Origin of the sequence: Vibrio scophthalmi LMG 19158 (assembly GCF_000222585.1) — a bacterium.
GTDB classification, from domain to species: domain Bacteria; phylum Pseudomonadota; class Gammaproteobacteria; order Enterobacterales; family Vibrionaceae; genus Vibrio; species Vibrio scophthalmi.
Window position 1 is genome coordinate 1 of record NZ_AFWE01000117.1, and the last position, 43,004, is coordinate 43,004.

Genomic DNA, 43,004 nt, shown 5'->3' on the forward strand with positions numbered 1-43,004 from the left:
AGCCATGCTCGTGAAGAGCAGTAGAAGCAATAGCTCGTAGCCCATGAGCGACCAATTTATCTTTTAACCCAAGACTACGCTTTATGGCGGCATTCGCTGTAAATAGGCTAACGTGGGTATTTGTATCTCGCTCACCGGGAAAGACATAACCACAATGTTTGTTTTGTAATCTAATTTGGTCAAGAATTTTGATCGATTGCGTTGTCAGAGGTATCCGGTGTTCTTTTCTACGTTTCATATTCTCAGCAGGAATAGTCCATACGCGATTTTCTAAATCAATATCTACCCAGCGGGTCATTGCTGCTTCTTTTGGGCGTGTCATTGTGTGCAGTTGCCACAAAATAAGCAATTTAGTTTTAATTTGTATTGTTGAACATGAATGAAGTCGTTCTAAAAAGTCAGGTAATTGCTCTGGTCGAATTGTTGGCATATGTAAGACTGTATTTTTACGAAAGACTTTAATGATCTTTGCTAATGGATTTGCGTGTATTAAACCGTGATTAACTGAATAATCCATGATTTGGTTAAGGCTTTGGCAAATTCGTTTTATCGTCGAGTATTTCCCTTCTTTTTCTAGAGGTCGTAAGACATCTATTGTTTCTAATGCCGTGATATTAGCAATGGGTATTTTGCTCATACAAGGGAAAATGTATTTTTCTAATGTCCGCCATTCACGGTATGCATGACCAGGGGAAACATTATCTTTTTTTCGTTCAAACCATTGCTCTGAAACTGAGATAAAAGTAAACGTCTGTGCTTTTTGAATCTCAAGTAATTTACTTTGTTCAAATGACTTAGGGTTGACTTTTTGAGCTAATAGTGTTCGATACTCAGTTACTTTTGAGCGAGCATTAGCTAGAGATAATTCAGGGTATGGGCCAAGGGCTATTTTCTGAATTTTGCTTGTTACAGGGTCACTGAATTTGAATTGCCATGATTTCGCCCCTGTTGGACGTACACGCAATTGCAATCCATCACCATCAGATAATGTAAACTCTTTCCCGGTTGAAGCCGCTGATTTTATCTTTCTATCTGTAAGTCGTATTACTTGGCGAGCCATGAACATTACCTCAAAACTAAGTAAAAACAGTATATATTAATTGTGAATCATGGGGTACATCCTGGGGTACTAAAACTGCTTGCTTTGGGTGTTGCTTAGTGGACGGTATTGGACTTATTTTTATTTAACTCATTGTTTTTAAATGGTTATAATGGATGCCTTTAGATTCTGTTGAATGTCATTGCTTTAGACCAGGGAACCATTGAATAGACATGAAAATAACCTTGTTTTCTGATTTTGAGCTAATTGTAAGGGGAAATAGCACAGAGTAAAGGATTGAGTCAGTAAAGATCGCGAATCTCACCTTAAATCCACAAAGCCAACGTATTTTCAATAACACGCCATATCGGAGAGTTGATTGTGCACTGTTAGCTGGTGGATCGCTCTTGTGTGACAGAGGATTGGTGTTTCATCTAACGGTGTATAGCGAGGTATGACCCAGCGGCAATCATTACGGCCCCCGCTCCTTGGTTTAATCTTTTCTGCGAATTTGGTGTTGTTAGTTTTTTCGCGACGACACTAGCGCCCAACGCGACCAGCATAATGGCAGACATTAAAGCGATAGATGAAAGCATGGAGACAAGAAAAACATCACGAGCTTGCAGCACGGTAAGGTCAATAAACGTGGGTAAAAACGAGATGTAGAAAAGAATGACCTTAGGGTTGGACGCTGAAATTAAAAATCCTTGAGTAAAGTTTGCCAAAGGCCCCGCAACTTTATCTTGCGTCGGTTCTGATAGGGCGTCTCCTTTAAGATGTTCAGGTAATGCACGGAACATCTTATAGCCAAGGTAGATCAGATAAGCCGCACCTAAATAGCGAACCAGCAAAAAAACGTTCGACCAATTGTCGGCTATTGTCGCGAGTCCAAAACAGGCCAGATTCAGATAGACAAGATCACTGGTAATGATTCCGGTCGCTAACATAAGGCATTTTCTTGGCCCATATACAATCGCTCGAGCCAAAATGGCAAAAATACCAGGCCCGGGCGTAATTCCGAATATGAACATGGCAATGAAAAATGTTATCGCAGATTCTAATGACACCGTATTACTCTATATCATGCGGAGAAAGGCAGGAAAATAGCATATAAAGTTATCCTATTCGAGCTGTATGTAGCCGCGGCAATGGACTTACCCACGGAACTTAGAGCACTAGGATAAGTGACGTTCATTAAACGATGTTTAAGATAGTTTTGAGACTTAGCCCCTTTAGTTTAACAAGTCATTAATCGTGCAATCATTTAGACTACTTGGCTGGTATTTTACTTCTTCCTAGATATTGCGAATAAGGAGAAAACATTGAGAATTATCGTTATTCTCATGTCATTAATCGTCACTTTTGGCACGCATGCCACTGAGCGCGATAAGGTCGCCAAACATTATGTTGCGGCGATAGTGAGTCATGATTTTGAACAGGTTGCAGAGTTTATCCATCCTGACGCTCTGGCAGTGTTTAAACAGAAAGTAGACAACGCACTCCAAAGTTCAAAGCAAAATTTGGTTGAGAAAGAGTTGCTTCCTTTGCTTGGTGTGGATTCTCGCCAACAGGCGGCAGAGTTAACGGCTAAACAAGCTTATATTAATTTTTCCCAAAGCCTTATGGCAAAATTCCCGAACCAAGACATAGAAATCGCGAATTCTTCAGTTGAGTACCTTGGTGAGGTCACACATGGCGACATCATCGCCGTCACCTACAAAATGACGTTTAATATTAGCGGTAAGTCGGCGTCCAATATCGTTCAACATCACTTTAAAAAGTACCAAGATAGTTGGCGCATATTACTCACGCCCGAGACGTTAGTTTATTTTGAGCAATACACATCACCCAATCGTTAATTTGGATTGGCCTTATTAAAGTAAGTGAGTTTTAGTGCTCATTACTGGTGAGAGATATTCATCATTTGTAAGCGGGGAATAGAGGCAATGTTAGTATGGATTTTTGTTGGTCTTGCAGTGTTATGCTTATGCAGCGTACTAATTTCATTGAAAATGGGATTTACTCCCACTGACCAAAGAGTCGCTAAGCAAGCATTAGGTGCGCCTATAAAATCAGACCAAGATCATTTTGGTGAGTCGCGCAGATCCTCGGCTGTGAGTCATGAGGCTTATGTGGTGGCTGCTTACGATTATTCCATGGAAAGTATTGTCTCTGCATGGCGTTCAGGTAAACCGGGGAGTGTTATTGCGGTCGTGGGATTGCTTGGGGGATTTTTCGGAATTTTCGTTTTTATAGCTTGCGCGTTATTTGCTGTTGGTACCATGCCTTTTGTTTTCGCAGGATTGATTATGATATGGATAATAATCAAAGGCTTCAAGCCGCCAATAAAGGGCTTTCTTGAGGAGAATAAGCGTCAATCGGCTAAAGCCTCAAATTCCTAGCAAGAGATTGATTGCAAAATTGCGCGTTTTTGACGCTATTTTCATCTCACATAGAAGTATTTCTGAGCATTGACTGCATTGACTCCAGTGATTGCACTGTGGCAACCCTATCTAAGCACTGTTAATGGTTGCCGCTTCGTTGGTTTTAATGTGACTAACGTTCTCAATGATACGCCTTTCATCATCACCGCCTTCTACTGCCTCTCGACGACTATCACAGTGGATAAAGCGATCTTATGGTTGACGATTTGATTTTTAGAGTGGCTTAACACATGAAGATAGAATGCTGGTTAACAATGCCCAATGTCCTTTGTTAACTCGTATGGCTTAATGTTTAATTGGTGTTATTTACTGGCTTCGTTGTTGTTCTTAGGTAATACTTTCAGTAGGTTAAAATATGAAGGCGCTGAGTCGTTTCAATAAACATGATCAAAAAACATAGACGCATATCGTTAAGGACAGTATTAGGATTAATGTTTGTCTTTTGTACTTTAGTGACAGCCAGCACAGCCATTCTGTTGCAATACCATTTTGCAAAAAAAAATGAACTAAAACACACTCTTACCCGGTATGAAACTATCGCGAATGGGGTGTCGAGTCATTTATCGAATCTTCAAAACTCAGCTGAAAATGTGACACAAAGTGGGGCGCAATTAGTCTCTCTTATCGGTATAGACTCGCCGGAAGAGAGCATCATTATTCCTTTGTCTAAATTGATTGTTAGAGAACCTAGTATCCATAGTATTTTTGTGGCTAAAGAAAACGATGATTTCTTTCAACTGATTAATCTCACTTCCAAGGAAATACGTTCGAGAGTGCAAGCGGAACCCGGCGATAAGTGGTTGCTTGTGGTGCATAGCGGTGTGAAACGAGAGCGTAGCAAGGTAAGTATTTACTACGATGAAAATTTTGTTTCACGCCACACTTCACGTGAGTTCAGCAGTTTTGTACCAACTCAGCGGAGTTGGTATGAAAATGCTGTTTATGATGAAACTTACAATACATCGCCTTATTTGTTCAATACGCTAAAGGTCTCAGGAGAAACCTTCTCAATTAAAGTGCCAGGATCAGACACTGTGGTGGGGGTAGATATCCTACTTTCTTCTTTAGAAGCACAATTGAAGAATCGATTTGTCAAGAATGATAAAACGCCACAAGCTGAAGCCTTTATTTATCAAGCGAATGGACAATTGATCGCGACGAATAAGAAGGTGGATATCGAAGAGCGGTTACCGTTGGTCTCTGCAATAAATCTTACCGATGAGCAGCGCAGGGTTGTCGAGCAGGCTCCTGAGCTTAAAGTGTCAAATCAAAACGACTGGGGGCCGGTCGACTTTGCTCTTGGCGGGCGTCCAAATGGATTTGCGATAGATTTATTCAAGATGATTTCGGAAATGACAGGCTTAAAGTTCCAGTTTGTGAATGGCCGCAGTTGGAATGAACTGGTGAGTGATTTTGACCAGGGTAATATTGACATTCTTCACTCGATTGCTGACCAAGATAATCTTAGCAGTATTGGTGTGGTAGGAAGCCCTTTATATCGCGCTAAGTTTGCTTTTTTGACGAGAAAGGAAAATCAGCACATTAATACTCTAGAGCAGGTTAAGCAGGGGCGGATTGGATTGTTGAAAGGGTGGAGCATTCAAGATGATTTGAAACAAGCTTATCCACAGATGACAATCATTAACTACGCTTCGTTGCACGATGCGATTGATGGTGTATTGAATGGCGATATTGTTGCCGTATTAGATATTCGACAAATATTGATAAACAAAATACGTGAAACGTTCCGTCAAAATCTGGTGATAACACCGCTCAAGGGCTCAAATATTGCTAACCAATTTTATTATTTAGTGAATGAGGAGCATGGTAATTTAGTCGAGATCATTAACCTTGCGATAGACACGATTACGCCAGAACAAAGAAAAGAATTGCGTGAAAAATGGTTCGAAGGAGCGGCAGATCAATCAGTTAGTACTTTTGTACCCTATGAGGAACTGCTGACCTTTACCCAAGATCCAAAATTTATCAACTCGGTGAACTTGGTATTGGTCCATGGCGTAGAGAAATATGTTTATGTTGCCAAATTAACCCATAAAGAGGGGCGCTATTTCGCGGTGGTGATTCCTAAATCCTACCTAATGGCAGGAGTCAATGAGACAGTTGTTTATGCCGTGGGAGCATCACTTCTTGTGCTAACTCTCTTAATTCCAATCGCTTGGGTGATGGCAAAACCGATTTCGACACCCATTAATGAACTAAGAAAGCAAGTCAGTTTCGTGAGAGAGCGAGAATACGATAAAGTTCAGCGTGTTCATTCTCGGATTGAAGAAATCCATCAACTTGGTTTGTCGTTGATGCGAGGTAGCCACTCACTCAAACAATTTGAACAGCAACAAAATGCTTTTTTTGAATCTGTGATTCAGCTGATTGCACGTGCAATCGATGAAAAATCGCCCTATACGGCAGGACATTGTCACCGTGTCCCCGAGATTGCTCTGATGTTAGCCGAAGAGGCGGAGAATTCGGGGCAAGGACCTTTTGAAACCTTTTTCTTCAAAAGTGATGAGGAACGACGAGAATTTAGAATCGCCGCATGGTTACATGATTGCGGTAAAATCGCTACGCCAGAGTATGTCGTCGATAAAGGTACTAAGCTCGAGACAAATTATAATCGTATCCATGAAGTACGAATGCGATTTGAAGTGCTTTGGCGAGATGCACAAATTCAGTTTTTACTCAATAAACTGCAAGAATTAGGAATAGATGAGCAGCCATCTCAGGCTCTTCAGCAGCAGTTCGTAGCACTGAAAGAAGAGTTTGAATTTATCGCAAACGCGAATGTGGGTACTGAATTCATGTCAGAACAAGATATTGAACGTCTTTATAAATTAGCAGAGAAAGAATGGGTTCGTTATTTTGATTGTGGATTAGGGCTCTCGCCCCTTGAAGAAACACGTTATCAACCACAGCCAACGCCTGCGACCGAGAAACTGCTTTCAGATCGCCCTGAACACGTTATTGAACGTGAAAGGCCGTTTGAATTATCACCAGAGTTTGGCATTAATATGAAGGTCCCGGAAAAACTCTATAATCACGGTGAATTGTATAACTTGGCAGTGCAACGCGGCACTCTATCCCCAGAAGAGCGTTTCAAAATTAATGAACACATGATTAGTGGTATAAAGATGCTGGAAAGTATTCCATTTCCGCCAGAATTAGCCCAAGTCCCTCGTTATGCGACGACCCATCATGAAGCAATGGAGGGGTTTGGTTATCCTCGTGGTTTGCAAGGTCATGAGTTATCAATTCCTGAGCGTATTCTAGCTGTGGCTGATATCTTCGAAGCGTTAACTGCGGCTGATCGTCCTTACAAAAAAGCGAAATCGCTAAGTGAGACAATCAAAATCATGTCCAATATGGCATTAGGTGGGCACATTGATAAAGACGTGTTTAAATTATTACTCTCTAGCGGAGTCTACCTACGTTATGCGAAACGCTACTTGCCAGATGAGCTAATTGATCATGTCGATATTCAGAGTTATTTAATTCAGCTGTAGTGGTTTTATGAATTTTTTATAACGTTGTCTGTTTTTATCTAACAAGCCTGTTTTATAGGTATCAATAATATTTAAAGGCTATCGTGTCTTAACGATGGCCTTTATTTTTATCTGGTTATTGCCTTGTGTGATGGATATTACCACAAATAAATAGTGGGTACTCGTTGGTGTAGTATTCGAAAAATTATTATTTTGACGAATTTTTTTGAAATTGTGTGCATAGTCAATAAAGCAGACTATATTTCGATATGTCCGATGAAAAAATAACACAGTTCAAGGCTAAAGTCGGGATGCACAAAAATAGCGGTTGGTATTATTTTATTCGGACTCTGATTCTTTTTTTTAAGGAGCCTATTCAGTTTAGGAGGTTGATGACGAACAAGAGGGTTACGTTGTCAACGTCGAGTTAAACCCCAGAAAGTAAACCTTACTTTCTGGGGGGGATAGTCAGAATTTGATAGAGGTCAGGAGTTATTAGTGTCAAGAGACTATAAATTGGTAATTATAATCATAATGACAACGATACTGGCTGTTAGCGGTGTTGTGCTCATCGAGCGTATTAATGCGGAATATAATGATAGGCAATTAAAAGAACGAAATGAGAAAATCAAGCAGCAGTTAGCTCTGCTACGTTTCGAGCTTGAATCAGCATTGATCAACGACATTTATCTTACCAGTACTCTTGGGGATATCGCGGTATTAGATTTTGATACCCGAGAGCAAACGTTGGTTAAACTTTCCAATTCGGTGATTGAAAGAAGTGATAACTTAACCAGTTTGGGGTTTGCAAAAAACGACATCATTAATTTTGTTTATCCTTACAAAGCCAACTCTAAAGCGATTGGTAAAGCTTATCGTGATATCCCTAAGCAATGGAAAAGTGTAAAGCAAGCTCGATTGTTGAAACAAATTATAGTCGCTGGACCAACTAATTTAATACAAGGTGGGCGAGCATTGATAGTACGTGTTCCTGTATTCTACGATCATCCAATTAATAATAATTACTGGGGAGTTGTTAGTGGTGTAATTAATTATGATAAGTTGTTTGGTGGGATTAAATCTATGTATTACTTTAATCAACGAAATCTAAGTATTGTAAATAATAATGATGGTGATTCTTCAACGGATTTAATTTTTGGACATGCTATTCCCACTAATGACGACTTATTACATGAAGTAGTACGGTTGCCCTATGGTTCATGGAGTATTTATTATTCAGGAAATGTGATTAATCATTTCCAGAAAAATAAGGTTCGATATATTGCATATCCATTGCTGTTTTGCTTTTTGGCGTTGTTTGTTTATACCGCCATTCTCTATATCACCAACGAGCATCGCGCTAACCATGATGCGCTAACGAGAATCCCCAATAGGCGTTATTTGGTTAAAAAATCCACAAAACTATTTAAGGAGGCGAGTAAAGATAAATCGCGCTGTACTCTGTTGATTGTCAGTATCGATGTCGATAAATTCAAATTAATCAATGATACCTACGGCCATGCAGCTGGTGATATGGTGTTAAAAGTATTAAGCCGCCGGATCCAAAGCAATATCAGAAAGTCTGATATTGTCGCTAGGATTGGAGGGGATGAATTCATCATCTTAATGCGGGTTAAAAAAGAAAAATTGCAGATTGGCGATAAATTGGATGAGTTGGTGGATTTAGTGACTAGAGAGCCAATCGTTTTTGGAGACGCTAACATTCCAGTCAGTATAAGTGCGGGTTATGCCGTTTATGATACCTCAATGCAAAACATCTATGATTTGCTAATTCAGGCCGATAAATCGATGTACGTCAAAAAGAAGGGATAATCTCGAGGTTATAGAGAGGAACGATAATAAGGTGTCAAATTATAAACGTGATGATGGAAAGTTGACACTTTTGCGTATAGGTTCATGGTTTGATATCGAATTATAATGTTAAATGTAATTTGTATAGTCAGTACAATAGGAACAACAATTGTTCAAAACGTTTAGCTACCGGGGCGTTGCAGTTCAGAAGTTAAGGAATGTCGCTATTATTCACCCTTGCATCATCTGGATAGTTAATGGAGAGAAACGACTAGCAACCAATGGCAAAATAGAGTTATTAACGTGCGGGGACGGATTGTTTTTAAGTGCGAATCGAAAAATCGTCTTTGAGAATATCCCACATAATGGCTACTTCTCTTCTAGACAGATTAGCTTTATGTCTCCGCCATGCGAAAAACACCTAAAGCAAAGCCGAGAAAACAGTCAATACAGTAGTGGTCTTGAGATCCTTCGTTTAGATGATGATCTGATTAGAATATTGGATCTCATTTATCAAGCTGAAAAAATCATAACCAGTGAGGAAGTCAGGAAGCACTGGCTCAACGGTGTTTATTCCTTGTTGGCTGAGAAGGGCATGCTACATGTATTGTTTCCCTATCATAAGGTTCAGTTCCACGAAAAAACGTATGACCTATTAGAAAGCTTGCCTCCTGAAGAGCACAACATCATTCGTGTATGCAGTCAGTTTGGCGTCAGCAAAGCCACCTTAATAAGACGTCTCAGAAAGTCGGGGACTCAATTTAAACATTTAGTGCGGCAAGTCAGAATGAATCATGCCTTATTTCTAATTCAGAGTGAAAACTTTCAATTAGAAGAGGTCGCTTTACGCTGTGGTTATCAATCGGTGAGTCGATTTGAGGCTTATTTTGAAGAGCAATTTGGGATCTCGGCTAAAGCGTATATGGCATCTTTGCAAAACATAGAGGCAGAGATTTCTACCGAACAAACCGCCGCTGATTTACTTGTCCCGGGATGAGTAACACTAGACACAATAGAAATGCAGTGAAAAATTATAATGAACTTAGAACATGCACATATTGTTTATCAATCAAAATTTAAAGCTCAAGAAATTACCGCGGTTGAGGCTCTATTGCGGATTGATGGGTGTTTAGATATCCAAGACTATGTCAAAAATTACCGCAATCCAGTCGAGTTGGATTCAAGAGTCATTGAATTGGTTCAACAAGATCTCGTGAGTCAGCAGCTGGTTATCCCTGTGGCAATTAATGTCAGTTATCACAGTCTGATTAATGATGAGTTTCAACAACAAGCGATCGATATGCTGAGTGGTTACGAGGTGACTTTGGAGCTTACCGAGCACTTCGAGATTGAGGATATTGCCGCACTGCAAGCGAGTATTGAAGCCTTTCGTGCGCATAATATTGCCATTTCATTAGACAATTTTGGGTACGATTTATCAAAAGCACATTTGCTTGAGCATTTGAAATTTAGTGAAGTGAAGATTGATAAACGTATCGTTGATGGGATTGATAGCGAGTTCTGTAGCTATAAACATTTGGCTTTTATCGCCAATAAACTGCGTCAGTTTGGCGTTTGTAATGTGGTTTACAAGGGGGTTGAGCGTCAAACGCAGATCGATTTGATCGCTTTGTTTGATCCTAATGCATTTATTCAGGGCTATTACTATTCTCACCCAATCCCTATTGCTCAATTGAGTGATTCAAACGCGTCGATTGCGCGAGAAAAGGCGCCGCTTTGCATTGGCGAAGAGAATATTGAAAAGCTCGTTTATGATATGGCGCTATCTCAGGATAAAGGCAGTATTAACGATAAGATCCAACAGCTAGATAGTATCGGTACGATATATCATGAGGATTATCGTCAAACGCTAGCGAATTTTAGTGATGTTTACTATCGCAAGAACGATATTTCCATTAATTCAATCCTGAAAATTATCGACAGTAGTTCTAATCTGGTCGTGATACGAAATGCCTCTGGTCGGGTGATTTATGATAACCAAGCCCATCAAGATTTAATGGGAATGAGTCTAGTGGGATTAAATCCTGAAGACATCACCCAAATGTTTCCGGATTATGAGCGGTGCTTGATTGATGATAAGGAACTCATTAGCTCAACGCAGTTTTTCTCGATAAAAAGAGAGTGCTTCGATAAAGAGAACTATAAGGTCATCCGACAAAAATCACGCCAAAATGATCAGTGCTTTGTGATTGTTTCGATCTATAAAGAGGAGCATGGTGGCAGTTATTCAACGGATACTTTGACTGGTTGCATGCTGCGTGATTACTTGACTCGTTCTGATATTAAAATGAAGTTCCGCGATAAAGTGATCGCATTTATCGATTTGAATGGATTTAAATTTATCAATGATAGCAAAGGGCATGAATTCGGTGATGATTGCCTTGTAGAGTTTGTTAATATATTCAAGCTGAATCTTCGTTACACACATAGTAATGATGTACTCATTCGTTATGGTGGGGATGAGTTTGTTGTGCTGTTCGATTCCTCAGATAACGAAGCCATCAACAATAAACTTGAGAATATCAACGCTAAAATCAGTCGCTACTTCGAGCATAAAGAACTTAAATTGTCATTCTCATTTGGCACTGTTTTGAATGATATTGATGACATTAAAGGTTCGATCAAAATTGCAGATGATGTGATGTACGAAAACAAAAAGCAGTTCTACAACAAAAAACAGCCAATAGAAGTGCTGTAATCCTCCTCTCATTTTCAATAGAACTATCAAGCCTCAATCCAGCAAGCAGAGCACGCTCTACTGGATTGAGGCTTTTTGATATATCAACCCCCATGCAAACATCCATATCAACGCGGGCTAATAAGCGCACCTAGTGCGGTATGAAATCAATTTAACGATTTAGCGTATCGCTGTTCACAATTATATTTAGTTCTTCAAAAACAGCGTTATTTTATCAAATTGTTATTGCCTGTTCACAATGTTAAATCTTGATGTGAAATGTAATTGGTTTTCAATCTGACTTTGATTGTTTCCATTAGCGCTCCAATGCTCACACGGTCTTAAATGGGGTTTTTCTTAACTCATTGTTTTTAAGTTTTATTTTTCTTTCTTGTTTTTCTGCTAACAGTAAGGCATCACAAAAAACAAGGCTTTAGAAAAGCAGTGAAATTTATATTGATAGCTTGAATGTTAAATTTGTCTAAGATGTGGGGCACTACAAAGGTTATCGAATTTACACCAGAGAGTCTGACTCTTTAGGCGTAAGTCATTAACGAAAATAACTATATGCCCTAGAGACTTCGAGGTGGTTATTGTGCCTTGGAGCTACTCGGTGACAACTGGAACAAAACAATGCTGAATCTGATTATTTCCACTATCCCGATCATCCTCTTGATCTGGATGATGACGAAGAAAAATGCCCTGCCATCCCATATTGCATTGCCACTCACGGCTCTACTGATTGGATTCATACAACTGTTTTATTTTGGCGCAGACACCACCCATCTTCTCGCCAATATCATTGCCGGCTCCCTTTCTGCGATTACTCCTATTTCTATTATTGCCGGCGCTATCTTATTAAATAGAACCATTGCGATTACCGGCGCTGAAACCGTTATCCGTCATTGGCTGGAAAGTATCAGTCGCAATCAAGTCGCGCAGTTAATGATCATTGGTTGGGCCTTTGCCTTTATGATTGAAGGTGCGTCAGGCTTTGGTACGCCAGCGGCCATTGCGGCGCCAATCCTGGTTGGATTAGGCTTTCCGGCATTGCGGGTTGCAATGTTGGCGTTAGTGATGAACTCCGTGCCTGTTTCGTTTGGTGCGGTAGGTACGCCGACATGGTTTGGTTTTGCTGGACTAGGCTTAGATGAAGCCGCCTTACTCAATATCGGTCAGTACTCTGCCATTTTGCATACCGTCGCGGCCTTTGTGATCCCGGTGATCGCTCTGAGTTTTGTTGTGGATTGGCACGCCATCAAACGTAACTTCGTTTTCATTCAATTGAGCATTCTTGCGTGTACCATTCCTTATGTGCTGTTTGCCCAATGGAACTATGAGTTTCCGGCGCTGGTGGGTGGGGCGATTGGCCTTGCGATTTCCACCGTATTAGCTCGTTACAATGTCGGTATGGAAAAACGTATCGAGAGTGACAATCAGCAAACGGTGGCGGTGTCATTTGGGCAAGTGTTCAAAGCGATGAGCCCAACCTTGTTGTTGATTGTAATTTTGATTGTGACCCGTATTCAACAGCTAGGGATCAAAGCGCTGCTTACTGATGGCACACCATTGCTGAGTGTGCAGCTTGGTGGGTTAGGCGAATTCAGCTTAAGTCACGCCTTGATCATTAAGTTTGCTCATATTCTCGGGACGAATGCGGCATGGTCGTACAAAACGCTATATGTACCCGCATTAATCCCATTCTTGCTGGTGGTGTTCGTTTCTATTTTTATTTTCAGCATGTCTCGTTCACAGGTAAAACAAGTCTTCAGTGAAACGGGCAGCCGCATCAAAATTCCATTCATCGCGCTGGTTGGCGCGCTGATCATGGTCAAATTTATGATGATGGGCGGTGACCACTCACCAATTATGACCACTGGACGCGCTTTTTCTGAGCTCACTGGTACCAATTGGCAGTTCTTTGCTTCTTATCTTGGTGCGCTGGGAGCGTTCTTCTCCGGCTCTGCGACGGTTTCTAACCTCACTTTTGGTGGCATTCAACAAAGCATCGCACTCAATGTTGGTTTACCTGAACACTTGATTCTGGCGCTGCAATCGGTTGGTGGGGCAATGGGAAACATGGTCTGCATCAACAACATTATTGCGGTATCGACCATTCTCGGCATTGCTAACCAAGAAGGTTACATCATCAAGCGCACGGTGCTGCCAATGCTGTTGTACGGCGCCATTGTAGGCGTTGTGAGCCTAGCGCTTTAGTCATTCATTAAATCTGCCTAGCTTCACGCCAAATTTTATAAAGGAAGCTAGGCTTTACTCATATAAAAAAGATAAATTCCTTAATCGGAGCAATGTTATGAAGGTCAATTTCTTTGTTACCTGTATCTGCGATACGGTGAAATCGGAAGTCGCGAAAAAAACAGTCTTGTTACTAGAAGAGCTTGGTTGTGAAATTCTCTTTCCCAAAAAACAAGGGTGCTGTGGTCAGCCCTCGTTAAACAGCGGCTATATTGAGCAAAGCAAACCCGCGATGAAGAATTTGATTGAAGCATTCGAAGGTAATGATTATCCCATCGTCACGCCTGCTGGGTCTTGCGCTGCGGCTATTAAGAAGTATCCAGAGTATCTAGTTGATGAGCCTGAGTGGGCGCTGCGTGCACAAAAGGTAGCGGATCGTTTGTACGAATTGACCCAATTTATCGTCAATCAGTTGGGAGTAACCCATGTGGGCGCGCGCTTACAAGGTCGCGCGGTTTACCACCCATCTTGCAGCTTAATTCGCAAACTTGGTGTACGTGAAGAGCCTCTCGCGCTGCTTGCTGCGGTGGAAGGATTGGAAATGGTGCCAATCAAAAACCAAGAAACTTGCTGCGGTTTTGGTGGCACATTCTCTGTCAAAATGGCTGAGATTTCAGGTGAAATGGTTAAAGAGAAAGTGCAGCATATTAGCGACGCAGAGCCAGATTTTCTTATCGGCGCCGACAGCAGCTGTTTGATTAACATTGGCGGTCGCGTTTCTCGTGAAGGTAAACCTGTTAAAGTCATGCACATCGTCGATGTGTTGCTAAGCCGATAGGAGAAGCGATTATGTCGATGAAAACCAGCAACGAGAGTTTTAAACAACGTATCGATGTGCATATGAAAGACGACTTTATGTTGAAGTCAGTCGCCAATGCCCAAGAGCGTATGTTCGCTAATCGCCAAATTGCCGCAGATAAGCTCGGTCATTGGGAAGAGTGGCGTGAAATGGGCATGGATATCCGTAATCACGTATTAGAAAACCTCGATTATTATCTTCACCAATTGAGTGAGAAAGTGCTCGATAATGGCGGCCACGTCTTTTTCGCTAAAACGGCTCAAGATGCAACAGACTATATTGAAGGCATTCTCAAGGCGAAAAAGGCCAAGAAAGTGGTCAAATCCAAATCGATGGTGACGGAAGAGATTGGGCTTAATCAGATGATTTTGCGCAACGATTGTGAAGTGATTGAAACCGATTTAGGTGAATACATTTTGCAAGTGGACGATTGCGATCCACCTTCTCACATCGTGGTGCCAGCACTGCACAAAAATCGCACTCAGATCCGAGATATATTCAAAGATAAGCTCAACTATCAAGGCAGTAATGATCCTGAAGAGATGACGCGTTTTGTACGTAATCACATTCGTCATGATTTTTTAGAGGCGGATATTGGTATTACGGGCTGTAACTTTGCCGTTGCCGAGTCTGGCACGATCGCCCTTGTGACTAACGAAGGTAACGCGCGAATGGCGACCAGTCTGCCTAAAACACATATCGCCGTGATGGGGATGGAGCGCATGGTGCCAACCTTTGAAGAGTTGGATATCGTCATCAGTCTTCTTTGTCGCAGTGCTGTGGGTTTACCGTTAACTGGCTACGTGACGGCATTAACCGGTCCACGAGAGGATGATCAATGTGATGGGCCAGAAGAGTTCCACTTAGTGATTGTCGACAACGGGCGCTCAGAGATCTTAGGCTCAGAATTTCGCGATATTTTGCGCTGTGTGCGCTGCGCAGCATGTGTGAATACCTGCCCAGCTTACCGTCATATCGGTGGGCAATCCTACGGTTCGATCTACTCCGGCCCGATTGGAGCGGTATTGTCGCCACTGCTTGGCGGCTATGATGATTTTAAAGAACTGCCGTATGCCTGCAGTTTGTGTAAAGCCTGTCATGATGTTTGCCCAGTGAAGATCCCGTTGTCGGATTTACTGCTGAAGCACCGTCAAAAAATGGCTGAACAGGGCATCACGCCATTGAGCGAACGTGCGGTGGTGAAGGGCTTTACTGTGCTTAATGCTACGCCATTGGTATGGAATGTCGGCGTAAAAGTGGGCGCAGTGATGGGCGGTATGCTGATCAAAAATGGCAAAATGCCGTTCAATATGGGCGCGATTGGCAAATGGTCACAAACGCGTGACTTACCTCAGCCAGACGGAGAATCCTTCCGTAGTTGGTTTGAATCAAGAGCGAAGAAGTAGGAGCTACCATGAATAATATCAACGATAGAGAGCAGCGCTTACACAATCGCAATGCGTTCCTTAGCAACATTGCCAGCCAACTGGGGCGAGATAAACCGCTTGAACAGGTAGTACGTCCTGCATTGCGCCACACGTGCCACCATGAAGTGATGGCGGATCTAACCCAAGATGAACTGAAAGAAGTGCTAGTGGGGTATACCGAAACCTCATTAGGTGCCCATGCCGTGATCACCACTAAAGCGCAGCTCGAAGCGACCTTAAAACAGGTTTGTCTGGATTACTGTAAAGATGACAAGGGTGAAATCATTCGCGGCGAAACGATACTTTCCGCCTCACCAGCACTGCTGGAGTGGGTTTCACCACAGGCATTAGCCACACCAGAGCATACGGTGCATGTCTGGGATGTGACAGCGGGGTTTGAGGCGAATATTGCCATCGCAGAGCGAGCAAAAGTGGGCATCGTTCTGGCTGAGCAAGCTTTGGCTGAGTCTGGCACCATGGTGCTCTATAGCCAAGCTAAGCAAGGCCGCGCAGTGAGTTTATTACCGGAAGCATCGGTGTTTGTGGTGGCAAAGAGTACTCTTGCTCCACGTTTGACTCAAGCAACGGCATTGCTTCATCAAAAAGCGAGCCGTGGCGAGCGGATTCCGTCGTGCGTCAACTTCATCTCTGGCCCAAGCTCCACCGCTGATATCGAGTTGATCAAAGTCGTCGGGGTTCACGGCCCTGTCTTTGCTACTTATGTCGTAGTCGATGATATGTGAGTTAAAGTGTTGAGCGATGTTGGTTAACTATTTTGGTTAACTAGGTTGTTTAGAAACGGTCGCTCAACGAATGAAAATGCTCTTTGGAACAGGGCGCCAGGGCACACTCTTCGGGGTGTGCCTTTTTTAACGGCGAGATGATAGGACAAAGGGTATAATCGATAAAAAGTGATCGTGACCCATTCCATTATTGATTAGCCGTAGAGAGCAGGGTATGCCGCAAATAGATGATCTGGTTTTATTTACACAAGTGGTCGAACATGGTTCATTTAGCCAAGTGGCTCAGGCCAACCATATCACCAAATCGATGGTGAGTAAGCGGGTGAGTAAACTGGAGACAGAGCTCGGTACCCAATTGCTGTATCGCACCACACGTAAGCTTACCCTCACAGAGGCGGGCGAAGTGCTGTACTACCGCTCGAAAGATATCAATGCCACGGCAAAAGCGGCGTTTGATGCGGTGACTGGCTATAACGAAAACCTCTCCGGCCATATACGCATGTCAGTACCGACTATTTCAGGAGAGTTACTGTTAGCGGAAGCCATCTCAGACTTTTGTCAGCAAAATCCCGGTTTAAGCGTGGATATGGCGATGGACAACAACTTTGTGGATTTGGTTGCCGACAATTATGATCTGGTGATCCGTACCGGCTACCTGGAAGATTCGAGTTTGATTGCTCGTTTTATCTTTAATTCCCACTGGGCGATTTGTGCTTCGCCTGACTATTTAGCCAAGCAGGGGACTCCCCAGCTACCGACCGACTTACGCAAGCATAACTGCTTCGGCTATACCCATGAAAGTGGCGGAACCTTTGATTGGCAATTTAAAAACAACAGCGACGTTTATACCGTTAAGGTTAATGGCAACTTTTCTTCCAATAACGCCGCTGGCTTGCGCAAGTCAGTGCTCGCCGGCAATGGCATCGCCTATCTGCCAATGTGTTTGATCTACGACGATATTCAACAAGGGGATTTGGTCGAAGTGCTTGCGCCTCACAGCGCCAAAGTAGTGGGGGTGTATGCGGTTTATCCCTATACCAAAAAGCCCGCCAAACGAATCCAGGTATTGATTGAACATCTTCGCCAGCGTTATCTTGCCATGCAAGAACGCTTCTAATTGTCTTGTTGCGACGACAATTGAACAAAGATAAAAAAAGCCCCTGAACGCGTTCAGGGGCTTTTGATTTTCAGTGAGTAAATCAACACGGCGGTTAATTTTCTCAGTGCATTTTATTTAGTAAAGAATGCGCGCTTTAAGCCAAGCTCTAGGCCACGAACTTCAGCAAGACCTTTCAAACGACCAATGGCAGAGTAACCAGGGTTGGTCTTCTTCTTCAGGTCATCCAGCATTTGGTGACCGTGGTCAGGACGCATTGGGATCTTACGTAGATCGCCAGCTTCTTCACGACGCTGCTCTTCTTCAAGAATCGCCATTACTACGCCGTACATGTCCACGTCGCCTTCTAGGTGCGCCGCTTCATGGAAGCTCATTTGGTTCTCTTCACGTTGCGTTGAACGCAGGTGAGTGAAGTAAACGCGATCGCCGTGCTTTTTGATCATGTTCACTAGGTCATTGTCACCACGAACGCCGTAAGAACCAGTACACATAGTGATACCGTTGTTCGAACTAGGCACTTTTTCGGTCAACCAATCGATATCTTCGATGGTTGAAACGATGCGTGGAAGGCCTAGGATAGGGCGCGGTGGATCGTCCGGGTGAACCGCCATCTTAATGTTTTCTTCGTCACACACGGTCATGATTTCCGCTAGGAAGTACGCCATATGCTCACGTAGTTTGTCTTTAGTAATACCCGCGTAGCGATCAAGTTGAGCTTGGAATGCTTCTAGGGTGTAACCTTCTTCAGCACCAGGAAGACCGGCGATGATGTTCGCAGTCAGCTGCTTGATTTGTTCTTCAGACATGTTGTTGAAGTACTCAAGCGCTTGTGCTTGTTCCACTTCAGTGTAATCAGCGTTTGCGTTAGGGCGCTTTAGAATGTGCAATTCAAACGCAGCAAATGCGATTTGGTCAAAGCGAAGTGCTTTTGAACCATCTGCCATTTCGTACTCAAGGTCAGTACGGGTCCAATCAAGGACAGGCATGAAGTTATAACAAACGGTGTCGATACCACATTGCGCTAGGTTACGCAGTGTTTGTTTGTAGTTGTCGATCCAAAGTTGGAAGTCACCCGTTTGAGTTTTGATTTCTTCGTGCACAGGCACACTTTCCACAACCGACCAAGTTAGGCCTTTTGCTTCAATGATTGCTTTACGTGCAAGGATTTCTTCTTTTGACCACACTTCACCATTTTTAATATGGTGTAGAGCATTTACGATGCCTGTTGCGCCTGCTTGACGAATATCGTCGAGAGAAACTAGATCGTTCGGACCGTACCAACGCCACGTTTGTTCCATGACAAATCACCTTTTAATAGGCAGACTTAACCCGCTCAAGAAAATTGAGAGTATTAAGTTGCGAATAACAAATATAAATAACGACTTATTTAGTTTATTTTTTTACTGCTCACGCAGCTTTTTATAGAAGGCGAGGGTTACTCGCCTCCAAATAAGACGACCGGGTTAGAGCTAAAGAGGTAGCCATCAAAATCCGGATCGTCAATATCTGACAGTTCGAGAAGTCGTTGTTTCACATTTTCAAGGTGTTGCCACATAGCGCTTTTTGCCGTGACCGGATCTTTACGCTGCATTGCAGCTAAAATCCGCGCATGATCTTCCATCCATTCCTGGCGGTAATCATGGCCACTAATACGTGAGTGAAGCTTTTGCCACATAGGACTTTGCTCGCGACGTTCCCAAGAGTTTTTCAGCATATCGACTAACACAGAGTTGTGGGTCGCTTCTGCAATACTCATGTGGAACTGTTCGTCACCGATGCAATGTTCACTTTGTGCCGCAAGTTCTTGGCGCTCTAATTTGAGCGCCGCACGCATTTTGGCAATATCTCCCGGCGTTACTTGTAATGCTGCAAATTCTGCAATATTACTCTCAAGTAACTGACGCGCCTGTAACATTTCAAAAGGTCCCGCATCATCAGTGATGATACGTTCACGATGGGGTGATTGGTTTGGAATATTAATCACATATACCCCAGAGCCTTTTTTCACTTCAACAAGATTTTCCAGCTCAAGCATAATGATTGCTTCTCGCACTACAGTACGGCTGACATCAAGTCTTTCCGCAATATCGCGCTCAGGCGGGAGACGATCGCCCACGTTATAGTGGCCATCACTCAATTCTTGTCGTAAAACCAAACCCAGTTCTTGGTAAGGACGTTTGGGTTCAAAAGGCATCATGATGATATTGTCGCTTCTTTCCATTACTATTCACACCATCATAACTAACCAGAATAATTGGTCAACCTATCTCAATAGTTATGTGGCAATACCTTAACTTCTCTAATAAAACGATTGACTAATTTACTTAACTGATTGAATACGCTCGATCAAAGCGAACAGCTCAGGGTTATTTTTCTTAACGTCGTCGTACATTGGTTGAACCGCAGTTACGAATGATGCTTTATCAACGTTAACGAATTTCACGCCAATTTCTTCTGCTTTAACGCGCTCTTCTTTTTCAGATTCAGCCCAAAGTGTTTTCATCAGCTGCATAGAGTTTAGTGCTGCTGTTTTAACTGCTTTTTGGTGCTCTTCAGATAGACCATCAAAAGCGTCAGTAGAAATTACCAATACGTCAGGAACCATTGTGTGCTCGTCTAGAGAGAAGTATTTAGATACTTCACTGTGACGGCTCATGCCGTATGAAGGGATGTTGTTTTCTGCTGCGTCTACAACGCCTTGTTGTAGTGCTGTGTATAGTTCACCGTACGCTAGAGGTGTTGGGTTGCCGCCTAGTGCTTCAACCATAGCGATCGCTGATGGGCTTGGCTGTACGCGTACTTTAAGACCTTTTAGATCTTCAGGCGTGTTGATTGGCTTATTGGTGTAGAAGCTACGTGCGCCTGCATCGTAGTAAGTTAGACCAATGAAGCCACTGTCGCGTGATGATTCAAGGATCTCTTCACCAATTTGGCCTTCTTGCGTTGCATAGAAGTGTGCTTGATCACGGAAAAGGTAAGGCATGTTAAATGCAGAGTAGGCCGGAGCAAACGCTTCTAGTTCAGCTGCATTGGTTTTTACCATGTGCAGCGCGCCATTTTGCATCAGTTCCATTGACTCACGTTGAGAGCCAAGCTGTGCATCTGGGTAAATACGAATACGCACTTCGCCATCAGTGGTTTTACCCACTTCTTTCGCCATTGCGTCCATCGCTTTGTGTACCGCGTGGTCACGAGTGTGGTTGTGGCTCAGTTTTAGAGTAGTTGCTGCAAAAGCTTGCGCACTCACACCAAATGTTAGTGCTGCACCGATCACTGCAGTCAGTAGACTCTTACGTGTTTTCATTATTATTTCTCCGTGAGATGGAATCCGTTAATTTTGTAGGGATAACAAGTTTCGGAGCCAATCTTGCGACCAATTTACGTCATCGTCAAAGCAAAAAACACAATTGGTTGAGCAATATCACACTTACTGTCAAAGAATTGGTCAACCAATTCAAGTGTGAAGTAGGTCACGGACGATGTGCTAGTAGTGAATATAATGCCCGCAGAAAAAGAAATGTTATTGAGTGAAGGATATGAGCGTGAGTTTGTATTGGTTGACCGGTAACGATAATTTGCTCGTCATATGACATGACAGCGATGTTAAGGAAACAATAATGAAAAAATTGGTCGAATACATCAATAAAGGCTTGGCAGGGTTTACTGTCTCGCTTTCAACTTTCCTCGTACTGTGTGTAGTTTGGCAGGTGTTGTCTCGCTACATTATTGGTCGCCCAAGTACCGTAACGGATGAACTAGCTCGCTATTTGTTTATGTGGGTTGCCCTTGTAGGTGCAGCTTACACCACTGGTCAAAAACGTCACCTTGCTATCGACCTATTAACTATGAAGTTAAAAGGTAAACGCAAAATCATTAACGAACTGATTATCCAAATCGCGATTGCGGTCTTTGCTTTGGTTGTATTGGTGTACGGCGGTTCGAACCTTGCGATTAAAACGCTAGCAACTGGTCAGCTAACTCCAGCTCTAGGTTGGGAAATGGGTTACATCTACTTCTGTCTTCCAATCAGTGGCGCATTGATGATTTTCTACTCAGTGGTTTATGCCATCGAAAAAATCCAACAACTTATTTCTGGTGATGTGGCTCTAAGCGACGCACAACAAAACTAATTTCGAAGAGGAATTCCACAATGGAATGGCAATTAATTCTTACTCTATTTGGCACGTTTGGTGTGCTATTGGCGCTGGGTATTCCAGTCTCGTTTGCGATTGGTCTGTCTTCGCTTGCGACTATTATGATGAGCTTGCCGCTGGAACCGGCGATTGCGGTAGTGGCGCAGCGTATGGCTGCTGGCTTGGATAACTTTGCACTATTGGCAATCCCTTTCTTTATCCTTGCGGGTAACATCATGAACCAAGGCGGTATTGCAATCCGTCTTATTAACTTCGCTAAAGTACTGGGCGGTCAGCTACCAGGTTCACTAGCGCACGTTAACGTTCTTGCTAACATGATGTTTGGTTCAATCTCGGGTTCAGCGGTTGCGTCTGCAGCAGCAGTGGGCGGCACGATGGCGCCACTACAGAAGAAAGATGGCTACGATGAAGCGTTCAGCGCAGCGGTAAACATCACTTCTTGTCCTACTGGTCTATTGATCCCGCCAAGTAACACGCTAATCGTATTCTCACTGGTTTCTGGTGGTACATCGATTGCAGCTCTTTTCCTTGCAGGTTACCTACCAGGTATCTTGATGGGTCTAAGCTTGATGGTTGTGGCAGGTATTATCGCCAAGCGTCGTGGCTACCCAGTTGCAGCGCGCCCAACACTAGCAGCGGTTTGGGATACCTTTATTAAAGCAGCACCGTCACTTCTTCTTATTGTTGTGATCATGGGCGGCATCATCGGCGGTATCTTTACGGCAACAGAAGCATCAGCAATTGCTGTGGTTTACACGCTGGTTCTTGCGGTGGGTGTTTATCGTGAAGTAACGGTTCGTGATTTACCAAAAATCGTGCTTGAGTCTGCGGTAACGACGTCAATTGTATTGCTATTGGTTGGCGCTTCAATGGGCATGTCTTGGGCAATGGCGAATGCTGATATCCCTTACATGATTGCTGATGCACTACTAGCAGTTTCAGAAAACCCACTAATCATCCTATTGATCATCAACGTAATCCTTTTGATTGTTGGTATCTTCATGGATATGACACCAGCGGTTCTGATCTTCACACCAATCTTCCTACCAATCGTGTTGGATATGGGCGTGGATCCAGTGCACTTCGGTATCATGATGACATTTAACCTTGCTATCGGCCTATGTACTCCACCAGTGGGTAGTGCACTGTTTGTTGGTTGTTCGGTTGCAAACATCTCTATCGATAAAGTAATCAAGCCACTACTACCGTTCTACGCGGCGCTATTCCTAGCACTATTGGCAATTACGTTTATCCCACAAATCAGCCTATTACTTCCACAGCTGATTCTAGGTTACTAATCTAGCGCTACAAATTTCGACTTTATACGATTTGATTATCGGATTTGCCTCCATCTAATCGCCTCGCAGTGCTTAATCGGCTGCGAGGCCAAGGAAAAAACAATGAAAACAATCGCAAATACCAACTTGAATGAACAAGTCATTCGTCCAACTTTCGCTCGCTCAAACCTGAAAACTCGTATTGTTCACCTTGGTTTTGGTGCTTTCCACCGTGCACACCAAGCGCTATTCACCAATGAAATGCTAGAGAAGACCAACAGTGATTGGGGCATCTGTGAAGTAAACCTTTTTGGTGGCGAAGATCTGATTGAGCAGCTACGCGCACAAGACCACCTATACACAGTGGCAGAGAAGGGCGCAGAATCAACTGACGTAAAACTGATTGCCTCAGTAACTGAATCACTGCACCCAACATTAGATGGCAAAGCAGCGGTATTAGCGAAGATGACCGAAGCGCAAGTGGCGATCGTTTCGATGACCATCACTGAGAAAGGTTACTGCGCTGACCCTGCAACAGGTCGTCTAGACAAAAACAACGGCTTGATCATTGCTGATTTGGCCAACCCACAAGATCCAAGTTCGGCGATCGGTTACATCGTTGAAGCACTGCGTCAGCGCCGTGAAAAAGGCATCCAACCATTTACGGTGATGTCTTGCGATAACGTACAAGAGAACGGCCACGTAGCACGTGCAGCCGTTCTGGATTTCGCTAACTTGGTTGACGTTGAATTAGCATCATGGATTGAAGCGAACGTCACGTTCCCATGCACCATGGTTGACCGAATTGTTCCAGCTGCAACAGAAGAAACGCTGACTGAAATTGCTGAGCTTGTGGGTGTTGAAGACTTGTGCGGTATCGCTTGTGAGCCGTTCCGTCAATGGGTTATCGAAGACAACTTCGTTGCAGGCCGTCCAGATTGGAACGTTGCTGGCGCAGAATTTGTTTCTGACGTGGTACCGTTTGAAGAAATGAAACTGCGCATGCTAAATGGCAGCCACTCATTCCTTGCTTACCTAGGCTTCCTAGGCGGCTACGCGCACATCTCTGACACCATGACGAATGATGATTACCGCACAGCGGCGTTCGATATGATGATGAAAGCGCAAGCGCCAACACTGAATATGCCGGAAGGGACTGATCTAGAAGCGTACGCAACGTTGCTGATTGAGCGCTTTACCAACCCAAGTCTAAAACACCAAACATGGCAAATCGCGATGGATGGCAGCCAGAAGATCCCACAACGTATGGGTGGCTCGCTACGTCATCACCTAGCGCAAGGTACGGACTTCAAATGGTTGGCAATGGGCATTGCTGGTTGGATGCGCTACGTTGGCGCTGTGACTGAACAAGGCGAAGCAATTGATGTACGCGACCCAATGGTTGAGCAGTTCCAAGCAATTTACGCCGAACATGGTTTGAACGTTTCTGCGGTGAAAGCGCTACTTTCAATTGAAGCAATTTTCGGTACAGATCTTATCGCTAACGAAACCTTCGTGAGCGCAGTGACCGATGCTTACCAATTGATCCTAGATAAAGGTGCGCGCGCAGCCGTCGCCTCTCTTTAATCGATAAAATGATGCCCTCCTTATGTGAGGGCTTCTTTGCTTTAAATCTTGCTGTTGTAAATAGTGCTTAAAATTTCTTTGGTGTGGGCGAGGCCGGCACCTACGGAGTAAAAAATGAAAAATTTTTTGTGTGAAGACTTCTTACTATCTAACGATATCGCTCGCGAGCTATACCATGATTACGCCAAAGCGATGCCGATCTACGATTACCACTGCCACCTAAACCCAAAAGAAGTGGCTGAGAACCGTCAGTTCGAAAACCTAACTAAGATCTGGTTAGAAGGCGACCACTACAAGTGGCGTGGCATGCGTTCAGCTGGTGTACCTGAAGCGTTAATCACAGGCAGCGAAGCGTCAGATTACGAAAAGTTCCAAGCGTGGGCAAAAACCGTTCCGCAAACATTGGGTAACCCACTGTACCATTGGTCACACCTTGAGCTGCGTCGTCCATTTGGTATTACTGGCAAACTGTTTGGCCCAGAAACTGCGGATCAAATTTGGCACGAGTGTAACGAGCTACTGGCAACACCTGAATTCTCAGCACGCGGCATCATGAAACAGATGAATGTTGTGATGGCAGGTACCACTGACGACCCAATTCATTCGCTTGAATACCATAAAGCTATCGCCGAAGATGACAGCTTTGATGTTGAAGTTGCGCCAAGCTGGCGCCCAGACCGTGCGTTCAAAATTGAACTAGACGGTTTTGCGGAATACATGACTTTGCTAGGTGAAGTGGCAGATGTTGAAATCACCCGCTTTACCGATCTACTGACTGCGTTAGAGCGTCGTCTAGAGCACTTTAGTGCACACGGTTGTCGCGCCGCTGACCACGGTATCGAAGTGGTTCGCTACGCTGCAGTACCAAGTGAAGCGACACTGGATGCAATGCTAACGCGCCGTCTGCAAGGTGAAACGCTGAGCGAACTAGAAATTGCCCAGTTCAGCACGGCAGTTCAAGTGTGGCTAGGCAAGCAATACGCGAAAATGGGCTGGGTAATGCAGCTGCACATCGGTGCACAGCGTAACAACAGCACGCGTATGTTCCAACTACTCGGCGCTGATGCAGGCTTTGACTCAATTGGTGACCGTCCGTTCGCACTGCAATTGTCTTGCTTAATGAACGCGATGGATATTACCAACGAGCTACCAAAAACCATTCTTTACTGCCTAAACCCACGCGACAACGAAATGATGGCGACCATGATTGGTAACTTCCAAGGTGGCGGTATTGCAGGCAAGAGCCAATTCGGTTCTGGCTGGTGGTTCAACGATCAGAAAGATGGCATGGAACGTCAAATTCAGCAACTTTCTCAACTGGGTCTATTAAGTCAGTTTGTTGGTATGCTAACAGACTCTCGTAGCTTCCTATCGTACACGCGCCATGAATACTTCCGTCGTATCCTTTGTAACATCATCGGCCAATGGGCAGTGAATGGCGAAGTGCCAAACGACATCGCAATGTTGGGCAAAATGGTTCAAGACATCTGCTACCAAAACGCTAAATCTTACTTCGTTCTACCAGGAGAGAAAGCATGAAGCGTATTGCCTTAATCGGGGAATGCATGATTGAGTTAAATGGCGCGCCGTTTGGCGCCATGACTCAAGCGTTTGGTGGCGACTCACTCAATACAGCGGTTTACCTTGCACGTGTTGCGGGTGAAAAAGTGGCGATTGATTACGTTTCAGCGCTAGGCACTGACGCCATCAGCAGCGGAATGCTTACACGTTGGCAACAAGAAGGTGTCGGCACCGATTTGGTGCTGCGTGACGAGACACGCCAACCGGGTCTGTACCTGATCCAGTTGGATGACCAAGGTGAGCGTACCTTCCTTTATTGGCGTAACCAATCTGCGGCACGTTATATGATGCAGCATACGGATTTTGCCCAAATCGAAGCGGCGTTAACCAAGGTTGATATGGTGTATCTGAGCGGTATTAGCTTAGCGATTCTACCCGCGGAAGATCGCACTAAGTTGGTGGCGCTGTTGGCAAACTTGCGTCAACAAGGTGTGGAAGTGGCGTTTGACTCAAACTATCGCCCAGCGCTATGGCGTGATGCTGATGAAGCGCGCGAATGCTACCGTCAAGTGTTTGAGATCACCGATTTGGCACTGGTGACCAATGACGACGAAGCAAACCTGTGGGGCGATAGCGATGAGCACGCGACCTTAAACCGTCTACAAGCCGCGGGCGTGAAGAAAGCCGTGGTGAAAATGGGCGCGAAGGGCAATTTGTACCAAGAATTTGCGGCGGGTGATTTTGAGGCCATTGCGACCACGCCAGTGGAAACTGTCGTCGATACGACTTCGGCAGGTGACTCATTCAACGCCGGATTCTTAGCAGGCTACCTACAAGGGAAAAATGCGCAGCAATGCTCGCGTCAAGGCCACCAATTGGCGGGTATCGTAATCCAACACAAAGGCGCGATCATCCCAACACATGCAACAGAAACGATTCGCTTTGTTTAGCCAGTTCGATGTTTAGTCAGCTTGATGATTAGACATTGGTGACTAGACATTGCTGACTAGATATTGATGTAGAGAAACGGATTTAAAGTAAGGATTTAAACATGACTACGATTGCACAACAACTGGCTGAAATTAAAGTTATTCCAGTTATCGCGATTGACCGCGCAGAAGACATTATTCCTCTGGGAAAAGCACTAGCAGACAACGGTTTGCCAGCGGCTGAAATTACTTTCCGCTCAGATGCGGCAGTAGAAGCGATTCGTCTATTGCGTGAAGCGCAGCCAGATATGCTAATCGGCGCGGGTACCGTACTCAACCGCGAGCAGGCGATTGCGGCGAAGCAAGCCGGTGCGACCTTTGTGGTTTCACCAGGCTTTAACCCAAATACGGTTAACGCATGCCGCGAAATTGGCATCGATATCGTACCGGGCGTGAACAACCCAAGCGCAGTGGAAGCGGCGATTGAAATGGGTCTAACTACACTGAAATTCTTCCCTGCAGAAGCATCGGGCGGTATCAATATGCTGAAATCACTGCTAGGCCCTTACACGCAAATTCAGTTCATGCCAACGGGCGGCATCAGCACTAAGAACGTTAACGACTATCTCGCGATTGATCGCGTGATCGCGTGTGGCGGCACTTGGATGGTGGATAAAGTCCTGATCAACGAAGGTCGTTGGGACGAGATTGGTCGCCTTGCACGCGAAGCCGCAGATTTGGTTAAATAAGCTCGCGCAGCAATCGTAACACCCTATTATTAAGGCTTCTTTCGAGAAGCCTTTTTTCGATAAGCCATTTAGAACGATATCAGTATTTTCTAGTGAGGCACTATGCAGATTGCTTTTTTACATACCTTAGCGGCTAACCAGTCGTTGTTCGACTCTTTTATCGCATCAAGTGGTTTAGAAAAACAGGCAACCATTCGCCATCATATTGCGTCTCAATTGTTGCAACATGCGAGCAATGTGGGAATTGATGATGAATTGGCATCGATGGTTGAACAGCAAATAGTACAGTTGGAAGCGCAGGGCGCAGATTGGGTTATCTGCACTTGTTCCAGCATTGGTGCGTTAGCTGAACAGGCAAAAACACGTTTTGCTCAAGTGATGCGAGTCGATAGGCCCATGGCAATCGAGGCGAGCCAAAGTGGTCATATTAAAGTGTTACCGGCACTTGAAACCACCATTAATCCTACTATGAACTTATTGGCAGAATACGATGCTGATATTGCACAGCGCGCCACAGTGGAAGTGATCCCTGAGGCGTGGGCACATTATCTAGCAGGAGACAATGACGCTTACCTAGCGACCATCGCGCAATATATTCACGATCATTGCCTAAACGATAGTCGTATTGTATTGGCGCAAGCTTCAATGGCACCGGCGATTTTGCAGCTCGATCAAGCGACACGTCAACGCACCTTAACCAGCCCAAGTTTGTGCTTGGAGTATCTATTGGCTGAGCTGGAAAATAACGAGAATGGTGATTCACAATGATGACATCATTAACGAATTGGACAATACCAGAATGGAATCTTGCCCAAACCATCGGTATGGTTGCTTTTTTTATTGGAGCGACGGCTTTCTTACATAGTGATGGGCGACGCTTTCGCCTTCATTTGATGTTGTTCCAAATCGTGCTGTGCAGTCATTTTGTTATGATGGGAGCGCTGGTGGCCGCGTTCGGATGCGGTATTAGTGCGATACGTAGTTATGCATCAACCAAAACACAATCAACACCGGTCATGTTGTTCTTCATTGCGATGCTGTGGGTGATGGGTGTACCACAACTTGAGCATTACTATGAAATCTTGACTATTTTTGGCTCGTCAGTTGCCACCTATGCCTTGTTTAAAATGCAGGGCATCACAATGCGTTTGCTGGTGATGTTCAATTCATTTTGTTGGTTCATTAACAACTTCTTACTGGGTTCAATTGGTGGCACCTTAATGGAGCTAACCTTTATTATGGTCAACAGCGTGACAATCTTACGCATGTATTACACCCGCCCAATAGCAAACCACTGATTGCAAAGCTTTGACCGTAAACCTTGATCATAAAGCTTTGACAACACGAGCATCGTCCACGTAATCACATCGCACAAATAAAAACACCGAGCCCATCTAAGAATAGCGGGACTCGGTGTTGGGCTGCTTAACCAACCATTCAACCAATCAATTAATTAGTCAGTTCTTAAATGAGTATTTAAATCGCGACTAGCTGGCCATTAATGGCATGCATCGCAGGCACCCATGCCAATTTATCTGCCGACATCTTGTTGCCACAAGGCAGTTTAATGTGATTCACCAACCACACCACACAGCCTTGTTCACCCTCTTGTTCAAGATTGAACAGCACTCGTGCTTGTGAGAACAGGTTGCCATCATCAAACGCTTCAGAGATAGGCATTGCAGCGCCTTGCCATGCCGCGATCAAGGTTTCTACTTTGTGGTCAACCGCAAGGGTGATCAGCTCAGGCTCAACATCTTTGACGATACGCATTTCAATGTTGGTGCGTAGACCTGTTTGCTTGAGTGAAATTTGGTGTGGAATGTTGCTGTCATTCCAAGTCAGTGTTGACTGCATCGATTGCTCTGCTAACCATTGGTGAGAGATCTTAATCACCGCTTTACGGATCGCCATCGGCTCATTAACCGCAACCAGTGGACGGTGTGGCTGTTCTGCATTGAAGATAATGAAGTCGTTGACTTGTAGATCGGTAAATTGCTCGTTCACCACATCTTCACTGAACGCAACATCACGCGCTTCAAGCAAATCTTCAGCAATGCTTTGGAAAGGTTGCAGGCTGTAACCAAAACGTTCTTCACCCGCAAGTACGATTTGAACATCGATATACTTACGGTGGATTTCAGATTTACACTCCGTCACTAATTTGCTGTTGTCATCAACCACGAAGAAGAAAACATCATCACCTTCAAGTTGGTAGCGACCATTTTCCACTGAAGCACTTAAGCGCTGTTTTACCTGCTCGATAACTTCAAACATTTTAACCGGAAGGCCCTGACAAGCTTCCAAGTTAGATAAGTTGCCTTTAAACACTAATTACCTCAATAGCCACGCAGTGGCTGCATTAGAAAGGGCTAGTATAAGCGATTAATATAATTGGTTGACCAATTATAGTGAGATTTAAGTAAGGAAGGAGAACTGGATCAATAATTCACTCAATAGCAGGCTTTATAAAGCTCACAGAGTCTCATATTACCGTGTTCACCGGATATATCTGACTTTATCAGGTGTTATGTAGAGCCCCATTAAGCTTTCTTAGCTTGGCAGATTGAGCGTTATTCGTTTCGCAAAGAGCCGGGAGAAGCAATTAAAAAATGCCTGTGATCGAAACCACAGGCATTTTGCTAAGGTGTAGCCAGAGGCTAAAAGCGAAAACTAAAGGCGCGTTACAGAGCGGCTTGCTTTGCTTCTGCGACCCAAGAGTCAAATAGCGCTTGGTTGGCTTTGATCCAACCATTTGCATGTGCTTCGATGTCAGAAGCTGAGTTTTTACCTTTGCTCATGATCATGTTCTGTGCGCTCACATCGTTGATGTTTACTTTGATGATTTCGAACAGTTTAGCCGCTGCTGGGTTGTTGTCAGTAAACTGCTTGTTGGCCACAATGCGCATTGAATTCATTTCAAAGCCGTAGTTTTTACCATTAGCCAAGGTGGTATCGACATTCTTACGCTCACCCGGTAGGGCTGAGAACGGCACTTCTAGCCAAACCACATCTTTGCCTGGAACCAACACACCACTTACCCAGTAAGGTGTCCAGGTGTAGTATATTACCGGATCGCCTTTCTTATAGCGTGAAATCGTATCGGCAATGATTGCTGCATAGTTACCTTGGTTGTGAGAGACCGTGTCACGTAATTTATAAGCATTAAGCTGCTCTTCGATCACCATCTCACAGCCCCAACCAGGGTTACAACCGGTAAGGTCTGCTTTGCCATCGCCATTGGCATCAAATAGAGCGGCAATTTTTGGGTCGGTTAGCTGACCAATGTTTGTGATGCCGTACTTTTCTGCCGTTTTCTTATCAATTAAGTAACCTTGCGCAGCGCCACTGATGAATTGACCTTTACGGAAGAAACTCTCATCGCCACCTGCCATCGTGTACTTGTCAGCATGCAAAGGGAACCAGCCTACCGCAAGGAAGGTCGCATCACCGTTCGCGATTGATGTGTAGCCAACGTTGTAGTCAACTTCTTTAGTTTCTTTGACTTGGTAACCCAACGCTTCAAGTGCTTTGTTGACGATCAGCGTTTGGAAAGTTTCTTCTGCAACCGTTGATTGAACCGGTTGTACTGTTACGCCTTCACCGGGCAGTTTTTCAGCCCATGCATGGCTTGAAACAGCAAGCGCAGATACCGCGCTTACGACGAGGGTTTTCTTCCATGAATTATTCATTCAGTTTTCTCCTGGATTGAGTTTCCCAACGATTTATTAGCCGGCAGCTTGAAAAATATCGAAGCTGGACCTGTGTGATACCAACGTTGTTTTGTATTTTGAGCATTAATGCCAAGTTGCTGTGTTACGCGATCAAGCAAAATAGCAAGAATAACGATGCCTAAGCCGCCGACAGCAGCAAGGCCCATATCAAGTCGTCCAATACCGCGCAGCACCATTTGACCAAGTCCACCAACTGCAATCATAGAGGCGATTACCACCATTGAGAGTGACAGCATCAAGGTTTGGTTTACCCCGGCCATAATCGTGGGCATCGCCAATGGTAATTGGATTCGATACAGCATTTGTTTACGACTGGCACCGAACGAATGTCCCGCTTCTATCAACTCATCAGGTACTTGCTGAATGCCGAGAATGGTTAAGCGCACCACTGGGGGTAGGGCAAAGATGATGGTGACCACCACGCCAGGTACGTTACCAATACCAAACAGCATGACAATTGGCACTAGGTAGACAAAAGCAGGAGTGGTTTGCATTGCGTCGAGTAGCGGTCGCACCACTTTGGCGGCCGTCTCACTTCTTGCCAGCCATATTCCCATGGGCAAGCCGATCAACAGGCAGAAAAACACCGAGGTCATTACTAGCGATAAGGTGGTCATCGCTTGGCCCCACGCGCCAATCAAACCAATTAGGACTAATGACACCAACGTGGTCGCGCCGAGCTTTAAGTTGGAAAACTGCCAAGTGATGAGAAACAGCACTAACAACATAATTGGCGCGGGGGTCGAGACCAGCGCGGTTTCAAATGAGCTAAGAATAAAATCAATCGGAACTCGGATGGCTTGGAAAAGTGGGCGGCCATGATTAACCAGCCACTCTAAACCGGTTTCAACCCAGACATCGAAGGGGAGAACGGCATTAGCAAATGGATCCATGATATCGAAAGGCGCTTGCTCAATACTTTCAGAAGAGAGCCAGTTTTCATCACCAGAAGGCGCTTCTTGTGCCCATGGATTACTTTCCGGGGCTGCAGGCGTTGCCCAAGGGTCGTTTGCAGTTTCTTGTGCTGACATGGTGATTAATCCCTATCCAATGCTTGAAGTAAACGTGATTTCGACACAATGCCGAAATATTGGCCGTGCTCGTCGACAACGGGTACCGAATAAGAGACTCCCGCGACATCACCTAGAATGTCATTAATCGGTTGTTCAGGTGACAGCGTGATGGTTGACTCAAGTTGAGCACTGACCAAACAACGATTTTCTTTGTGCGCTTGGCGTAGCGACTCAATGGATACCAAACCAGAGAATTGATTGGTTTTATCGACGACCACGCCGAATTCGCGATCATTGTCCGTGAGAATTTGTAGGGCTGAAGCGGGACCATCGTGCTCTGATTTTTTAAACACCGCCGCGGGATTTTTACGCGCAATATCTTTAGCGGTTAGCACGCTGGCGATGTTCACACCACGGAAGAACGCTTCCACATAATCATTGGCAGGATTATTTAAGATTTCATCGGGTGTTCCAACTTGAACCACCACACCATCTTGCATAATGGCGATACGGTCACCAATGCGCATTGCTTCGTCCAAATCATGCGAGATAAACACAATGGTGCGTTTGTCATCATTTTGCAGCCGAATCAGTTCGTCTTGCATTTCTGTTCGAATAAGAGGGTCAAGTGCAGAGAATGCCTCGTCCATCAACAATATATCAGGGTCGCAAGCAAGCGCGCGAGCAAGGCCAACGCGCTGTTTCATACCGCCGGAGAGCTCATCTGGATAAGAATCGGCGTAGGCATCAAGACCAACACGAGACAGAGCAGACAATGCGGATGCATGTCGAGTTGGCACATCGACGCCTGCGAGTTCAAGGCCAAAAGAGGCATTTTCGATAACTGTCATATGCGGCATCAATGCGAAGTTTTGGAAGACCATCGAGATGTTGTTGCGGCGCACTTGGCGTAAGTCGTCTTCAGAGATGTGAGCGATGTCTTTACCGCGAAGAAGAACGCTGCCTTGGGTTGGCTCGATTAAGCGGTTGAGAAGGCGAACCAGTGTTGATTTACCCGAGCCAGAGAGCCCCATGATAACGAAGATCTCGCCTTCGTTGATGGAGAGAGAAACATCATGCACACCAACGGTCAGGCCGGTTTTTTCAAAAATGCTATCTTTGTCTGCACCTTGTTCTATGAGGGCGAAAGCTTGTTCTGGGTTTTCCCCAAATACTTTATATAACCCTTGTACTTCCAGTATGGGCGACATGTAGAGTCCTTTATTTTATGTGTCACTATTTTGAAAAACCTTCGTACTCTAAGTAAAAAATGGTAATAAATCAATTCGTGCTTATTCCATACTTGAAGGGGGTAAATTCAGTTTTATTGTTAAGCTATTGTTTTTAATCAATAAAATAGAATTTGTGAAGATTTGACTATTGAGGTGTTTCCAATAGCTGACTGCCCGCATAAACACTAGCGAAAATAGTGCATGATTACAGCGGGCTACTGTTAATAAGTTATTGTAATTATGAGTTATTATGTCGAGTTTTCAGCTGGGTTACTAAATTTTAAAATAATGATTGGAGCAGATTCTAAGTGAATGGAATGAACGCCTAAAAAAGAACGTTTGGAATGATAACAAGCGCAATTTCATTGGGTTACACTAATTGTGTGATTATTGTCACGTAAATTGGTGCTATTTTAAACTCTCCTTGATCTGAACTGTGAGGTATGATCAATAATATAAGGGAACTAACTTAGAGCTCAAAGGATTATGCGCCCTAATATGATTACTTCTGCACCTTGGGTGCTGAACGCAAATACAAAACCTTCAAACCTGACATTCGGTTTTCGAAGGCCAACGATCAATGATGGAAATCGTATCCATGCATTGATCGCCAATAGCCCCCCTCTAGATACAAACTCTGCATACTGCAATTTTCTTCAAGCTTCTCATTTTAGCGATACTTGCGTCCTAGCCGAATTTGATGGCTCAGCGGCGGGATTTATCTCTGCTTATATCAAACCACAGTCACCGAATGAACTGTTCGTTTGGCAAGTCGCGGTCGATGAAAAGTTTCGAGGGCAGGGGCTGGCTTACCAGATGCTTAACGAACTGCTTGCGCGTCTCGCGCCAGCTGGCATCGAGTATGTTGAAACAACCATCACCAAGGACAATCAAGGCTCTTGGGCACTGTTCAAGAAATTGGACCGTGAACATGGTGGTAATGGTAGCGTGTCGGTTTTTCTCGACCAGACACAGCACTTCTATGGTGATCACGACACGGAATACCTGTTTCGCATCCCTCTACGAATAACTCACAAATAAGGATTAATTTACGGTTCCACTATGGATATTTTTAATCAGCATGAGTCAAAAGTACGCTCATATTCAAACAGCTTTCCAGTCATTTTCAAAAAAGCCAAGGGGTCTTGGCTTGAGACCGATTCAGGAGATCGTTACCTCGATTTCCTAGCCGGTGCAGGATCTCTCAATTACGGACACAACAATGACGCACTACAAGCGTCATTGGTAGAGTACATAACAGGCGATGGCATCACTCACGGTTTGGATATGCACTCCAATGCGAAAGCTGACTTTCTTGTCGCGCTGAACAAATACATTTTCCAACCAAGATCCTTAGATTACAAAGTACAGTTTACTGGACCAACGGGCACCAACGCTGTGGAAGCTGCGCTCAAATTGGCGAGAAAAGTCAAAGGTCGCCAAAACGTCGTCGCATTCACTAATGGCTTCCACGGTTGTACCGCAGGTGCACTTGCAGCAACCGGTAACCAACACCACCGTGGTGGTAATGGTATGCCATTAGCGGGCGTGACTCGTCTTCCTTATGAAGGCTATGCCGGTATCGACGGTTTGAGCTTGTTTGAAACCATGCTTACCGATGCATCAAGTGGCCTTGATAAACCGGCGGCGGTATTGCTAGAGACCGTACAAGGTGAGGGCGGCCTAAATGTGGCTTCTAACCAATGGTTACAACGACTAGAGAAAATCTGCCGTAGCAACGATGTTCTACTGATTGTGGATGACATCCAAGCAGGTTGTGGCCGTACTGGTACTTTCTTTAGCTTTGAACCTGCGGGCATTAAACCAGATATGGTTACCCTGTCTAAATCGATTAGTGGTTATGGTCTGCCGATGGCGATCGTACTGCTTAAACCGGAGCTTGATGCTTGGAAACCAGGTGAACACAACGGTACCTTCCGTGGTAACAACCATGCGTTTGTTACCGCCGCGCACGCTCTAAAGCTATTTTGGTCAGATAAAGCACTAGAAGAGAACATCGCAGAACGCTCAGCTCAAGTCTCTGCTACCTTATCCAATGTACAAAAACGTTACCCGCAGCTGTTTGAACAGCAAAAAGGCCGTGGTTTAATGATTGGCATAGAGTGTAGCGCTGGTGAAACTGCCACGCTGATCGCTCGAGAGTGTTTTGCTAACGGCATGGTAATCGAAACCGCTGGCCCAAATGATGAAGTTGTGAAGTTCTTCTGTCCTCTCACCATCACGCAGAGTGAAATGGAACAAGGTATGACAATCTTTGAAAAGGCAGTCGATAACGTCGCTGCTAAACTGATCAAGAAAGCATCGTAGGGACGAATCATGATTGTAAGAACATTAGAAGAGTGTCGTGATAGCGATCGCCGCGTAGTATCACAAACGTGGGAAAGCGTACGTATGTTGCTTAAAGATGACAACATGGGCTTCTCTTTCCATATCACCACGATATTTGAAAATACAGAAACGCATATCCACTACAAAAATCACTTAGAGTCAGTCTACTGCATGAGTGGTGAAGGCGAAATTGAAGTCGTCGGTGGTGAAACGTACCCAATTAAACCTGGTACATTGTACATCCTCGATAAGCACGATGAACATTATCTACGCGCTTATAAAGATAAAGAAATGGTGATGGCTTGCGTGTTCAATCCACCGATCACCGGCCGTGAAACACATGATAAAGACGGCGTATATCCACTCGTTGACTAAATCCAACTCGCGTCGATTTACATTTAAAGCCAAGGTATTCCCTTGGCTTTTTGCTGCTAGAATGAACGTGATTGTCATCGCTACGACTCTAAAAGTGAATGTAAAAAGCTAAAATGAATTACTGGAAAATAACTGGTTATCTATCCATGCTGGTGGTTTTTCTCCCTCAAACAGAATTAAGGATCTTCTAAGCGTCTAAAACTCAATTTCAATTTGAGATTCGATTAAAAAATTTAGGCTTTGTTGCGACTTATGTGAACCTCCATGATTCTATCCCGCATAAAAAATGGCACAATTAGGAGAGAAAAAGCTCTTTTTAGACGTATAGAGAGCGTTAGGTTTTTCCGCGGTTAAATGGAATTGAGGGGGTATCATGGATTATCAAACGAAGCTCCAATTTTCACATAAAGAGCTCAATGATAAAGGTGTTTGGAAGTCGAATTACAATCCACCAATAGCCAAGTTACTATGCAAAATGGGACTTAACTTCCCGCCGCCTTATTATCAGACCTTCATGAACAACTGGGTTATTTCAGCCATCATGTTCGCTCCTGTTTGGGGTGTTTTAAATTGGTTTGTTGTTTGGAGTAAAGCAGATAAGCCAGTTCTCGAAGCTGTCTATATGTCTCTGATTGGTGGTGTTTTGTTTGGGCTAATCATGGCGACATTTTATTTTGTTAGACGAAAGCAATTAAACCTGTCGGAGTGGAGTTCTTTGGGAGAATAGCCCCAAAACCTAACAAAGTATTTAAGAAGGATTCGCAACGCTTGGCGAATTTCGTTTAAATTCAGCTTTAGTGTTTAAGGTGGTTTGTCGAGGCTGTGGTATAGGGCGTCGCTCACCTCTTAATACGGCGTTATGTTTTAATGGAATTTCAATGGCTTAAATGCCTTTGAGTCGTTCTTTGCCCCTCTAGCCATTCGCTGGGAGTAGACTCAGCAAATCACTATTATCGTTCCTTTCTTAAATCACTTAACCCGTAAAACATGCCAATGTTCGCGGGTTGCTTCATTCGAGTTTTCGGGTGGTTCGGTAGTCAAGTTCTTCTGGCTCAAAGTCGCTTTGGGCATATTTCCCAATCAGCCAATAACCTTGGCAGTAGCCTCGGCAAATATCCATTGTTCTGCGCTGTTGTTGCTAAGAAAGGGCGCTTGTTGAGGCTTGATCGAGTTGCCTCATTATCAGGGAAGTGGACTTACTCGTTGTTGGTTTGGCGTATCTGCCGCTCAAGTGAGTTCTAGGTTGTGATTTGGTTCAGAAAACTAGGTCTACACTTCAGTTCTTTGCCAAGTAAATCAACGAATTGTGCTAAAACATAACAAAGCATTTAAGACGGATTCTCAACGCTTGGCAATTTCAGTTCAGGTCAGCTTCAGTGCTTTGTGTGGCAAGGTTTAAGGCTGGGTGGTCGCGTTGTTCACCACTTAATGCGGCGTTAACCGTATTTGTTTCGAATATAGAGAATTAAAAATTGTTTAAGAAACTGATTAAGATAGTCACAGTCATTGCTTTGCTATTGATAGTTATTATAGGTTGCTGGGCTGGTTACATGAAATTTGAAGAAATTCAGAGAGATCGTGCTCAACTTACATTTCTCTCAGATGTGGAGTGGGAGTGGTATGACAAATATAAACGTATTCAGTTTAGTCAAATCCCAATTCTACAGAAGACGGTTTTGAGAAAAGTAAATTTACACAAGCAGTATGCTATTTATGCAACTAAAAACCCTGATTACACTTTAAATGCGCGTGTTGTTTTTGCAGTTAAGTGCAAGCCTAATACTTCCATTGTTACGTCCCAAACATTCCGTGATGGAGTGCCGAAAGAGTTAAAATGTAGCTCTGATGGTGAGTCACTTTCATACTCAGTCAGATGGGCATCAAAAAATACAGATATTGTTTGGTCTGATAATCTTGATGGATTTGAGGTGTACGAAAACTTTGGAAATTGGGACTTTTCCGTTCTTGATCAAGAAATCACTTTACTAAAAGCAAAGTAAAGCATTAATCATACGGTTAACAAACTGTTTAAGAGTGATTCGCAACGCGTGGCATTTTTACTATGCGTTGCGTTTAGTGTTTAAGGTGGTATGCGGCGGCTTCAGTATTGCGTTGCTCACACCTTAACAGGGCGTTATAACTATGAGAGAGTTCAGTGGATCAATTTTTACAAGCAAAAGTATTAAAAGCAGATTTAGTATCAATCGACAGTCAATTTACTGAGAAAGGTATTGGGGATATGTCGTCAATGGTACTGTTGAAACAAAGTCTAATATCGGTTGCAAACTTTGTTGATTTTGAAGTTACTATTCGTCGAATGTACCGAGATCACCCTGATTTAAGTACGTTTTACAAATCATTCTCAAAAGAATGTGAGTTTGCGAAATATCTTCGCAATAAATTTGTAGGGCATCTGAAGCAAGAATTGATAAACAAATCTCTAGAATGGAACCCTGAAATAAGGATGTTCCTCAATGATATGGATGATCCCAATATCGCTTATGTTGTTAATCAGCTAATACTTGAAACAGCTATCAATACTTATGTTGATGGTAATCAAAAACATCGAATATTTGAATCAGAAACAGATTTAAATTATCCACCGGATAGTACAAGATTTTTGAAATTTCTTACGCTGATTATTCGTTCTTCAATCGAGTTCCTGGCTAAGTATTTAGAAATCCGACAAGCAGATGTTCAAGTGAAAATCGACAAAGAAATTGGAATGGATGGCATGTTAAAACTTGGCATTGAAGCTGGAAAAACAGAATTTAGTTTCATCAAAAAATAGTTATAACAAAGCGTTTAAGACAGATTCCCAACGCTTGGCATTTTTCATTCCATCGTTGGGTTTCGTGTTTACGGTGGTCTGATTAAGTATAATGGCAGCGTTGCTCACTACTTAACGCGGCGTTAGGCATCAAGTTTTCGTTATATTGTCGAGAAATAAATATGAAAAAAGTAGTGTTGTTGGGGGCTTCAGTACTCCTATCCACAAATGTGTTATCCGCTGAGTTGGAAAAAGAATTTGCTTCTTGTGCTGCGGTAAAAGGAGAATTAGCGCGTTTAGAGTGCTATGACTCCCTCGCGGAAAAGCACAATCTTGATAAACCACAAACAGTTGGTTCAAAAATTTCTGGGACAGGAAAGTGGATTGTTTCTGAAGAGGTCAACCCTATAGACGACTCCAAAACGGTTACTTTAGTACTGGAAGCGTCATCAGGTAAAAGTAAGTGGAATAACAAAGTGTTTTTCGTAGCTCGTTGTCAGAGTAATAAAACGGATGTTTATATCGGTTGGAACGACTATTTAGGTCGTGAAGCTTCAGTTCTTACGCGTATAGGTTCCAACAAAGCCGTTACTTCTAAGTGGAGCCTATCTACTGATAGCAAAGCGACATTTCATAGAAAGCCTATTTCCTTCTTAAAAAACATGGAAAAGTCGGATAAGTTGGTTGCACAGATTACCCCTTACAACGAAAGTCCAGTAACAGCGGTCTTCGATACTGCTGGCTTATCAAATGCTTTGGTTCCTTTGCGCAAGACCTGTAGTTGGTAGGGGGCTTTCTGCCTAACAAAGCATTTAAGACGGATTCTCAACGCTTGGCAATTTCAGTTCAGGTCAGCTTCAGTGCTTTGTGTGGCAAGGTTTAGCGTGGGTGGTCGCGTTGTTCACCACTTAATGCGGCGTTATGTTTTAATGGGATTTCAATGGCTTAAATGCCTTTGAGTCGTTCTTTGCCCCTTTGGCTATTCGTTGGGAGTAGACTCAGCAAATCAGTATTATCGATCCATTCTTCAACCACTTAGCCCGTAAAACATGCCAAGGTTCGCGGGTTGCTTCATTCAAGTTTTCGGCTGGTTTGCTCGCCTTGTTTCTCTGGCTCAAAGTCGCTTTGGGTATATTTCTCAATCAGCCAATAACCTTGGCAGTTGAGTCGGCAAATCGCCATTGTTCTGCGCTGTTGTTGCTAAGAAAGGGCGCTTGTTGAGGCTAGATCGAGTTGCCTCATTCGCAGGGAAGTGGACTTACTCGTTTTTGGTTTGGCGCATCTAGCGGTCAAGTGAGTTCTAGCTTGTGACTTGGTTCAGAAATCTAAGTCTGCATCTCAGTTCTTTGCCAAGTAAATCAACGAATTGTGCTAAAACATAACAAAGCATTTAAGACGGATTCTCAACGCTTGGCAATTTCAGTTCAGCTCGGCTTCAGTGTTAAATGTGGCAAGGTTCAGGTTTGGGTGGTCGCGTTGTTCACCACTTAATGCGGCGTTATAACCTACAGGGAAATTATGAGTTTATTCGCATTTGAAACCGATGATTTTCAGCAGCTTATCGAATGGATTAGCTCTGAAGAGCTAAACTATTTGTGGGGCGGTCCAGCGTATAGCTATCCTCTCGACGATGCTCAAATATTGAGCCACTGTAGCAAGAGTGAAGTATTCCCCTATATATATCGTATTGACGGAAAGAATGCGGGTTTTGTCGAGTTATATAAAGAGTCACATGATCAAATGAGAGTTTGCCGCGTATTCGTAGCAAACCAATTTCGTGGGCAAGGTATATCTAAAATGATACTACTGGAATTAATTGATAAAGCGAAAGTTGAGTTTCATGCTCAGTCCTTAAGCTTGGGCGTATTTTCTCATAACGATGCCGCAATGAATTGTTATGAATCTTTGGGTTTCCTAGTTGTCTCGGTTGAGTCTGGCTCAAGAATGTTTAACGGTGTTGCATGGGATTTAGTGCGCATGGAAAAACGGTTATAACAAAGCGTTTAAGACGGATTCCCAACGCTTGGCATTTTCGGGTTTCTTCATTTTAAGTGTTTATGTCACAATGGTTTAGGTAGGGTGGTAGGCGTCGCTCACCACTTAACGCGGCGTTATGTACTTTTAGGGAAAATCAGAAACTTATGGATGAAAATACTGAAATTTGGCGCCAGTACTACGAAAAGGCATTGTCTCGCCCACATTCAAAACGTACTGAGTTTGCATCCAGACTCAATGAATCAAACCTTAAAATAGCCACTGACTGTGGTTGTGGAACAGGAAGTGATATCGAGTACCTAGAACAACAGGGTTATCAGGTTCATGGCTTCGATATTAATCCTGATTCAGTCTCTATTTGTAGAGACCGATTTGGGGCAAAGTCATTAGTGGAAATTACAGAGTCGTCGTTTGAATCATTCGACTATCCAAAGTCTGGCGTAGTTATTGCTAATTCCAGTTTGTTCTTCGCTGACCCAAACCAATTTGAATCGACTTGGAGCAATATTAAATCTTCAATTGAAATCGGTGGAGTGTTTGCTGGTGACTTCATGGGCTTTGAAGACAGTTGGGCTAACAACTATCGTACTCCAACCACACCTTTATCGGAATCAGAGGTAAAGGCTCTGTTCTCAGGTTTTGAAATAGTCAGGTTCTTTGAACGTGATGAAAAATCGAAGACTTCATTGGGTAGAATGAAGCATTGGCATACATATTCCGTGGTCGCGGTGAAACGTACATAACAAAGCGTTTAAGACAGATTCCCAACGCTCGGCATTTTTAGTTCAAGTCAGCTTTGGTGTTTAAGGTGGCAAGGTTTTAGGTAGGGTGGTGGCGTTGCTCACTACTTAACGCGGCGTTATGTTTGTCGGTGGCGAGACAAATGAGACCTGATTGCAAAGAGTTTAATGATACCTATAAAGGTTGGAAAAGAAGAATTCATTAATTTTATATTTAGGCTTGATATTTCTTATGATTAAAAAACTTTTTTCAAACATATTACTACTAGGAGCGATGGTTGGCTTTATGAGTGCATCTAGTAGAGCGAATAGTGAACTGTTAGATGAATGTACTTTATTCTGGGAAAAGGTAAATTATGATGATTTACTGAATGCTCCCGTGCGTTACTTAGATGCTTGGAGAAAACTCGAAAGACAGTGTGATAAAGGTAACGGGTACTTCGAAAGGCAACTAGGTTATATTCACTTGGCAGAGCGAAATTTTCCTGATGCAGAGCGAGCCTTTATAAATTCGGCTAACAAAAACAATATTTACTTAAACGACTTAGAACCTATCTCAATAGGTGTTGTCTGAGTTAAATCAACACCTATTGAAAATACTGTAAATGAGTTCAACACAATACCTAATCTCTGATGCCCTTTGGGCGAAAATTGAGCCTTTGTTGCCTATTCATAAGACTAATCACCCTCTCGGTACACATCGAAAGAGGGTCGATAATCGTGATGCCATGAATGGCCTTCTTTTTT

The 43,004-nt window shown here is 43.8% G+C and carries 39 protein-coding genes and 1 pseudogene; 31 read left to right on the forward strand and 9 right to left on the reverse strand.

Translation table 11 applies throughout. From position 1 onward, the window contains the following. Together RH88_RS09840 and RH88_RS09845 are read right to left on the reverse strand one after the other, a co-directional pair. Window positions 1–1,060 (reverse strand): phage integrase central domain-containing protein (locus tag RH88_RS09840; protein WP_005595443.1); only part of this gene is annotated, 1,060 nt, incomplete at its 3' end. Between the two features lie 413 nt (window positions 1,061–1,473). Then, window positions 1,474–2,106: a LysE family translocator gene (locus tag RH88_RS09845; protein WP_005595445.1), complete on the reverse strand. Its 633-nt coding sequence runs from the start codon at window positions 2,104–2,106 to the stop codon at window positions 1,474–1,476. Between the two features lie 255 nt (window positions 2,107–2,361). Here RH88_RS09845 and RH88_RS09850 point away from each other — a divergent pair, with 255 nt between their 5' ends. The 12 genes from RH88_RS09850 to RH88_RS09900 all read left to right on the forward strand — a co-directional run bounded on the left by RH88_RS09850 (window position 2,362) and on the right by RH88_RS09900 (window position 17,832). Further along, window positions 2,362–2,898 (forward strand): hypothetical protein, encoded by a 537-nt coding sequence (locus tag RH88_RS09850; protein ID WP_005595446.1) that lies wholly within the window; start codon window positions 2,362–2,364, stop codon window positions 2,896–2,898. An 87-nt stretch (window positions 2,899–2,985) separates the two neighbouring features. Beyond that, complete coding sequence (locus tag RH88_RS09855) at window positions 2,986–3,441, forward strand: hypothetical protein (protein WP_005595447.1); 456 nt, start codon at window positions 2,986–2,988, stop codon at window positions 3,439–3,441. A 69-nt stretch (window positions 3,442–3,510) separates the two neighbouring features. Further along, window positions 3,511–3,693, forward strand: coding sequence for a hypothetical protein (locus tag RH88_RS23415; protein ID WP_138944280.1), 183 nt, complete (start codon window positions 3,511–3,513; stop codon window positions 3,691–3,693). Between the two features lie 221 nt (window positions 3,694–3,914). Beyond that, window positions 3,915–7,001, forward strand: coding sequence for an HD domain-containing phosphohydrolase (locus RH88_RS09860; RefSeq protein ID WP_005595448.1), 3,087 nt, complete (start codon window positions 3,915–3,917; stop codon window positions 6,999–7,001). Between the two features lie 477 nt (window positions 7,002–7,478). Then, window positions 7,479–8,813: a diguanylate cyclase gene (locus RH88_RS09865; protein ID WP_005595449.1), complete on the forward strand. Its 1,335-nt coding sequence runs from the start codon at window positions 7,479–7,481 to the stop codon at window positions 8,811–8,813. Window positions 8,814–8,961: 148 nt separating this feature from the next. Continuing rightward, window positions 8,962–9,789, forward strand: a complete 828-nt coding sequence (locus RH88_RS09870; RefSeq protein WP_005595450.1) for a helix-turn-helix transcriptional regulator — start codon at window positions 8,962–8,964, stop codon at window positions 9,787–9,789. Window positions 9,790–9,828: 39 nt separating this feature from the next. Next, window positions 9,829–11,511 (forward strand): GGDEF domain-containing protein, encoded by a 1,683-nt coding sequence (locus RH88_RS09875; protein WP_005595451.1) that lies wholly within the window; start codon window positions 9,829–9,831, stop codon window positions 11,509–11,511. A gap of 612 nt (window positions 11,512–12,123) precedes the next feature. Continuing rightward, a complete protein-coding gene (locus tag RH88_RS09880) occupies window positions 12,124–13,707 on the forward strand; it encodes an L-lactate permease (protein ID WP_005595452.1) in 1,584 nt (527 codons plus the stop codon). Between the two features lie 97 nt (window positions 13,708–13,804). Beyond that, window positions 13,805–14,524 (forward strand): (Fe-S)-binding protein, encoded by a 720-nt coding sequence (locus RH88_RS09885; protein ID WP_005595454.1) that lies wholly within the window; start codon window positions 13,805–13,807, stop codon window positions 14,522–14,524. A gap of 11 nt (window positions 14,525–14,535) precedes the next feature. Further along, the gene (locus RH88_RS09890) at window positions 14,536–15,951 is read left to right on the forward strand and encodes a LutB/LldF family L-lactate oxidation iron-sulfur protein (RefSeq protein WP_005595456.1); all 1,416 of its coding nucleotides are present in this window, start codon (window positions 14,536–14,538) and stop codon (window positions 15,949–15,951) included. A gap of 8 nt (window positions 15,952–15,959) precedes the next feature. Beyond that, window positions 15,960–16,715: a LutC/YkgG family protein gene (locus RH88_RS09895; RefSeq protein WP_005595457.1), complete on the forward strand. Its 756-nt coding sequence runs from the start codon at window positions 15,960–15,962 to the stop codon at window positions 16,713–16,715. Window positions 16,716–16,929: 214 nt separating this feature from the next. Continuing rightward, a complete protein-coding gene (locus RH88_RS09900) occupies window positions 16,930–17,832 on the forward strand; it encodes a LysR family transcriptional regulator (RefSeq protein WP_005595458.1) in 903 nt (300 codons plus the stop codon). Between the two features lie 113 nt (window positions 17,833–17,945). Here the strand turns inward: RH88_RS09900 and uxuA are convergent, their stop codons facing one another. From uxuA to RH88_RS09915, 3 genes are all read right to left on the reverse strand, one after another. After that, on the reverse strand, window positions 17,946–19,130 hold the full coding sequence (uxuA, locus tag RH88_RS09905; RefSeq protein ID WP_005595460.1) for a mannonate dehydratase: 1,185 nt from the start codon (window positions 19,128–19,130) through the stop codon (window positions 17,946–17,948). Between the two features lie 137 nt (window positions 19,131–19,267). Then, window positions 19,268–20,053 carry an FCD domain-containing protein gene (locus RH88_RS09910; RefSeq protein WP_005595461.1) on the reverse strand — a complete coding sequence of 262 codons (786 nt, stop codon included), beginning with the start codon at window positions 20,051–20,053 and terminating at the stop codon, window positions 19,268–19,270. A gap of 99 nt (window positions 20,054–20,152) precedes the next feature. After that, window positions 20,153–21,136, reverse strand: a complete 984-nt coding sequence (locus RH88_RS09915) for a TRAP transporter substrate-binding protein (RefSeq protein WP_005595462.1) — start codon at window positions 21,134–21,136, stop codon at window positions 20,153–20,155. Between the two features lie 313 nt (window positions 21,137–21,449). On the opposite strand from RH88_RS09915, the gene RH88_RS09920 reads away from it, so the two are divergent. From RH88_RS09920 to RH88_RS09955, 8 genes are all read left to right on the forward strand, one after another. After that, entirely contained in the window at window positions 21,450–21,962 is a 513-nt protein-coding gene (locus tag RH88_RS09920; RefSeq protein ID WP_005595463.1) for a TRAP transporter small permease, read from the forward strand. 20 nt (window positions 21,963–21,982) lie between these two features. Next, window positions 21,983–23,284: a TRAP transporter large permease gene (locus tag RH88_RS09925; RefSeq protein ID WP_005595464.1), complete on the forward strand. Its 1,302-nt coding sequence runs from the start codon at window positions 21,983–21,985 to the stop codon at window positions 23,282–23,284. 102 nt (window positions 23,285–23,386) lie between these two features. Continuing rightward, the gene (locus RH88_RS09930) at window positions 23,387–24,850 is read left to right on the forward strand and encodes a fructuronate reductase (protein ID WP_005595465.1); all 1,464 of its coding nucleotides are present in this window, start codon (window positions 23,387–23,389) and stop codon (window positions 24,848–24,850) included. Between the two features lie 114 nt (window positions 24,851–24,964). After that, a complete protein-coding gene (gene uxaC / locus RH88_RS09935; protein ID WP_005595466.1) occupies window positions 24,965–26,389 on the forward strand; it encodes a glucuronate isomerase in 1,425 nt (474 codons plus the stop codon). Next, window positions 26,386–27,321, forward strand: coding sequence for a sugar kinase (locus RH88_RS09940; protein ID WP_005595467.1), 936 nt, complete (start codon window positions 26,386–26,388; stop codon window positions 27,319–27,321). Before uxaC ends, RH88_RS09940 begins: the two co-directional genes overlap by 4 nt. Before the next feature lie 101 nt (window positions 27,322–27,422). Continuing rightward, window positions 27,423–28,049, forward strand: a complete 627-nt coding sequence (locus RH88_RS09945; RefSeq protein WP_005595469.1) for a bifunctional 4-hydroxy-2-oxoglutarate aldolase/2-dehydro-3-deoxy-phosphogluconate aldolase — start codon at window positions 27,423–27,425, stop codon at window positions 28,047–28,049. Window positions 28,050–28,151: 102 nt separating this feature from the next. Then, complete coding sequence (locus tag RH88_RS09950; protein WP_005595471.1) at window positions 28,152–28,817, forward strand: hypothetical protein; 666 nt, start codon at window positions 28,152–28,154, stop codon at window positions 28,815–28,817. Next, the gene (locus RH88_RS09955) at window positions 28,814–29,347 is read left to right on the forward strand and encodes a YgjV family protein (protein ID WP_005595473.1); all 534 of its coding nucleotides are present in this window, start codon (window positions 28,814–28,816) and stop codon (window positions 29,345–29,347) included. The genes RH88_RS09950 and RH88_RS09955 overlap by 4 nt, the downstream gene beginning before the upstream one ends. Window positions 29,348–29,525: 178 nt before the next feature. Here RH88_RS09955 and RH88_RS09960 read toward each other — a convergent pair whose 3' ends face one another. The 4 genes from RH88_RS09960 to proV all read right to left on the reverse strand — a co-directional run bounded on the left by RH88_RS09960 (window position 29,526) and on the right by proV (window position 34,007). Continuing rightward, the gene (locus RH88_RS09960) at window positions 29,526–30,380 is read right to left on the reverse strand and encodes a NanQ anomerase/TabA/YiaL family protein (RefSeq protein WP_005595474.1); all 855 of its coding nucleotides are present in this window, start codon (window positions 30,378–30,380) and stop codon (window positions 29,526–29,528) included. 353 nt (window positions 30,381–30,733) lie between these two features. Continuing rightward, window positions 30,734–31,741 carry a glycine betaine/L-proline ABC transporter substrate-binding protein ProX gene (gene proX, locus RH88_RS09965; RefSeq protein ID WP_005595475.1) on the reverse strand — a complete coding sequence of 336 codons (1,008 nt, stop codon included), beginning with the start codon at window positions 31,739–31,741 and terminating at the stop codon, window positions 30,734–30,736. Further along, window positions 31,738–32,814: a glycine betaine/L-proline ABC transporter permease ProW gene (gene proW / locus RH88_RS09970; protein ID WP_005595476.1), complete on the reverse strand. Its 1,077-nt coding sequence runs from the start codon at window positions 32,812–32,814 to the stop codon at window positions 31,738–31,740. Before proW ends, proX begins: the two co-directional genes overlap by 4 nt. Window positions 32,815–32,819: 5 nt before the next feature. Continuing rightward, complete coding sequence (gene proV, locus RH88_RS09975; RefSeq protein WP_005595477.1) at window positions 32,820–34,007, reverse strand: glycine betaine/L-proline ABC transporter ATP-binding protein ProV; 1,188 nt, start codon at window positions 34,005–34,007, stop codon at window positions 32,820–32,822. Window positions 34,008–34,514: 507 nt separating this feature from the next. On the opposite strand from proV, the gene ectA reads away from it, so the two are divergent. The 11 genes and pseudogenes from ectA to RH88_RS22950 all read left to right on the forward strand — a co-directional run. Continuing rightward, window positions 34,515–35,069, forward strand: coding sequence for a diaminobutyrate acetyltransferase (ectA, locus tag RH88_RS09980; RefSeq protein ID WP_009385933.1), 555 nt, complete (start codon window positions 34,515–34,517; stop codon window positions 35,067–35,069). Between the two features lie 21 nt (window positions 35,070–35,090). Then, window positions 35,091–36,356 carry a diaminobutyrate--2-oxoglutarate transaminase gene (gene ectB, locus RH88_RS09985; protein WP_005595479.1) on the forward strand — a complete coding sequence of 422 codons (1,266 nt, stop codon included), beginning with the start codon at window positions 35,091–35,093 and terminating at the stop codon, window positions 36,354–36,356. 9 nt (window positions 36,357–36,365) lie between these two features. Beyond that, complete coding sequence (locus tag RH88_RS09990) at window positions 36,366–36,752, forward strand: ectoine synthase (RefSeq protein WP_005595480.1); 387 nt, start codon at window positions 36,366–36,368, stop codon at window positions 36,750–36,752. A 373-nt stretch (window positions 36,753–37,125) separates the two neighbouring features. Then, window positions 37,126–37,479: a DUF6404 family protein gene (locus RH88_RS09995; protein WP_005595482.1), complete on the forward strand. Its 354-nt coding sequence runs from the start codon at window positions 37,126–37,128 to the stop codon at window positions 37,477–37,479. Window positions 37,480–38,302: 823 nt separating this feature from the next. Then, window positions 38,303–38,752, forward strand: a complete 450-nt coding sequence (locus tag RH88_RS10000) for a hypothetical protein (RefSeq protein WP_138944281.1) — start codon at window positions 38,303–38,305, stop codon at window positions 38,750–38,752. Window positions 38,753–38,907: 155 nt separating this feature from the next. Beyond that, complete coding sequence (locus RH88_RS10005; protein WP_005595484.1) at window positions 38,908–39,543, forward strand: hypothetical protein; 636 nt, start codon at window positions 38,908–38,910, stop codon at window positions 39,541–39,543. Window positions 39,544–39,704: 161 nt separating this feature from the next. Beyond that, window positions 39,705–40,310 (forward strand): type VI secretion system-associated protein TagO, encoded by a 606-nt coding sequence (locus RH88_RS10010; protein WP_005595486.1) that lies wholly within the window; start codon window positions 39,705–39,707, stop codon window positions 40,308–40,310. A 730-nt stretch (window positions 40,311–41,040) separates the two neighbouring features. Then, complete coding sequence (locus tag RH88_RS10015; protein WP_005595491.1) at window positions 41,041–41,517, forward strand: GNAT family N-acetyltransferase; 477 nt, start codon at window positions 41,041–41,043, stop codon at window positions 41,515–41,517. A gap of 146 nt (window positions 41,518–41,663) precedes the next feature. Next, entirely contained in the window at window positions 41,664–42,260 is a 597-nt protein-coding gene (locus RH88_RS10020; RefSeq protein ID WP_005595493.1) for a class I SAM-dependent methyltransferase, read from the forward strand. Between the two features lie 229 nt (window positions 42,261–42,489). Next, window positions 42,490–42,831: a hypothetical protein gene (locus RH88_RS10025; protein ID WP_005595494.1), complete on the forward strand. Its 342-nt coding sequence runs from the start codon at window positions 42,490–42,492 to the stop codon at window positions 42,829–42,831. Between the two features lie 31 nt (window positions 42,832–42,862). Further along, window positions 42,863–43,004: pseudogene (locus RH88_RS22950) on the forward strand (IS5/IS1182 family transposase); the annotation flags it as partial.

Bases quoted from the DNA above. Each gene is read 5' to 3' on its own strand.
- ectB (WP_005595479.1), top strand. From the start codon at position 35,091: ATGGATATTTTTAATCAGCATGAGTCAAAAGTACGCTCATATTCAAAC.
- RH88_RS09940 (WP_005595467.1), top strand. From the start codon at position 26,386: ATGAAGCGTATTGCCTTAATCGGGGAATGCATGATTGAGTTAAATGGC.
- RH88_RS10015 (WP_005595491.1), top strand. From the start codon at position 41,041: ATGAGTTTATTCGCATTTGAAACCGATGATTTTCAGCAGCTTATCGAA.
- RH88_RS09945 (WP_005595469.1), top strand. From the start codon at position 27,423: ATGACTACGATTGCACAACAACTGGCTGAAATTAAAGTTATTCCAGTT.
- uxuA (WP_005595460.1), bottom strand. From the start codon at position 19,130: ATGGAACAAACGTGGCGTTGGTACGGTCCGAACGATCTAGTTTCTCTC.
- proW (WP_005595476.1), bottom strand. From the start codon at position 32,814: ATGTCAGCACAAGAAACTGCAAACGACCCTTGGGCAACGCCTGCAGCC.
- RH88_RS09920 (WP_005595463.1), top strand. From the start codon at position 21,450: ATGAAAAAATTGGTCGAATACATCAATAAAGGCTTGGCAGGGTTTACT.
- RH88_RS09885 (WP_005595454.1), top strand. From the start codon at position 13,805: ATGAAGGTCAATTTCTTTGTTACCTGTATCTGCGATACGGTGAAATCG.
- RH88_RS09890 (WP_005595456.1), top strand. From the start codon at position 14,536: ATGTCGATGAAAACCAGCAACGAGAGTTTTAAACAACGTATCGATGTG.
- proV (WP_005595477.1), bottom strand. From the start codon at position 34,007: ATGTCGCCCATACTGGAAGTACAAGGGTTATATAAAGTATTTGGGGAA.
- RH88_RS09860 (WP_005595448.1), top strand. From the start codon at position 3,915: ATGTTTGTCTTTTGTACTTTAGTGACAGCCAGCACAGCCATTCTGTTG.
- RH88_RS09925 (WP_005595464.1), top strand. From the start codon at position 21,983: ATGGAATGGCAATTAATTCTTACTCTATTTGGCACGTTTGGTGTGCTA.
- RH88_RS10025 (WP_005595494.1), top strand. From the start codon at position 42,490: ATGATTAAAAAACTTTTTTCAAACATATTACTACTAGGAGCGATGGTT.
- RH88_RS09900 (WP_005595458.1), top strand. From the start codon at position 16,930: ATGCCGCAAATAGATGATCTGGTTTTATTTACACAAGTGGTCGAACAT.
- RH88_RS10010 (WP_005595486.1), top strand. From the start codon at position 39,705: ATGAAAAAAGTAGTGTTGTTGGGGGCTTCAGTACTCCTATCCACAAAT.
- proX (WP_005595475.1), bottom strand. From the start codon at position 31,741: ATGAATAATTCATGGAAGAAAACCCTCGTCGTAAGCGCGGTATCTGCG.
- RH88_RS09930 (WP_005595465.1), top strand. From the start codon at position 23,387: ATGAAAACAATCGCAAATACCAACTTGAATGAACAAGTCATTCGTCCA.
- uxaC (WP_005595466.1), top strand. From the start codon at position 24,965: ATGAAAAATTTTTTGTGTGAAGACTTCTTACTATCTAACGATATCGCT.
- RH88_RS09950 (WP_005595471.1), top strand. From the start codon at position 28,152: ATGCAGATTGCTTTTTTACATACCTTAGCGGCTAACCAGTCGTTGTTC.
- RH88_RS09880 (WP_005595452.1), top strand. From the start codon at position 12,124: ATGCTGAATCTGATTATTTCCACTATCCCGATCATCCTCTTGATCTGG.
- RH88_RS09910 (WP_005595461.1), bottom strand. From the start codon at position 20,053: ATGGAAAGAAGCGACAATATCATCATGATGCCTTTTGAACCCAAACGT.
- RH88_RS09995 (WP_005595482.1), top strand. From the start codon at position 37,126: ATGGATTATCAAACGAAGCTCCAATTTTCACATAAAGAGCTCAATGAT.
- RH88_RS09990 (WP_005595480.1), top strand. From the start codon at position 36,366: ATGATTGTAAGAACATTAGAAGAGTGTCGTGATAGCGATCGCCGCGTA.
- RH88_RS09855 (WP_005595447.1), top strand. From the start codon at position 2,986: ATGTTAGTATGGATTTTTGTTGGTCTTGCAGTGTTATGCTTATGCAGC.
- RH88_RS09915 (WP_005595462.1), bottom strand. From the start codon at position 21,136: ATGAAAACACGTAAGAGTCTACTGACTGCAGTGATCGGTGCAGCACTA.
- RH88_RS10020 (WP_005595493.1), top strand. From the start codon at position 41,664: ATGGATGAAAATACTGAAATTTGGCGCCAGTACTACGAAAAGGCATTG.
- RH88_RS09955 (WP_005595473.1), top strand. From the start codon at position 28,814: ATGATGACATCATTAACGAATTGGACAATACCAGAATGGAATCTTGCC.
- ectA (WP_009385933.1), top strand. From the start codon at position 34,515: ATGCGCCCTAATATGATTACTTCTGCACCTTGGGTGCTGAACGCAAAT.
- RH88_RS09875 (WP_005595451.1), top strand. From the start codon at position 9,829: ATGAACTTAGAACATGCACATATTGTTTATCAATCAAAATTTAAAGCT.
- RH88_RS10000 (WP_138944281.1), top strand. From the start codon at position 38,303: ATGAAATTTGAAGAAATTCAGAGAGATCGTGCTCAACTTACATTTCTC.
- RH88_RS09895 (WP_005595457.1), top strand. From the start codon at position 15,960: ATGAATAATATCAACGATAGAGAGCAGCGCTTACACAATCGCAATGCG.